The sequence below is a fragment of the Neorhizobium sp. S3-V5DH genome, assembly GCF_004343065.1.
In the GTDB taxonomy this organism is placed as follows: Bacteria; Pseudomonadota; Alphaproteobacteria; order Rhizobiales; family Rhizobiaceae; genus Neorhizobium; species Neorhizobium huautlense.
Window position 1 is genome coordinate 1 of sequence record NZ_SMCL01000010.1, and the last position, 57,036, is coordinate 57,036.

Below are 57,036 nucleotides of genomic sequence, written 5' to 3' on the forward strand. Positions count from 1 at the left end.
GAGCCGGTAAAGCGGTGGGCTCAGACCGTGGATCCGCGAACGAAGGAGGCTCGTGATGCCACCAAGATGAACCATTGACAAAAAACCTGATGTGAACGGAATCGAACCGGCGACCGTTGAGCAGATAGCTTAAGCATCTGAAACAGAAAGCTTCGTGGCTTAACGTTGACTATGGAACTATGGTCGAAACATAACGGATGCTGAGGATAGGCTAAGGCACCGCAGCAACCGAAAAGATCATGCCGCAACCGCCTTCCAAAGAATCCTCTATTCATTATGAAGGCGCGGAGTAGTCAGATCAAACCTGTCAACGGCCCTAAGCTTGAAAAAGACTCGCGACGACCGTGCAGAACACGATAGCGAGCCAGCCGGACGCGGTCCGCTGAATTATCATTAGGTGCCAATGGCTTCGCGCACCGACCTGCGTCAACTTGCCGATCAATCCCCAAATCACGGCAACGATGCTCGCCAAGGCAACGAAGATTGTAAGCTTTGGCAGGAAGTCCGGCGCGGTCGGCGGAGGTAGAAGAACAAGCCCGAACACGAGGGCCTTGGGGTTGAGCGTCGTCGTCACAAATATGCGTCGAACGGTCACGCTGCGGTCCATGACATCCTTGGTTCCCGCTACCCAAAGCTTTATTGCGAGATACATAACCCAAAAGGCCGCTGTGGCCTTCAACACCAGAGCGGTTTCCGGCCAACGGCTGATCAGCTCTCCCCCAAGCCACGTGAGCGGCAGGATCATACTGAGGTAACCGAGCAGCTCGGCAGGCAGTAGTCTCGGAACGAGCCAGAAACCATTGCGTGCCGATGCCAACCCCATCAAGGTATTGGTCGGGCCGGGGCTCAGCAGGAGAATGAACACCGCCGAGATAAATGCTGGATAGCTCATGCTGGTCGCCTGTAGTGGTAGTGTCTTTGGTCAAGTCCGATGGGGTTCACGCCGGTGATTGCCCTTGGTTTTTCTCAGGTCCAACTATCTGTCTCACCGTTGTGAGGAATGCTCGACTGGCTTCCCGGACGCGAGCAGGCAATCGCAGCGGCCTTTGCGGCTCGTCGCATCGCCGCGTTGAGCAAGAGGCCTCGGTCGAGAGCCGAGGCGAGGACGCCTACAAAACAATCACCAGCTGCGGTCGTATCCACAGCATCAACGCGAAGCGCCGGCACCGTTACTTTCTCGCCATTGATGAAAGCTTCGGCCCCCTCTCCTCCCATGGTGCGTAAGACACCGGTGTTGAGAGCCTCGGACAACGATCTTGCGCTCGGCTCGCAACCAAGCCAACCGGAAAGAGCTTCGGCCTCGTCTTCGTTGACGATTACGATATCGACGAGAGAGAGAAGGTCGCGATCCAGCCGGTAGGCCGGCGCGAGGTTGAGAATCGATTTTGCGGGATGATTGGAAACCCGTCTGATTAGATTTTCAATCTGAACAGCGTCGTTCTCCATCTGCATCAGGACGTAACTTGCGTTGCGAAGCAGCTCATCTTCAACGCCATCTGACTGGGCTGCCAGGTTGGCGCCTGCTGCAACTGCGATCATATTGTGGCCATCGGCATCGATGATTATTGCAGCGGAGCCGGTAGGCTCGTTCGATCTGACCACGCGGCTGATATCGACCTCGCTTTCCAAATTCTGAAGGGCGATAGGGGCCATGGCGTCGTTACCCACCGCCCCAACCATGACGACATCTGCGCCATCCCGCGCAGCTGCAAGCGCTTGGTTAGCCCCCTTCCCTCCAGGCTCGGTGCGGGATCCTCGGGCTAAGACCGTCTGACCTGCTTGAGGTATCTCGTTGACCAGGTAGATGAGGTCAACATTGATGGATCCGAAGGTGACGATCATGCGACATATCCTAACTTGCTTCCGCCGGCGGCGCGAACTTGGTCCCAAATGCGAACGCTGTGATCTTCGTTGGTAATCGAAGTGAACGTCGCCCTGACAAATTCAGGTCAGTTGTCACTCTTAGCGCATCGCACGTATCAGAATTAAATTTCCTTTTAGAATCAGATTCTATTTTTATCAAGCTCAAGGAGGAATCTCGAACGTTTGTGGCGCGCGCGGGCCGGGGGTCAAAGACGAGACGTGACGGCAGCGACTACAAATGGGGATCAATTGTGGAAGCCTATTCCATATTGGAAACAAACCTTATAGGCTTGACGAAAAGGAGATTAAGGTTTGACTGTCGCAGCCGTATCACGATGCCTGACGCTCTTGGAAGTGCTGGCTGGAGAAGCAGGATCAATCGAGTTGTCCGACCTCGCTGGACGTCTTGATATGCCGGCGAGTGCGGTCCATCGCCTGTTGACGACGCTGATTAGCCACGGGTGGGTTACCCAAGATGCCGCGAGCCAAAACTACGCCTTGTCCCTTCGCTTAAGCGCCTTGGCGTTCCGGAATCTTGATGCGCGGAATGTGCCTGACGTGGTCCAGTCCGTTTTAAATCGACTGGCTGCGGACACGAAAGAATATTGCCGCCTCGCAATCCTGGAAGGTCAGGATTTGGTATGGGTGGCACGGGCGCAAGGCGCGACAACCGGCCTTCGATATGATCCGGACATGGGACAAGAGATTGTTCTTCACGCAACGGCGAATGGAAAGGCATGGCTGTCCACTTTGCCCGAAGAGCGGGCTCTGGAAATCGTCTATTCTCGCGGGTTTACGGCCAAACGAAAGCTTGGTCCTAATTCCGCTCGATCAATCGATGAACTAAGAGTTAGGCTGAATGAAACCCGCGAACGGGGCTTCGCAACCTCTGTCGAGGAGGGAGAGGCTGGTACCGCAGCAGTTGCGGTTCCGTTTCGGGCAAGTTCTGATATAGAAGCTCCGGTAGCTGGAACCATTTCCGTTGCAGGGCCTCTCATGCGCATAACAGAGGATCGTTGGCCTGACCTAGTCCGTTCTCTCAACAAGGCAGCAGCCGAACTGAGCGATATCTGGCCTCTTCGAGTTCGTCAGCGAACCATGACGCCACTGATCGTTGCTACCGGCGCAGTGCGGTAGCTGCGTCTCCGGTTACTTTGAAGCATGATCACGGCCGGCTGGATCTGCAAGGATCACCCGGGCTCTGGCATAGCGGACCTCATCACGTGCCGTCACGGAGGCAGCTCTACGCGCCTCCCACGCCATCGCCAGGACAGCTTGTCCACTCCCAGCGCCTATAACGCAGGCGGAATCGGAGGACACTCGCGCTTATCCTCAAGCCCTTTGCCGGACATCAGCCGTTCCCTCCCCATCTATCGCGGCCAGATGTCCTGCAACCGAAGGCGCGCTCGACTCAATTTTCCACTAGATTTGAAAGGTGGTTTCGTTTTAGAAATCATTTCCAATTAATTCCGGAAGTGGAGAGGGTTTGCGATGAGCGTAACAAGATGGGAGGACGACGCCACTCTTTGGCACGGTCCAGATTATGGCTCGGAGGCTTTGAAATACCACCCGGACGTCAGGTCGGCGGCTGTCGCAGGTCGGATCATCACGTGTGTCGAGATCGTCGATTGGAGCGGGACAGGGACAAAGGACATGCTGATTTCTGCATGGGACGCCTGCTACGACGGTCGCGTCTTCTTGCGTCGCCAAATCGGCACCAATCCAGACGGAACACCTGTCCTGGGTGAAGAAGAGCTGGTCGAAGGGGTTCGCGGATACGTGACGGCCGTCAGTGACGGCGATATTTTTCACCTCGTCTCGGCATCTCGTCTGCGCAAGCAGATTTATGTGTTTCCCAACATTGGCAAAAAAGGCGTGCCTGAATTTGGGGATCCCGTGCTGCTTAGTCTTGATGCCGACTGGGTCAAGGGTAACGAATATTTCCATATGGCTCGCTTCCACGATATCGATGGCGACGGGGTGCCGGAACTCATCGTCGGTAGCGACTACTGGAACGACTACTGGCCAAACGGTCTGGAATGGAACGACGAAGGTTATCGCGGCTATGACGATGCCGGACGTTGGCTCGGCGGTCCGCTGCGGGGCTTCCTATACGCATTCAAAAACAACGGTACGCTCGCAGCTCCCGTGCTGGAAAAGGGGCATGCCCTTATTGGAGGCGAAACCCCACTTGAGGTCTATGGGCAGCTGGCACCTGCATTCGGTAAGTTCGGGACTAAGCAGCAACATCTCATCGCAGGCGAGTTCTGGAATATCCTGCATATTGCCCGACAGCGCGAAGACGGAACCTTCGAGCCGACAAGCCTGATCCGCAGTGTAGACGACAAGGCTCTGGAACTCGAACACTGTATCCATCTCCCCTGCGTCGTCGATTGGGATGGCGACGGTCGCGAAGACATCCTTTACGGCGCCGAGGATGGCTACATCAGCTTCCTCAAGAACGTCGGAGATGGCGAAGACGGGCTTCCACGTTTCGAGCAGCGCGGCCGCATCGAGACCACGAAGCCCCTGATTCACGCGGGTATCCTGCCAAGCCCCGCAGCCTATGACTTCAGCGGTGACGGCCACTACGATTTGGTTGTCGGAAACAGTACAGGCGAATTGCTCTTCTACCAGAGCCGGGAAAAAGACGGTACCATTTACCTCGACAAGGAAGTCATGCTGAAGGGTGGCGACACGTCGATACGGCTTGCAGCCGGATTGACGGGCTCTATCCAGGGACCCTCGGAAAAGATGTTCGGCTATTCCTGCCCGACCCTTGCCGATTGGACCGGCAATGGAAGCATGGACATTTTGGTCAGCGACGTCACGGGCCGTCACCGGCTATTCCGCAATACTGGCGAAAAGGTCCTTCCGCCACGTTTCGGCGTGGAGGAGTTCCTAACCTTCAAGGGCAAGCCGTTGAAGACAGTCTGGCGGGTTCGACCCGCTGTCGTCGACTGGCTCAAGGACAACCAGCTTCACTATGTCGCATTGGACGAGGACGGAGTGCTCAGCGATTGGAAGAGGGCGTCCGACACAGAACTCGTCGAAAAACGTTTTCTGCGTTGGGAAAACGGCGAAGCTATGCGCTTTACAGTCGATGTCGGCGGCGGGCGCGGTCGCGTAAAGCTATGCTTCTGCGATTGGGAGGGCACAGGTCGCACGGATCTCATCTTCGGCACCCATGCGCGCGCCTGCGTGCCCCCCGATCCGAAGACCGGTGCGCCACGCAATACAACGAAGCAGGCGGGCCTGTTCTATTCGCGTAATGTCGGAACACCGGAAGAGCCGCGCTTTGCATTGCCAATCTCAATCAAGCACCGGGACGAGACCATTCAGATGGCGATGCATGTCGCCTCCCCGGAAGTTGTCGACTGGGCCGGCCGCGGATATCTTGATATCGTTGTCGGGATCGAGGACGGCAGCATCGTCTGGCTCAAGCGCGAGGAATTGTCGTGGTGAGCGGCGTCAGCATTCGAGGTACAACTAAGCTGATTGGCATTATCGGCGACCCGATCGCGCAAGCCAAGTCGCCGGCGGCGGTCAATCCGCTCTTTGCGGCACGTGGAGCAGATATCGTATCTGTCCCGCTCCATGTTCCTGCAAAGGAGCTTGCGATAATCTGGGCTGGTTTGAAAGCAATTCCGAACCTCGTGGGGTTCGGCATTACCCTGCCCCATAAACAGACGGCGATCGGTCTCTGCGACAGTCTCGATCCGGTGGCAGCCCGGGTCGGCGCAGTCAACTTCGTCCGGCGCGAACGCGACGCCAGTTTTCGAGGCTACCAGTTCGATGGCAAAGGCTTTGTGCGTGGCCTGCAATCCAAGGGGATCGCGATTGAGGGTCGCGATGCTCTCATCATCGGAGCCGGTGGCGCTTCGGTCGCTATAGCGTTTGCACTCGTCGAGGCAGGTGCCAACAGCATTACGGTGTCAAATCGAACGTTTGACAAAGCCGAAGCGCTGGCGGCGACGGTGAACGCTGACTTTGGAAGAAAAGTTGCCAAGGCAGGCAAAGCCGAGCCGGAAGCAGGCCAGCTCGTCGTCAATGCCACGTCACTGGGCCTTCAAGATACGGACGCGCTACCCCTCGATCCGGATCTCCTACAGCCTGGGATGACATTCGCTGAAGTCATTGCTCAGCCGGAAACAACCAAGCTTCTTGCGCTGGCTGCAGCACGGGATGTCGAAACGCATTCCGGCATGCACATGATCACCGGACAAGCCGACCTCACTGTCGACCATATCTGCGAGCTTTGGGCTTAGTTACCTTCAATTGGCACGCCACCACGCATGCCTGACCCTTCACCAGTCATTTGCGCCGGCCACCCAACCTCGCAGGATTGGACGGTGCGGCCCAAGCCGCTCGTCTTGGACACGCCCTCGATGCCACGATTTCGAAAGGCATCAGAACACATCTCCCACCATACGACCGGTTTTCTCGCTGCCGGCAGATCGTCTCTAATCCACCGCAGGCGCAATGGGCATACCCGTTTCCGAAGCTTGGTGGATGGACAGGGCTGCCTTCAGCGTACGCAAACCGTCTTCACCATCGATCAGTGGCACTTCTTCACGCCGGATAACGCGGCAAAAATGCTCTAGTTGAGCGATGTAAGCCTCGTTCTGTTGAATAACGCGCGATTCGCGGGAGATCGGCGAGAGCCAACCTGGTTTTGCCTGATCCACGTATCGCCAGATAAATAGGTCCGGGAATTCAAGCGAGCCTTTTGATCCCAAGAACCGGAAGGCATTTTCCCGACCCTGGTAGATGGCTGGGTTTTCTCCTGTCGCCGAATCCCACGACCAAGGCGCGGGACTGGCATCGGAGGCTGTGATCGTTCCAACTGCGCCGCTACTAAACTTAAGCATGGCGACGACAGTGTCCTCAACCGAATTTCCGCGCCCCTCGCTGGTGACGATCGCAGAGACTGTTTCGATCTCCCCGCAGAGATGTCGAAGCAGATCAATCTCGTGGATCAGATTGATCAGAATCGGCCCGGCTCCCTTCTCCCTGCGCCAGGAGATGTCGAAGTAATCATCTGGCTTCTTCACAGCCCAGAGCACATTTACCGCGAGCAATCGACCGATTTCGCCTTCGCTCAGAAGCCTTCGGGCCTCCTTTACCGCCGAATTGTGACGTCGATGGTGCCCCACCAGTATGGGAGTGTTGTAGCGCTTAGCTAGGTCAACCAGTATCCGGGCGTTGGCGACGGTATCGGCTATAGGTTTTTCAATCAAAACCGCGACGCCGCGCTTCAGCGCTCTCCCGGCAGTCTCAAGATGGAGTTGCGTCGGCGTTGCAATGATCAACCCCTCGGGCTTGACGCCATCAAGCAGATCGTCAACTGACGCAAAGCTGGGAACACCAAGTTCAGCCCCGACTTTCGAAGCAACTGGTCCAGGATCGCTTATGCCGACCAGTTCGCAGCTGGAGTGTGAGGCGCAATACTTCGCGTGACGATATCCAATCCAACCTACCCCGATTACGCCGATCCGCGGCTTCCCGATATACCCGCTCATTCCGCTTGCTCCACTATTGGGGGCCTCGTGCTTACACATTCGAAGAACCTCTGTGATGGCACACGACGGTTCGTGGAAAGTTCATCCGCAATTCGCAGCGCCATGAAAAGCTGCCGCTCTTGGGAACAAGCCTCTGCGAGGCGGTGCCATGCTCATGCAACTCCCTGATGTTGCAGTCGCAGACCTTTCTCCGGCCATCGAAGGCGGCCGATCTGGCCTGTCAACGACAGTGTGACGAAAGCATCTTGTAAATCTTGCCCTGCAAAACCCAGGTTTGTGGGATAGATATCCGGCATCCAAACTTGGTCGACTACTTCGCCCCGAGGTGAAACCACGGTTATGCATCCAGTCACCAGGGTCGAGACACAGATATTGCCGGAAGCCGCAATTTTCAGGCTATCGAGGCGTTGAAAGCCGCCAAGTCCGATAATGAGCTCGCCGCCGTTTTGGCTGGGAAAAGGCATTCTATGGACTGCTCCCGGCCCAGCGATAGTGTAGCTCCAAAGTCGCGCCGTTTCCATTTCGGCTACGTAGAGCGTGGAAAGATCAGGTGATAAGCCAATTCCGTTTGGTGCGAGAAGTGGGAACACCACCCTTTTGATCGAACTGCCATCGGCTTTTCCGTAATAGATAGCCCCATGGTCCCGGTGGAACTCCCGCGCCCTGCCCGTGTCAGTGAAGTAAAAGCCGCCCTGATTATCGAAAACAATGTCGTTAGGGCCGCTAAGTCGTCGGCCGTCGCACCGGTCATATAAGGTCGTCACGTTGCCCGTAGCGATATCGACCCTTTGGATCGAACCACCGGAGTAATCTGCGGCCAGACCAACGGGTCGCATCCACTCGCCCTCCTGCTCCCAGGAGAACCCTCCATTATTGCAAACGTACAACGCCCCGTCCGGGCCTAGAGCCATTCCATTTGGGCCGCCGCCAGTGTAGGCTAGTAGTTGGTGCTTTCCGCCTCCGCTGATTCTAGCGATCCTACCGGCACCGATCTCCACGACGGCAATCGAACCGTCGGGAAGCTCGACTGGTCCTTCCGGAAAGTGAAGTCCTGTCGCGATTATCTCAATGTCGGGTTTCGTCATACGGTCCAGCGATCATGAAAGAAGGTCGGCGTGCTGCTTAGCTGGTTATTTCCACGTCCTCAGGCACTCCACCATTGGCCGCTGATCGGTAGCCCGCCTCAAGCACGGCGAGCGCGCGCTCTGCTTCCAGCAGGCCCGCAACGGGAAGACGGCCGCTCGCTAAGTCCGCCCAGCTGCGGCGGAGGAAGACTGGGTAATATTCATCGGTATTGTACTCTATGTTCGAGTCAGAAGCCTTTTCCTGTTCGCGCGACTTGGCGTAGAACTGATCAGCATACCCGCGAATATAGCGTTCACGGTGAGAGAGCGAAAAGGCAAAGTCCCGCTGGTCGTCGGCGGTCGACGGATACAAATAGCCAGTCTCGATAACCCCTATCTGTCCTGCCGCAGTTTGGCAGGTAAACACAGCCTGTTCGTCAACAGTCACGTCCGGTCGATAGATCCGAACCTCTCCTGCAACACGGGTGATGGGGCTTTGCGTAAGTGTCGAGATCAGGTCGATGAAATGAATGCCAACATTGAGCATCGATCCACCTCCTGCATGATGCTTTTCCAGCATCCAGGCGCATCCATTCCGCTCATAACGGGCGACCGAACCCACGATGAACCTGAAGGATAAATGCTGAAACCCGTCGGGCGTGAGGCCCGCGTCCGGTGATAAACGATCAGCCAATTCGCTTACGCGCTGAATAAACGGCACACTGACGTAAACGCCGCGTTCCTCGGCTAAGCTGCGGATACGACGAACCTCCTTCAGATTGAGCCCGCATGGCTTCTCAATCAAAAAAGGCTTGCCCCTGGCGATCAGCCGCTCACCGAGTTTCGCCATGTCTGAGTGGCGGCTCAATACAATGGCAAAGTCGAAGTCCGCGTCCAGGAGCTCTTCATTGGATCCGTAGAGCTTACAATCAAGTAGATCCGAAAAACGAGCACCCGCAAACGAAGCGCTGTCCGATATTCCAACTACCTCGATGCCAGGATCCTTCAGCGCAGGAATGTAAAGCGGAAAATGCCAATGGCTGACGTCGAAAACTGCGATCTTCATCCCGACTCCGTTTTTATTGCGGGTTCATCAAGCAAGGAGCCGGTGATTAAACACATTGGCCGGCCGGACCGCAGTGCTCGGCCGGACTTTGACCGCCGCCATCGAGAGGCTCCTTGTGAAACGCACTCTGTGATGCTATTGGAATAGCGTTCCGACAAACCGAATATCGTGGTATCATGCGCCTTGTCAAATCCCTTCTAGATCGCTGTTTCGACGTCATTACGCTGTTGAGCGAGAATGCCAGCGGGCTCTCGCTCGGCGAAATTAGTCGCCGGTTGGATGTCCCAAAGAGCGCAGCGCATCGCCTGCTCAACAGCCTATGTGAGTTAGGGTGGGCCGAGCAGGATCCCGACAACGGGTTCTACCGGCTTTCGTTGCGCCTCGCCGTGATGGGGCAGCGCCTGTTGGCTGGAACGCGGATCCCTGACATCTGCCAACCGATTCTGGACAGATTGGCAAGCAATACCAAAGGCCTTGGCAGGATTGCGATCCTGGATTCCGATGGCTTGACATGGATTTCCCATTCACAAGGCATGCGATCCGGTTTGATCTACCAGCCGGAGCTCGTCGCAAAAGTGCCATTGCATACGACAGCCAACGGAAAAGCATGGCTTTCGACGCTGGATCGCGATGAAGCGTTGGCCAGGGCCGTAGCGAGCGGACTGGGACGCACAGACCTTGGCGGGCCGCGGGTTATTACTTCCAGGCAGACATTTTCTGCGGCTTTGGACGAGACCGAAGAACGGGGATGGGCAACGGCTATCGAAGAAGCCGAAGCCGGAGTCGCTGCTGTCGCCTCTGTCATTCGCGTTGGTAGTCAAGTTGTCGGAACGGTGAGCATAGCTGGACCGATCCACCACTTTTCACCACTCGTTCTGCCTCAGTTAGCGGAGCAGGTGAAGGCAACTGCCCAGGAACTTTCTGAGCTATGGCCCTATCGGATCGCATCACCGAGTCCGCAGGCGAGTCCTTCGAAATCCACCCAAGTTGTTGGCAACATTATCTAAACATCTTTCCTAACCCTTAGTGTGTGGTCGTAAGTGCCAAGGTCTGTTGACACTCGTCCTTCTTAGTGGAATAACGTTCCGATAGCGATCGGGGAGATCGCACTGGGTCAAGTGGCCGCTTATGTGGCCAGTAGGAGGAAATAGTTGGCTAACGTTGAGCTGAAGTCCGTTCGCAAAGCTTACGGCGCCGTCCCCGTTCTTCATGGCGTGTCTGTCGATATCAACGAAGGGGAGTTTGTAACCCTCGTCGGACCCTCGGGCTGCGGAAAATCGACTCTATTGCGGATGATCGCAGGCCTCGAAAATATCACGGGCGGCGAAATTCAGATCGGCGGGCGCACCGTTAACGACGTACCTCCGAAGGCCCGAGACATCGCTATGGTCTTCCAGAATTATGCCCTTTATCCGCATATGACCGTCGCGGAAAACATGGGCTTCTCGCTGAAGCTCAAAAAGGCACCGCGGGAAGAACGAGAGACCCGCGTTCAACGCGCCGCTGAGATCCTCAGTCTCACGAAGCTCCTTGATCGCTACCCTCGCGAACTCTCGGGCGGCCAGCGTCAGCGCGTGGCGATGGGTCGCGCGATCGTTCGCGATCCGCAGGTATTCCTTTTCGATGAGCCCCTCTCGAACCTCGACGCGAAACTGCGGGTACAAATGCGTGCCGAGATCAAGGAACTGCATCAGCGGCTAAAAACGACGACCGTGTATGTGACCCATGATCAGGTCGAAGCGATGACGATGGCCGATAAGATCGTTGTCATGCACGACGGCTATGTCGAGCAAGTCGGTGCACCGCTCGAACTGTATGACTACCCCGCTAACGTCTTTGTTGCTGGATTTATCGGATCTCCGTCGATGAATTTTCTCAACGGCCGAGTGGAGGAAGGTCGGTTCGTTCTAGAGGATGGACACAGACTGCCTCTGCCAGCAGGCGTGGCCGATATCACCGAAAAAGTCATCTACGGCGTGCGTCCGGAGCATCTTACGATCAGTGACGAGGGACTACCCCTCACCGTGACAGTCGTCGAACCGACCGGCTCCGAAACCCAGATCATCGCTCGGCATGGCGCTCATACCATCGTCTGCATATTCCGAGATCGCGTTCTCCCGAAGGTTGGCGAGATCATTACGGTGGCTCCGGATCTTTCACGCGTCCACCTTTTCAGCGAGAGCACGGGCAGGCGCTTGTCCTGATGACGGGACGCCGCCCGCTCTGTCTGATGTGGCCACAGGGGAATTAACCAAATGTCGATACCACCGCTGCAAGTCAGCACCAATCAAGGCGCAGGGCACCTAGCGAGCAACGTCGAGGACGCCACTGAAAACCCTAACCGCTTCAGTTGGGCTCCCTTTCTCTGGTTTACGCCTGCGATCCTGATCCTTTTTCTTGTGACGCTCTACCCGACGATCTTTGTGTTCTGGTTGAGTTTTCAGAAAACAAAATATTACGAACTCGTTGGCTTCAACGGCCTCGGCAATTACGTCGAAGTGCTCCGCTCATCCGAGTTTTGGGACACAACGATCATATCTCTCACCTATCTTGGAGGATCGCTGGCCGGCGCCATGATCCTTGGCCTGGGCTCGGCGCTCGTTTTGAACCGCGCCGGCGTTACCGGCTCCGCGTTGAGGGTATTCATCCTTTTCCCTTGGACGCTGTCCATGTCGGTCGTCGGCAGTATTTGGCTCTGGCTCCTCAACCCGTCGTTTGGGCCCGTACCCTTCGTGATCCAGAAGTTAGGTATCGATCCGGGGCTGATGCTGGGGGATCCAGGGATGGCATTGCCCCTCATCATTATCGTCACAGCTTGGTGGTCGTTTCCCTATGTCATGGTGATGGCGACAGCGGCCATGCAGTCCATTCCGAAAGAACTTTATGAAGCGGTCGAGATCGACGGCGGCGGCGCGTTCGTGAAGTTCCGTTACGTCACGCTCACGGAAATCCTCCCCACCTTAGGAAGCACGGCGCTGACGCTTTCTATCATGTACTTGACCTTGATGACGCTGATCATTGTCATGACTGGCGGAGGACCATTGGGCTCGACGACCACGCTTAGTTTCGAGGCTTTCCGCGGAACCGTTCAGGCGGTCAACATCGGACCGACTGCAGTTGTCTCGATTGTCGTCCTTATCATCAATGTTGCCCTCGGTGCTCTTTACAGCAGGCTGACCGGCCGCGCTACCGGATAGGATCAGATATGAGTAACGCTCTCTCAAACCGAGCAAACGGACAGATACCCGCGATCCTGGGATCACTGATTGTCGCGATTATCGTTCTCGGACCAGTGCTTTGGGCTTTTGCGACATCTTTCAAGACAGAAGTCGAAGCAGTGGTTATTCCGCCTACTCTTTGGCCAACGTCACCAACGCTAGATAACTATATCAAAGTCTTCCAGGACGCAGCTTTCCTCAACGACCTTTGGAACTCGGTTGCCTATTCCGTTGGTGCCGTCATCATCGCCCTCCTCGTAGGTATTCCCGGAGGTTATGCCGCCGCCCGCTTTTCTTTCAGAGGTAAGCGGACCTTGATGCTGATGATACTTGGAACCTCGATGGTGCCGGGAGTGGCGCTGCTGGTTCCCACATATTACCTGCTTGAACAAATCGGCTTGCTTAACAGCGGTATCGTGGTGACGATCATCCTTTCTGCCCGGATTATTCCGCAGACAGTCTGGTTCATCGCCAATTTCGTCGAGGCAGTTCCAATTGAGATCGAGGACTCCGCTATGATCGATGGCGCCTCCCGGTTTCAGATCATCTGGACTCTGATCCTGCCGCTCATCCGTCCCGGCCTAGCAGCCGTCGCGACAATAGGCATCGTGACCACCTGGAACGACTACATCACGGTAGCGGTTTTCGCACCCGAGGTCGCAAAAAGGACCCTGCAGGTGGCCCTCGTCAATCAGGTTTTCGACGCCGTCGGCATTTCTTGGTCATACATGCTGGCCTTCGTGATGGTCGCATCATCACCGGTGATCTTCATGTTTGGCTTCGTTCAAAAGTGGTTCATCTCCGGCCTGACTGCCGGCGCCGTGAAGGGCTAATGAACTAAACAAATCCACACACTTCAAACTGGGAGGAAGACGCATGCATACTCTATCAAAACGTAAGTTTCTGAAATCATCCGCTGCGCTCGCATTAACTACCGCAGTCTTTGCTTTCGCTGCTCCACAAGCCTTCGCTCAGAGCACTAAGCTCGTCTACCAATCATTCCTGGATCCGAACAATACGAAGGATCCCCGATCTGTCGCTCAAACCAAGATGATCGACGCGTTTCAGGCCAAAAACCCCGATATCAAGATTGAGGTGCTTGTCGATTCGACCGGGGCAACAGCAGCCCGTGCGATTAAGTCGGGTAGCCTGACGCCCGACGTAATCCGAGTGACTGGACAAGGTGTTCCAGAATTCGTCGCCACTGGAAATCTTCTCCAGCTGGATGATTTGGTTAAGAAGGAGGCCATTCCGGATGACGACTGGCTCCTGCCTCTTTCAAGCGCAAAAATTAACGGGAAGCTTTTTGTTATTCCGCAGGATTTTCGTATTCCGATACTGTTCTATCGCAAGAGCATGTATGAGAAAGCTGGTATCAAGCCGCCGACGACCTGGGACGAAGTGTGTGCGATGGGCGCCAAATTTGGTCAATCGGAGACGATCCCATTCGCCGTTCCACTTGGGGCAACCGGCGGTCTCGGTGGCGCCCAGGCGCTCGGAGAATTCTTCCTAAGCACGATGCTGCCTGAACAGGGTGGTCAATACTTCACCACTGAAGGCAAGATTGCCTTCTCGAAGGAATCGTTCATCAAGGCGGCAGAGACGATCAAAGGCTTCTACACGAAGTGCAACGTAACGCCGCTGCGCAGCGCGCAGATGGGCTTCAATGAATTGCATGACGCGCTCCGATCCGGTGGTGCAGCGTCAGCGGTGTTCGGACTCTATCGCTACAAGACGGTTCAGAGCCAACTTGGCGGTGACGATCTAGCTTGGGCTCCGGCCCCCGCTTATTCGGCCAACGACAAACAGACTGTCTACAGCTATAATATTGGGATTAATAAGAAATCCGCCAATCAAGAAGCTGCCTGGAACTTTGTAAAGTATATGGTCTCACCTGAGGCGCAGGCTCTCGCGGCCGAGGGCGGCGAAGTCGTATCACGTAAGTCAGCATACAATGCGCCATACTTCCAGAGCGACGCAGGTAAAGACCAGAAGAAGTGGTCTGAGCTGGTAATCCAGCGGGGTCAGGCTATGACCTACACCCCGATCATCACCAACTATCACACTATCCTGGGCGAAGCTTTCCAAAGAATGGTCCTGAAGGACGGATCGCCGGCTGATGCTTACGACGAGTTGATCAAACGGTATGATGCAGCACTTGCGAAGGCACAGTAAGCCAGCCTCCTCGTAACAAGGCCGGATGGCGGAATTAGTCACCGCCATCCAGTTCCTTTCCGAGACGACCATAGACAGACGTCACTCGGAACATCGACGACAGAAATCATAGGATCGGGCGGCCTCAATTCTCGCTCAACGACGGCTGAAAGGCCGACGGGTATTGCTGTGCCTACGATCTGAGATCGTGCGCGCGAACCATGGGCCAATGAGCCATCTTCAAACTGTTGAAAGGCGTCCGCCATGAGATATCGTAATCTCGGAAGAACCGGAGTTCAGGTCAGCGAGTACATGCTTGGCACCATGAGCTACGGAACGGATGGGAACACTGACGAGAAAGAGTGCATAGACATCCTGCACTGCGCTTTGGATCGCGGCATCAACTTTATCGACACCGCTGACACCTACTCCCATGGGGAGGCCGAAGAGATCGTCGGTAAAGCGATTGCAGGTCGTCGAGACAAAGTGGTGCTTGCGACCAAATTTCGTTTGACGGCCGGTGAAGGACGCAACGAGCAGGGTGCGTCGCGCTATTGGATTATGAAACAGGTCGAAAATAGCCTGCGAAGACTGAACACCGATCACATCGATCTCTACCAAATGCATCGGCCCGATCTTCAGACCGATCTTGATGAAACACTAGGTGCTCTCGACGATCTCGTGACCCAGGGCAAGGTTCGGTATATCGGCTGTTCGACGCTGCCGAGTTGGTATCTGGCAGAGGCGCAGTCCGTAAGTCGATTGAATAAGACAACGCGGTTTATCAACGAAAGCTCGCCCTACTCGATTTTTCAGCGTGCCGTGGAGAGGGAGACGCTCCCCGCCGTTCAACATTACCGGATGGGTTTCACCGCATGGAGCCCAATGAACGGCGGCTGGTTGACTGGCAAGTACAAAGCGGATGGCTCAGTGCCGTCAGGATCGAGAGCCGAGCGCGTAAAAGGACAGTGGGGACAGCACTACCCAATCCTGCAAACCCGCTTCGACATGCAACGCGAGGGCAACAGACGCAAGCTGGAACTGCTTCAAGAACTTGAGCGCGTTGCAACAGAGGCAAATGTTTCTCTTATGCACATGGCTCTGGCGTTCCCACTTGCGCACGCCGCTGTGACGTCCGTGATTTTGGGTCCTCGCACGCTGGAACAGTTCAAGAGCATGGAAGCCGGTTTTGACACGATTCTGCAGTCCGGCACGCTTGACGCGATTGACGCGCTTGTTCCGCCGGGTTCGCTCATCGAAGAAGCCGACCGTGGCTACGTTTTGCCATGGCTGGCTCCGGAGGTTCGTCGCTACCCAGGAAAGGCTTTGTAGGTAGTGCCGTGCAGGCAGCTTGGGAAGTAACAACCTTCCTCCTTCGGCGAAACCAGCAACATCCTGATGCCGCGCTCACGACCAGATGGCGGTCCAGAACCACCGATACCGAAAGACAGAGGGGCCGATGACGAACATTGTCTTCAACCACGCCACAGTGCGTGAGAGAGCAGATATGTTGACCTATCTTCGCCTCTGCTCGGAGCGGGGACTTCAGACCGTTTCCATTTGGGGAGACGAGATTGCCAAGGTTGGCGAAAAAGTCGCTCTATCTGTCTTGCAAGATTTTGGAATGACTGTCTCGGGATATAATCGAGTTGGGCCGTTGAACGCCTACTCATTTGACTTGGTTGAGGCGGAACTCGAGCGGGCGTCGAGATTTGAGGCTGACCACGTCTTCCTGTTTACCGGAGGCTTGCGAGACAATGAAAAGGACTTAGTCTCAGCAAGACGAAGGATTGAGGATACAATTGGCAAGGTCCTCGACAGCGCTCGAAAGATCGGAGTGAAACTCGCCATTGAGCCACTCCATCCCATGGTCACCGGCGACCGCAGCGTCATCTCAAGTCTCTCCCACGCAAATTCTCTATGTGAAGCGCTAGGACCAGGCATCGGAGTGGTCGTCGATGTCTATCATTGCTGGTGGGACGAGCGACTGCCAGCCGAAATCGCGCGAGCGGGCAACGCCGGCCGGCTCTTTGGGTTTCATGTCAACGACTGGCTCATCCCTACCCGTCATGTCCTGACCGATCGGGGCATGATGGGTGACGGGATCATAGACCTGCGCGGTATCCACTCGATGATGCGACGCGCCGGGTATGATGGAGCAGTTGAGGTGGAGATCTTCTCAACAGATTGGTGGTCTCGCGACCCGGCGGAGGTGATGGATATCGCGATCGATCGCTGCCGTAACCTGTTCAGTGTGGATTGAGCTCATGCGAGTCAATATCCCTAACTTAGACGGCAACTCGCGTGTCTACGCCGTGTTCGGCGATCCAATCCATCAGGTCCAAACGCCGCGCCTGATCAACCCCATCTTCGCCGCCGCTGGCGTCAACATTTACGCCGTTCCCTTCCAGATATCCGCTGAACATTTCGCGGCAGCCTGGGATATATTTTCTGCCATTCCCAATCTCTGCGGTATCAGCACCACGATCCCTCACAAGGTCGCGGCGGCCAAGAGGTGTTCAACGCTTACGCCAACGGCGAAGGCTGTAGGTGCTGTCAACTGCGTCCAGCGCGCAGAGGACGGGCAGATGCACGGTGCGCTATTCGATGGCATAGGGTTTGTTGACGGTCTTGGTGAAGCAAAGTCGCGATTGCGCGGCGCTCGTGTGCTGATTGTTGGAGCAGGTGGAGCTGGCCGCACGATCGCGTTTGCACTTGCTGAGGAAGGTGTTGCCAAGATCGATCTCATGGATCTCTCGGCAGAATCCATCGCCTTCACTGTGGCAATGGTCAACAATTTCCGTGGTGAAGAGTGCGCGGCTGCGGCAGATGGGTCGGCAGATCGGGACTACGACATCGTCATCAACGCGTCCCCGATCGGTGTCAAGGGGGATAGCGTATTTCCTATGCCGGCTTCTGCGATCCGGCCTGACATGCTCATCGCCGATATCGCCAGCTTAAGCGAGGAAACGGCATTATTACGCGCTGCGAAGGCAGCCGGCGCAACGGTGTCTGACGGCAATGACATGCTGCTCGCGCAAATTCGCCTGATGGCGGGTTTTGCGGCAGGTCTGCCGGCAGGAAGCGCGCTTTGACAATCTAAGAAACAGAGAAAGAGCACATCATGAAGATCCAAGCCCAGGGTATCGTCCCCGTCATGCTTACCCCGTTCACGCCGGATAACCGGATCGATTGGGAAGGTCTGGAGCGGCTGGTGGAGTGGTATATCGCCAATGGCGCCGACACACTCTTTGCGGTCTGCCAGTCGAGCGAGATGCAGAAGTTGTCGCTGGAAGAGCGAGTTGAGCTCTCAAAAAAAGTTGTCTCGTTTGCTGCCGGACGCGTACGGGTGATCTCGTCGGGACACATCAGCGACAGCCGCGATGACCAGCGCGCCGAACTGGTGGCGATGGCCGGAACAGGCATCGATGCGCTTATCCTGGTCAGCAACAGGCTCGACAGACGGAACGAAGGAACCGAACCATTTCGCTCCAGCCTCGATGCCATCTTACGCTGGCTGCCCGCCGACCTTGCCCTCGGTCTATACGAATGCCCAGCTCCCTATCGCCGTCTTTTGAGCGATGACGAGTTCAAACTGTGCCGCGACACCGGCCGCTTCGTAACGCTGAAGGATGTCTCGTGCGACCTCGAAACGGTCAAGCGACGCGTCGCGCTCTCCGGCGATTCCGGCTTTGCTATCGTCAACGCCAATGCAGCTATTGCCGCAGCCGCCATGCGGGCGGGTTCGAAGGGCTTCTCTGGCGTCTTCACCAACATCCACCCCGACCTCTACGCTTGGCTTTACAAACACGCTTCGGAAGACAGCGATCTGCGCCGCGAACTCGAAATCTTCCTGGCACTGGCTGCGATGGCCGAGCCGATGGGCTATCCGGGTCTTGCCAAGGTCTGGCACAAGCGCCTTGGCACCTTTGACAGCATCCATTCTCGTGTGACGGACTATGACATCGCCGAGCGACACTGGGCGGTCATGGATCTTCTGGACCATATCCAGCAGGGGACGGAGAGGTTTCGCGAGCGTATCAAGCAGGCGTCCTAAGGGTAGTGGTCGGCGCATTTTGCTCTGAGCAGCATATGTAGCCGAGCACGCCTTCGTTCAAGGCACTGGTCGTCGAACGATCGGATGCCTTGATCGTCCGGATACCGCCAAAATGACTAAGAGACGGACATGACTTCTATGGTAGCTACTCCTGACGTACATGCATTGGCTCAACAGCTATACAGCCTCCGTCGTGCCGGAAGCCAGGTAGCGACAGGCGAGCTCGTGTCCGTGCCGGTAGCGCTTCAAGATGCGATCGATGTACAGAGCCAGTTGTCGGAGCTCGAAGGGGCAGACTTCAACGCCTGGAAAGTAGCAAAATCGCCTGGCGGCGACCCCGTCGCCGCTCCGCTTCATCCCTATCTGGATAATCTTCCGCGTGCGATGCTTCCTTGGCGGAGGGGGATCAAAATCGAGGTAGAAGTTGCAGTTCAGCTCTGCGAGGCTTTGCCTGTTCGCAAGGATACTTCCTATGAACGGGCCGACATCGAGGCCGCGATTTCCAACGCTTACCTTGGCGCTGAACTGGTTTGGAGCGGCATCTCGGAAGGCGGTACCATCTCCTTCCCCGCCTTCCTGGCAGATCGCTTAGGAAACGTGGGGTACGTGCGAGGGCCAGCCCTGCCCCTAGCAGTCCTTCAGCCCGACTCGAGCAACTCTTTGAAGCTTCGGCTCAATGGCAAAATCGCCTTCGACGCTGCCGGACAACACCCGACCAAAGACCCACTTACTTGGCTCTGGGATTACGCGAACAATCACTCAAGGCCAGCAACGACGCTGAGAGCAGGCTCGATTATCACGACGGGGAGCCTCTGCGGTGCAATCGAGGTTCCCAGGCCGGGCGACGTTTCCATTCTACTAGGCAACGAAACTGCGATGCACTTCGCATTGACGTAGGCCCATCCAACATGCCCAAAGGAATCCGACATGACGCAGCCGAACGCTCCTTATACCGTCAACACCTATTCCTATACGGACCGTTACACCGCTTTGGAGTGCTTACAACATCTTTCTGATGTGGGATTTTCCAGCTTCGAGATGATGCTGATCCCAGGGCATTTCTGGCCGAGTACTTCTACAGCAGCCGAGCGCAAGGCGGTCGGAAGTCTTCTGGAAGAACGAAAAATACGCATCGAAACCCTTAACCAGCCAAATCTCGATCTTAATCTTGCAGCTGTTACTCCCGAATGCCGCGACTACTCGTGCCGTATTGTTGCCTCTGCACTGGAACTAGCGGCGGACTGGGGCGCATTTGGTGTCGTGGTCAACCCAGGAAAGTCAAATCCTGTTTTCCCGACGAGTATCGAAAAGCTCACCGAGGGTTTCCAATACTCCCTCGATATATTGGTGCCACGCGCAGCTGAACTGCAGGTCAAGCTGATCGTTAAGAACCATCCACTGTCGTGGCTATACAAGGGAGCCGACCTATTAGCCTTTTTCGATCGTTACGGATGGCCGAACGTTGGGTTGGGCTATGACCTTGCGAATGCCGCCTTCGGGCGTGACCCGGCGGTAGAGGCAATTTCGCTAATCAAGGAGCACCTCTCAGCAATCTACCTCGCGGATACGCCGCTGGACGATTTTCGTCATGATCCAATCGGAGGAGGCGAAGTGTTGTTCGAACCCGTTGCCGAGGCTCTAAAGCGCATAGGATATAACGGACCCTCAATTTTCGAAGTTGTTTCAGCTGATCCTGACAAAGCGCTTCTGGAAAGCGCAAACTATCTCAACAAACTTCGCTGGCCCGGATGATCGGGACATTCTCCCAGAACCAGCATCGTCAGACAGTCGCGGGGAGTGCGCGACGAAAATAACCGTTTTTCGGGAAAAAAATAGATGTCGCGTTTGACGCGGCCAGGAGGCACCGATGATCATCAATACTTTCTCATACCTCTGGAAGTCCACTGCAATTGAGGCAATGGCAGAACTTGCCCAGCATGGCTTCAAGGTCTTTGAAGTTCCCGTGAGCTCCCCACACTGCTGGCCGGACGAGATGTCGGCAAGTTCGCGCTCGGATGCGAGAAAGCAACTGCAGGATCACGGGGCAAGTGTCCGGTCGCTAAATGCTGGTGGATACGATATCAACCTCGCCAGCCCCGCTGCCAATATGAGGCGCAAAAGCACAGACCATATCAAGGATGTCATTCAACTTGCAGTCGATTGGGGTGTTGCCGACGTTGTGATCTCTCCAGGGACGCGGCGTCCAATGATTTCACCAACGATTCCACAGGCCCTGGGCTGGTTCTCTGAAAGTATGGACGCACTTCTGCCGGTCGCAAAGCAAGCGGGTGTGCGGTTACTTATGGAGAATACCCCATATTGCTTCAGGCCGACGATCGGAGAGTTGGTCGATCTCTTAGATGATATCGGAGATAAGGATCTCAGCATTGTCTACGACGTCGCGAACGCCGCTTACATAGGCGAGGATCCAGTTGCCAGTCTTTTGGCGCATCACTCACACATTAGTCTCGTGCATATTTCCGACACGGGTACGGACGTGTGGGGACATGATCCGATAGGCACGGGGATAGTAGATTTTGAAGCTTTGGGGCGGGCCGTGGCTTCAGTGTTCAGTGTTGATGACGTCGTCCTTGAGATCATTCGTGAAGAAGAACCTCTCCAAGAAATCAACGATGGAGTTGAGGAGCTTAAGAAAAGAGGCTGGAACATCTAGGTGTAGCCATGGCGAACCACCATTGTGTCCGGTCTAAGATCGCTGGGTTGGCCACGGCAAGCAGATCGCTTGAATCCCGCTGGATGAAGAACCACAGATCTGTTTGAGACAGATCTCATAACCGAATTTGCAACAGGAGTTGGTTCTATGAGAGTCTTGGTCAGCGGAGGAAGCCGTGGAATCGGCGCAGCTGTATGTATCCGTATTGCGCAAGCCGCAGCATCAAGAGGCGAGCGTCCTCAAATCGCAATATGCGGTCATGGGTTGTCCCAACAACAAGAGGACGTTGCACATTCGGTTCGTGCGATCGGCGGGCAGGCAATCCTTCTGTCAGGAGACGTGGGTGAGCCCGAGGTACCAGCGGCGCTTGTGGCGGCTGCGGTGGCGGAATTTGGCGGTCTGGACGGACTGGTAGCCAATTCTGGGATTGCGAGCCCCGGGAGCCTATCCGAGTTGTCGGTTGCTGATTGGGATCACATGCTTGCCGTCAACCTTCGGGGTCCTTGGTTGCTCGCAAAAAGCTGCTATCCCTATCTAAAGGAGAGCCGCGGTGCCGCGTGTTTCGTCTCCTCGATGTCAGGCCAGCTGCCTCACGCTGGATCAGGCGCCTACAGTCCCGCCAAGGCCGCGCTGACCATGTTGGCGCAGACGCTTGCGCTGGAATGGGCGGCAGACGGCATACGGGTAAATGTTATATCGCCCGGCATGACGCGCACTCCAATGACTGAAAAAATGTATGCCAATGCGACATTGAAAAAGGCGAGAGAAGACATCATCCCGCTCTCCAGGATTGGCGAGCCCGAGGATGTCGCCAACGCCATCGAGTTCTTGATGGGACCCAATGCGGCGTTTGTGACTGGCCAGGATCTCTGCGTGGATGGGGGCTTTTCTAAGTCTATCCTCAGCCATATTCCAGGAAGGCCCAGCTCGCAGAGCTAGCGTCCACGCTGCCTACGCCGTCAAACCTGAGCGTCAAGCTAGTGGCCTTGCAGAGTCATCTTCGTGCCAGAGCATATGCAGGCCACCTGAGCGGCAGATGCTCGCCTCGTGCAGGAACCCGTTAGATTGTCCGGTCGTGGGGCTGTGATACTTTCAGTGCCAGACGCGCTCAGCCGTTTGCAACACTGTCGCGCTTATTGCCATTAACCAGATTAACGACCTGCCGTGCGGGCCAAAGCTCGGCAATTTCAACAGCTATCGCGTCGAGAACGGGGGCGAACTCTTCCATCCGCTCTCGCGTGAGCCGAGCTGCCGGTCCCGCGATGCTTATAACTCCGACGGCGGCGCGATCCCGCCCCACCAAAATTGCTTGGGCCATCGCACTTGTGCCGAGTTCGCCCTCCTCTATCGACACCCCGTAGCCACGCTTCCGGGTGACCTCAAGCTCGGCCCGAAGGCTGGCCTCGTCGTGAGCTATAGGCCTTCCGCTGCCCACCGTAGTTTTGAAGCCTTTGGAGTTGACGAGCGCTACGGCCACCTCTTCATCCAAAGTTACCAGCCAAGCCTTACCTACCGAAGTTGAGTGAAGGTCTACCGGATTTCCGAGGTAGGGGTCATATCGAAGCGGAGAAGAAGATCCTTGCGCCTTCGCGATCCACAGCAATCCGTCATCATGCACGACCGCAAGACGGACCAGTTCTCCAGTATGTCTAGCGAGCCGATCAAGGGAGGGCTGGCAGATATCTGAAGTGCCAGAGGCACTGAGGAAGCGAAGGCCGACCGCTGCTAGTTTCACCGTCATGCAGTAACGCTGGCTCATCTCATCTTGAACGACAAAGCCCCGTTGGCAGAGGGAGTTAAGCAGCCGATGGGCAGCGCTTTTCGGCATGTCGAGCTGCTGAGCGATCTCACTCAGTTTCATGCCTGCAGGCTTATCAGCGAGCAGCTCGATTATTTCCATGACGCGATCGACAAAATCACCAAGTGGCATGAGGTCCTCGAGTGGTGGTGAGACATCTAATCATAGCCCACGATCTTCAATGTCAATGGCTATTTGAAGATGGCTGCAGCTTTAGAAACACCACACGTGGCAGACTGACTCTTGAGAGGTCAGGTCGCTGACAATATCTTCGGCATTATTAAAATTCGTGGAAAGCTCTCGTGAGTGTGTCTGCACTCCTGAAGAAGACCCGACCCCCAGTTATTTCACTCCTCACATGATCGCGATCCCGAAACCAGCCGTCCCACCAGCATCCTCTTTCATGGCCCCGCAGCAATGATCGGGAACGACACGCGCGCCGTTGCGAGTCGACCAGACACCCGCTGATACCCTTACGGCGAGCTGTCACAGCTGAACCGCGTTAGCTATCTTCAGGTGCCAACTCGACCTCGGCTTCACCGAGCACTGACAGGTCCAACACCTGACAGGACAATCGTGATCGATCCGGGTCGAAGGCATCGCTACCCTCTAAGAGTTCTTCTTCGTCCTCGCTGCGCTCACCGAGCTTGGTGGCAATCTCCGGGTCGAGGTGGACATGACAGGTTGCGCATGCGGCCACGCCTCCACACGAGGCCAGAACGGGCAAGCCATGATCCCTTAACGCCTCCATCAAAGACTGGCCTTGTTGCCATTCGACATCGTGGTAAGCACCTTCTCGATCCTTGACCCTGATATGGCCGGACTGTGCCCGGCTGTCCGTAGCCTGTGCGTGCGTGGCATTCATTTGACTGATCCTTCTTGAAGATGTCCGTGGGTTTCATCGAACGCGGTGACAGCGTCAGTCAGCTTGATGTCCGGCTCTACGGCCTTCTCGATCTCCAATATCGCGCGAGACGCGATGAGCTTCTTGCCGATCATGAAGTCTTTGAGCGTCCCGACGTTGTCGATAGCAATAAGACGATTTTCCTTGAGATAGAGCACCGCGAAACGGCCAGACTCCACGCTGCCGCGAACAACTGCTTGATCGTGCCCATGCAAGAGGCCCGCCGTTTGCAAACGCACCCCATACTGTGTTGTCCAGAACCAAGGCACCTCGTGCTTGACTGATCGGTTTCCCAGAATATCGTCGGCGACGGCGATCGCCTGGGCGCTCGCGTTTTGAACGCTTTCCAGCCTAAGTGATCCCGTCCCCTCCTCGTTTGGAGAACGCGCAACGTCACCGATTGCGTACACATCTGGATCTTCAGTCCGAAACTGTGCGTTCACCAGAACGCCGTCCTCACAGGCTAACCCACTCGCCCTCGCGATTTCATCGTTAGGCTGCACACCTATACCGACAACCACAAGGTCAGCCGGATGTACCGAGCCATCTTGTGCGATCACTCGCTCGACGCCGTCTGCGCCCTGCAGCTCGGCGACGCCTGTTTGCAAGAGAATCTTCACGTTGTGCAACCGGTGCAGATACTCGAAATGGCGGGAAACATGCTCTCCCGTCACACGCTTCATAAGGCGATCCTGCGCTTCAATTATCGTGACATCTCGCTCGGCCGCAGCTGCAGCCGCCGCAACTTCGAGCCCGATGTAACCTCCCCCGATCACGACGACGCGCATGGATTGGGAGATCGCACGATGTATGTCCAGTGCGTCAGCCAATGTCCGCAGCATGTAGACACCATTTAGCGATGCACCTGGCACCGGTAGCTTGCGCGCTCGTGCGCCGGTCGCCATAACCACCCGGCTGTAAGGTATCTGACGCCCATCGGCGAGTTCAACATTCCGCAAGCGGCGATTGATACTCGTCGCGACGCATCCGCGCATGAGATCTATCCCCTGCTCGGCGTAAAATTCGTCCTTGTACAATTTAACAATGGCATCCGGGCCCTCTTTAAGCATTTCCTTCGATAGAGGCGGTCGCTCGTAGGGAAAGGCCTCATCCTGATCAAGGAGAACGACGTTGGGCGCGGGCGTTGCAGTCCGTAGAGCTGCAGCAAGCCGGACACCAGCATGTCCGGCACCAATTATGACTACTGGTGAACTGGGCATAACGCACTTTCATTTAGCGGTTTGATATCGATGCGAAGGGTTTCGGGGCCGTTGATCATGCTATTGCCCTTGAGAAACACGAGGTCGCGGTCTGGGTCGAAGGTCACTTGTTTGAGCTTCTGGCCAAAGAGCCGCGAGAGGGTACGCATTTCGAGCCGTGCGAGCGGTGCCCCGAGACATCCGTGGATCCCGTAACCGAAGCCGAAATGGTCAGTAGCATCACGATCAATATTGAATGTATCGCCGTCGAGCCAGACCAAGTGATCGCGATTTGCGGATGCGATCATGAGCCGAACGAGGGTATGGCGAGGGGCAAGATACCCACCTATTTCGGCATCCTCTGTTGTTCGTCTAACAGAGCGATGGGTCGGCCCACGCATTCGAACGAGTTCTTCTACGAAGCGGCGCGGGGCATCCGGATCTACTCGAAGTTTCTCCAGAAGGAGGGGGTTATGTTGGAGCTCCAGAAAACTACTGGCTATCAAACGGGTACTTGTCTCAAAGCCGGCGATGAACACGAACGCGCAAAGTTCGGTTGCCTCTTTTTCCGATATGGTACCGTCATCTAGCCACGCTCTTGCCAGCGATCCGCCAACGGACGAGCTTCCTTCTTTGTGCAAGCGACGCAAGTGCCCGTTCACATATTGGAAAAATTCGCGGGCGTCTTTTTCGTCGTTTTCGCTGCCGGGCGCGTTCCTTGCCAAGCGCGCGAAATACACAAAGGTTTGCTCACACCAGTGATTCACCTGGTGAAAGTCATGAACCGGAAGCCCGACAAGGTTGCTGATTGTCGTCAATGTGAGCGGACGCGCCAGCGAACTGACCACCTCTCCGCCGCCTGCGCCGATCATGTCGTCGAGCAGCTTCGATGCAGTCTCCCGCACCTGGCCTTCCACGGACGCAACGACTTTCGGCGTAAATGCAGAGGCGACTACTTGTCTTAAGCGCGCATGATCTGGATTATCCATGGCGGTGATGAATGCGAGTTCCCGATTATCCGTGACCTGGGACTGAAACAGTTTCGGTTTGCGCAGTGCAGCCCGAACGTCGTCGTGACGTGTCACGATCCAAACATCCAGCTCTCCGTGCTTCACGCGCATAACGGGAGCATTTTCCCGTAGCCATGCATAATGTGCGTAGGGCTCTCCCTGCGCTCCGTCTGCATCGATCAGCCGATAGGGTGCAAGACCTTTCGGCCAGTTAAGCTCGTGAGAGTACGGCGGGAGCGGGACGTTTATCGATTCGAAAGGAGTAGACATCTTGTTTCTGAGCTTCCTTATCAGCGACAAATACATCCACAGCCGAGATGCGACCGCCTTAGAAGGTGGTCCTGAGGAACGAGCAATCCGGTGATCGTGAACTCTTTCACCCCAGCATGCGGGATGACTTTTGAAGGATCCGCCATATCAGCACCCCAGTTTGGTTCAGGCCATTCGGCTCCTAAGCGGCAGCACTCTGGTCTAACGGCGTGATCCTGACGTGCATCGACGATAGGCCCGTGAACTGGAACGTGCCTCCGGTGTAAGGAACGATTGGAATTTCCTTTGCCACTTCGACTTTGGAAACGAGGTTCGCTAGGGAGGTGTACACGATACGCGCCTCAGACCTGGCAAGCCACATTCCCAAGCATGTGTGGACACCATAACCAAAGCCGAGGTGCCCAGTCGGATCGCGGTCCATGTCGAACGTATCCCCGTTAGGGAATTTCGCGTCATCTCTGTTTGCGGAGCCGGAGAGTAGTTTAACCTGGGAATTTGCGGGTATGCGGAAGCCCGCTACCTCAACGTCTTCGGTTGTGATCCTTGCAAGCATCTGGGGCGCGGATCGGTGGCGGGCTAGTTCTTCCACGAAACGGGCGACATCGTCAGGATTCTTGCGCAACCTCTCGAGAAGGTGGGGCTGCTCCGCCAACGTCAGAAAACCGTTAGAAATCAAAATGGCGGTTGTATCGAACCCCGCAAGAAACATGAAGACCAGGAAGTGTAAGGTGTCCTCTTCGCTGATGAGCCCTTGCTCAATCTGATCCGCGAAAGCTGCAACAATCGTTCCGTTCTTGGCCCTGCGGGCTTCTTCCAGCTTCCCACGCAGGAATTCGATCAGTTCCAAAAATCCTTCTTCGTCACCGTCGCAACCTGGAGCGTGACGCGCCACTCTGCCCTGGAAAAAGACTGTTTTCACTGCCAGCTCGCGCAGCCGTTCGAAGTCTGTAAGAGGAAATCCCAGAAAGGCACAGATGGTCCCCATCGTCATTTGTTCGGAGAACTCACGGCATATGTCACCGCCTCCACGCGCCAATATCGGGAGAAAGTATTTATCGAACGTTGCCTGTAAATTTTCCTGGAAGACCGAGATTGCCTTTGGCGTGAACGCCGAGGCGACCAGCTTGCGCATCCGCGTATGTTCCGGAGCATCCATGATGGTGATGAACCGAAACTTGTGCTGCTTAACAACTGCAGACGAGAAACGCTTGAAATCGCGCAGCCCATTCTGAACGTCTGCAAACCGCGCGACAAGATAAAGATCACCTTGAGGCACACTTGCCTTCACTACGGGCGCACTCTCTCGCATGAATTTGAAATAAGCAAATGGATCCGCCTGAATTGTGAGGCTATGAGGGTCATATGGACCCAGCGCTTCTGGCCAATCGATGTCTAAAACGTCTGGGACTTCGCGCATTCCTTTGATCCTTCTTATTCCGTGATTGAGTAGGTCCTCGCAGCGCCGACTCGACTTGTAGCACGTTCGGTACGCGATAGAACAGTGTTCCATCAGTCTCACGGCTGCAGCTTGATGTCAACAAAATTGCGATTACAGTCCCTCATGTCCTGAAGTCGCTAGTCGTCGAAATGCCATCTGGCGCTTGCGATCCGGTCGCCAGTCCTCGGTAGTTGCATGGTCCTGTTCCCGCATCGTGCCGCCTGCTAGTTGGGCAAGGCGGCGCCGTTTGTTCGGTTATGGAAGGAGAGGGAAACGAGGGCGCTACACCCGACATCGGCAGATTAATAATCCCTAGAACTGTGTTGCGTTTTGGAAATGAATTCCATAAATGGAAAGGGACGGTCAAAATGGAGGCAAATGATGAGAGCTTTGGTAAGTGGCGGAAGTCGTGGAATTGGCGCGGCGGTGTGTATCCGCATTGCCGAAACCGCAGCATCAAGAGGTGAACGTGCACAAATCGCTGTTTGTGGATACGGCGCGTCCGAAGGACAGGATGAAGTTGCAAGCGCGGTACGCGCGTTAGGCAGCGAAGCCATTGTATTGTCTGGCGACCTTGGCGACGTTGAAGTGGCGCCGAGGTTGGTGGAAACAACGGTGTCTGCGTTTGGAGGGTTAGATGCTCTGGTAGCAAATGCGGGTACCGCAAGCCCAGCAAATATCTGTGATCTTTCGGTCGCCGACTGGGACCGGATGTTCGAGGTCAACCTTCGCGGGGCGTGGCTATTAGCCAAATACTCATACCCGCATTTGAAGCAGACCCGAGGCGCAGCATGCTTCACATCTTCGATGTCTGGCCAACTGCCTCATGCAGGTTCGGGCGCCTATAGTCCAACCAAAGCCGCTCTAACGATGCTTGCGCAAACTCTTGCTTTAGAGTGGGCGCCGGATGGCATTCGCTCGAACGTGGTGTCCCCGGGAATGACCCATACGCCAATGACCGAAAAGATGTACGCGGATCCAGAGATCAAGAAGGCAAGGGAGGGCTTGATCCCGCTTTCGAGGATCGGCGAGCCGCGAGACATCGCGAATGCGATTGAGTTCCTAATCAGCCCGCTTGCGAGTTACATCACCGGTCAAGACCTCTGCGTGGACGGTGGATTCTCAAAGTCAATTCTAAGCCATATTCCGGGGCGTCCGAGCTCAAGGGCGTAACCTCCTAAAAGCTCGGCAGCGGTTCATAGACGAGCGAGTTTGATCGAAGAAGCAAGCTGTTGTCGCCGTGGGGGTGGGAGGCGGGTTTTACTATATTTCGCAGCAGCCAAGTGGCTGTGAAACTCCTCTACTTCGAACTGGCGACACGGACTTGAGGACTGGTCTCTTCAGACAGATGCCACCAATCGACGTGGTTTGAGGAAGATCTGGAAAGATCCGTCGGGCGTACTACCGTCATCAACACGTGTGCCTCGCCGAAACCTACATTCTCGGCGCGGTGCGGAATCCCTGAATTAATATAGATCCCGTCGCCAGGCCGGAGATGATGACTTTCTTTACCAACTATGAAACGGATCTCACCTGAAAGCACAAAGCAGTGTTCCTGTCCGGGATGAGATACCAGCGTTTTCATTGCGTTTTCGGCGGGGAAGACCAGGTGGAAGACTTCCATCGTGTCGAGAGGCTGCGCACCGGCTAGCAAACGATATTTATATCCTGTGCCCTCAACCAGCGAAAACGCGCTGTCTGATGCTCGGTGGTGCACCTCAATTTCTGTAGCTTTCGCACTCGGCACAGCATCTGCGAAAAGCTCGTAGGTATCTATCTTCAGTGCGCCAGCAATCGAAATAATATTTGCAAGCGAACTGGATGTTTGCCCTCTTTCGAGTTTCGAGATGAAGCCCTCTGAAAGCCCTGTGGCCTGAGCTAGAGCCGTGAGTGTGACATGCTTTGAGTTTCGGACAGCCCGAATTCGACGCCCTATATCGCGAGCCGCTGCTTCAACATCGTCCTGACTCTGCAATGTATGATCCTTTGCCTTCTATTTTCGCAGTTGCCTAAACCTAGCGCATTTTCATAGCAAGACAAAATATGTCGTGTAGTGCAAATTTGGTGTAGTGCTTTAGACAAAAGCTCTCCACTGCCGCTCACAGAGGCTTGCGTATTTTGCGAGAGATCAAACCTACAATACCCTCACGAAACAGCATAACGCAGATTATGAAGACTGCACCCTGAACGATCGTCACCCACGCACCCAGGGATGCCAGGTAGTTCTGCATTGAGACGATGGCGATAGCGCCTAGGAAGGGCCCAAAAATCGTTCCCATTCCTCCGATGAGACTCATCAGGATGACCTCTCCTGACATTGACCAGTGGACATCGGTGAGGGATGCCAGCTGGAACACAATCGCTTTCATGCTGCCGGCCAGACCAGCCAAGGAGGCTGAGAGAACAAATACCAACAGCTTGTACTTGTTGGTCTGATATCCGAGGGAAATAGCTCGAGCCTCATTATCTCTGATGGCCTTCAAAGTCTGACCAAATGGGGAGTGGATGATCCTGTAGATCAGGACCAGCGCAACAATGAAGGCGGTGCTCACGGTAGCATACATCGCCGTGTCACTGCCCAGGTCAATGAAGCCAAAGAGATAACCTCTGGGGATATTTTGGAGACCATCTTCACCGCCTGTGAATTCTGCCTGCAAGCAAAAGAAAAAAATCATCTGCGCAAGCGCAAGCGTGATCATCGAAAAATAGATACCTCGCCTACTTATCGAGATAAGCCCGAAAATGAGACCCAGAAGTGCAGCAGCGGATGTCCCGGTCACGATCGCTAGTTCGGGTGGCAAAGCCATTGCCTTCGCGGCATAGCCGGTCACGTAACTTGCCGATCCAAAATACGCAGCATGTCCAAAGGACAACATTCCACCGTACCCGAGCAATAGGTTGAAGGCGCAAGCGAACAGCGCGAAACATAGCACCTTCATAAGGAATACGGGGTAGATGAAGGTTGGCGCGATGATGAGCACGCAGATAGCAGCGATGAGCAACGCGCCATGGAATTTCCGCGTCGAGAAGCCGGTCTCAGCGTCCATCTTTCCGGCCTTCATTTCGTTTGGGAGAATATCGTAAGGTGTCATTAGATTTCCTTCCCAAAGAGGCCAGCGGGTTTCAGCATCAGAATAAAGATCATGACAACAAAAATTACGATCGAGGATGCTTCTGGATAGAAAACCTTAGTCAGGCCTTCGACCAAGCCGAGCGCGTAGCCCGTCATGACGGATCCAAGGATAGAACCCATCCCGCCGATAACGACCACGGCAAACACGATGATGATGAGGTCTCCACCCATATTGGGATTCACGGAGAAGATCGGAGCAGCAAGAACACCAGCGAAACCGGCTAGAGCGACACCCAATCCATAGGTGGCGGTAATTAAGAGTGGAACGTTGATGCCGAACGCGCCCACCAATTCTGGATTTTCGGTCGCTGCACGCAGGTATGATCCAAGCTTGGTACGATCGATCAACAGCCAGACCGCGAGACAAACGACCAGCGAGACAACGATTACCCAGAGGCGATAGTAAGGAACGAACATGAAACCAAGGTTTGCACCTCCGGTGAGTTGGGCTGGAACGGCATAACTCAGGCCCGAGGAGCCGAATTGGTTGCGGAACAGCCCTTGCACGACCAAAGCGATACCGAACGTCAGCAACAGCCCATACAGATGATCAAGCTTATACAGTTTGCTGATGAGTACGCGCTCACAAATGACACCGAAAGCGCCGACAAGGATTGGAGCGAGCAATATAGCCCACCAGTAGCCTACACCAACACGGTTTAGTAGGAGCCATGCCACGAATGCGCCCATCATATACTGCGCGCCGTGAGCAAAATTTATGAGCCGCAGTAGACCAAATATGATTGCCAGCCCGAGGCTCAGGACTGCGTAGAACGAGCCGTTGATGAGTCCCAAGAGCAATTGACCAAGCAGTGCCTGGATCGATATTCCGAACATCATCTCGCTTAGACCCCCAAGTACGATTGAATCTTCTCGAGCTGCGAATCGACGTCAATACTAGCAATTAGGTCTACAATTCGGCCTTGCTCGATGATCAAATGACGGTCCGCGACAGATTGTGCAAATCGGAAATTTTGCTCGACAAGAACAATGGTGAAGCCTTGTTTCTTCAATGCTTTGATTGTTGAGCCAATTTGCTGCACAATGACTGGAGCTAATCCTTCTGTCGGCTCGTCGAGGAGCAAAAAGTTTGACCCCGTTCGCAGTATCCTCGCCATGGCAAGCATTTGCTGCTCTCCCCCAGACAGTCGGGTTCCGCCGCTTTGAGAGCGCTCCCTCAGATTCGGAAACGTTGTGTAGATCTGCTCGATGGTCATCCCGCCAGCTTTGATCGCGGGGGGTAACATAAGGTTCTCGTGTACAGAAAGGCTCGCGAATATACCCCGCTCTTCTGGTACGTAGCCGACCCCTAGCCGTGCAATGGCTCTTGGGGGAAGCGATATCGTTTCCGTCTCCTCGAAGCGTATCGACCCGCTCCTCTTGCCGATCATACCCATAATGGATCGCAGGGTCGTTGTTTTGCCAGCGCCGTTGCGGCCTAGCAGCGTGATCACCTCGCCAGGCATTACGTCAAAGTCTATCCCGTGAAGAACGTGGCTTTCGCCATACCAAGCATTGACGTCATTCAGCTGCAGGATGGGTTTGGACAGCGGCGCGTTAGTGGCGCTCGATCGCGCAAAGTCATGCATGGCCTGCTCCAATATACGCTTCGATGACGCGGGGATCTTTGGAGACAGCGGCGTAATCGCCTTCGGCGAGGATCGCCCCTCGTGCAAGAACCGTTATCCGATCGGAAAGGCTGGCGACCACCGACAGATTGTGTTCGACCATTAGGATCGTGCGGGTCTTTGAAATTGTGCGGATGAGCTGCTCAATCCGGTCCACATCCTCGTGCCCCATACCTGCCATAGGTTCGTCGAGCAGGAGAAGTTCCGGGTCAAGCGCCAGAGTTGTTGCCAATTCTAGAGAGCGCTTGCGGCCGTATGATAACTCCCCCGCACGCGTTGATGCCAAATCAGTCAAATCAACCGATGCCAGTAGCCCATACGCCTCCTCATTATAGGCATTGAGCGATCGATCGGATCGCCAGAAGTCGAAGGAATCTCCGCGCTTGCGACGCTGCAGGGCAATTCGAACGTTCTCTAGAGCCGTCAGTTCGGGGAAAACGGCCGAGATTTGGAAGGATCTAACAAGCCCGCATCTTGCAACGTCGGCAGGTGGCTTTTTTGTTACGTCCTGGCCATTGAACTCAATGGTTCCCGAAGTAGGCTTGAGAAACCTGGTTAAGAGGTTGAAGCAAGTCGTCTTTCCTGCCCCGTTCGGTCCGATCAGTGCGTGGATTGAGCCGCGTCGAACGCTGAGGTCAACATTGTTCACGGCCACGTACCCATTGAAGTCGATGGTGAGCCCACGGGTCGTCAAAATATCGTCAGATCTGGTCTCGCTCACTATTGCCTCGCGGTGTATTGTTCCATGCAGCCGCCCGCCTAAGCGGACGGCAAAGAGCATAACCTCCTTCGATCGGGCTGCTCGGCTTAAAAAGCTTTAGCCGCCAGGCTCATCGATTAGGTCCCGGGTCTTTTGTAGTTCTTTGCATAGTCCGGCGTAGCGATACCGTCCGGAAGGCGCGGGCAGCTTTCTGGAGCGCCAGCAGTCAGCGTAAGCGGGATCCGGCCAGCCCAAAGATCGAGCTCGTAGTCCCCCTCGACGTCCAAGACGCCAACGTCACGGATCTTGGCCGAAACCTCGTCGATCGGGAATTTGAGAAACAGCGTCGCAGCCATTTCCTTTGGCTTCGGCTTCCGCACAACATGGCCGGGGATGATGTCCTCGACCAAGGCTGCGATCAGGGGCTCCTTCACCTCTGGATCGTTGATGATCTCAGCAGTCGAGAAAATCATGACCGACCGGTAGTCCATTGAGCATCCGAAACCCGAACGCCCTGCCACGATTGAGTCCACGAGCGTGATCGTGATGCAGGCCGGCGAGCGGTCTTTCAACGACTTCAGGAGGTAGTTGTTCTGGCTGCCATGAATGTAGACTGCCTCATCGATCCGGAAGATCGAAGTGGGAATGACTCTTGGTATTCCGTCAGCGATGAAGCCGACATGAGCGACAAGAGCCTCATCGATGATGGCGTGGACTTTCTGCCTGTCATAGGTCCCGCGGTCTGGTCGTAGCCGCAGTTTTGTGGTGTCGGTTGGGGTGTAGGATGTGTCTGACATGTAATCACCTCATGCAGATTGCTTGGCTAGGACGTGATCGCCTTCATAGGCCTGCAGATTAATCTTCTTGACTCCGCTCTTCAGTGACTGAAGATTTTCATAAAGAGAGCGTGGGACCATGACGCCCTCCTCAGCTGTGCGTTCCCGCGCCTGATAGCGGCGATCGGACGGCAGCCGTGTGCCCTCTTGCTCAAGGATAGCGCTGAAAAGCAACTCACCATGCGCCAGCTGTGCAGCCCGATCACCACCTTCGACGCAACGTGCCGGATCGATGGCGATGATGAGTTCACCACCGCAGGGAGCCCCAGTTCCAGCCTTGTCGTCCTCGCCGGATTCGAAACTCAACTTGTCCCCTACGAGCGGACCCGCAAGCAGCTCAACCATCAATGCAATGGAAGAACCTTTCACGCCCCCGAATGGCAGCTGTGCACCAGCCAGCGCTTCGCGAGGGTCGGTTGTCGGCTTGCCATCGGGACCAATAGCCCAACCTTCTTCTAGCGGCTTGCCGTCGCGCAGGCGGATCTGGATCTCGCCCCGGGCGCTAGCGCTCGCTGCCTGATCGAAGACCAATGGGTATTTACCCGGGCGGGGCCAAGAGAAAGCCATGGGGTTGGTGCCAAAGAGTGGCTTCGTTCCGCCTGCCGGCGCAACATAAGGAGCAGCAGAAACGAAGGCGAACGAGCAAAGGCCTTCTTCGGCAAGGCGCTCTGTTTCAGGCCAAAGCGCCGACACACTAAGCGCATTATTGATCGCGAGCACTGCGACGCCCTGAGATTTCGCGCGTTCGATCAACGGGGCGTACCCTCGCTCGAGAGCCAGCGGCGAGAAGCCACGTTTTGCATCTATGCGAATGACGCCAGGGGCGAGATCAGAGATGGTTGGCTCGGCCGTGCCGGACGCATGGCCCGCAAGCAAAGAGTTCACGTAAAAGGAAATGCGGAAAAGTCCGTGATGCCGGCACTCGTCGCGCTCAGCAGCGGTTACGGTGTTCGCGATGGCGTTAGCGTGGTTTTCACTGAACCCCTGAACGAGGAGAAGTTCTTTGGTGGTGTCAAAAACCTCGTCGATAGTCATGCGGATAGCGTCGTTCATCGACCTGTGCCTTTCTCAAGCGTAGATGCGCTGGTTCGTCCGCCGCACGGCGAGGCGCGGTCGGCACAAAACCAATTACAAAATGAGATCTTCCCTATGGGCGATGCAGGAATTTCCTGCCTCTATGTTCCCCGAGGTCTTTTTGCCCCATGAGCCCAGAACTACCACGGACTTGCATGACATGCAACATATATTTGCTTGAAGTGCAAATTTTAGGGCATCTTAGCAAGCAAACTTGATTATAAGGCCCGTATACCCCTGAACCTTCCCCATTTTCTGTCTGTTTCTAAAGCATTTTGTGCCGATGACTACCTTTTAGGCGTCTTTTGGTAAAATGATATTGCATACCATGCAAAATCTGTCATGACTTATGGCGTCACAATAAAAGGGGTTCCTTACATGAACACACAGATGACGTGCCTCGCCGCTTTCGGAGCTGTTGCGAGCCTATGTTTTTCCATGACAACCAGTGCATACGCTGCCGATGCCGTCAAAATTGGCGTCCTGAATGATATGTCCGGCGTCTACGCGGATTTAGCAGGTCCTGGCTCAGTAGAAGCCGCGAAAATGGCGATCGAAGACTTCGGAGGAAAAGTCCTGGGTCAGAACGTCGAGCTCGTGTTCGCAGACCATCAGAACAAGGCAGACATTGGGGCGGGTATTGCTCGTCGTTGGTTCGACGAAGGCGTCGACGTCGCGGTAGACTTCTCTAATTCGTCCGTCGGTTTCGCGGTTCAGTCGCTTGCCAAGGACAAGAACAAGCTTGCCTTGATCACCGCTGCGTCTTCCGATTTCACTGGGAAAGCATGCACATCCACGTCGGCGCAGTGGGTCTACACGAGCAGGACAAACGGCTACGGACTTGCTCAGGTCCTTAGCGGCGAGGGCCTGGACAGCTGGTATCTCGTCACAGTCGACTACGCATTCGGTCATGCTTTCGCGAATGAGATGCGCAAAGCTGTCGAGCAGGCGGGCGGGAAGGTGCTGGGCGAATCCCGCTATCCGCTGGGAACTGCCGATATGAGCTCCTTCCTTTTGAACGCTCAAGCAACGAACCCGAAAGTGGTCGCGTTTTCTGCTGCTGGCACAGATGTCGCTACGGCTGTGAAGCAGGCGAAGGAGTACGGGATCGATCAGGCATCGACCATCGCTACGCCTTCGGTCTTTCTTTCTGACGTCCATGCAATGGGCTTGGAGACGGCCCAGGGTCTCAAATTTATCGCCGCTTTTTATTGGGACTATGACGACAAGACGCGAGAGTTTGCGGAGCGCTTCCTCAAACGTCGGGGTTCGATGCCGGGCATGACACATGCCGGCGTTTATTCCGCTGTCCTGCACTACCTCAAGGCAGTTGAAGCCGCTGGCAGCAAGGACTCCGAAAAGGTCATGGCCAAGATGAAGGAATTGCCTGTCGAGGACATGTTCTCCCGGAATGGGAAGCTTAGGGAAGACGGGCAGATGGTCCACGACATGTATCTCGTTGAGGTGAAGAAGCCTTCTGAGTCGACCAAAGCGTGGGACTACCTGAAGGTCATCAAGACCGTACCTGGTGACGAAATCTTTCAGTCCTTGGCTGAAAGCGCGTGCCCGCTCTTGAAGAAGTGACCCCTCAAACCGGCAGAGTTGCGCGCTTCAGCGCGCAGCTCTCGCAGCCAAGGAATACTAGCATGTGTGAAAACATCTCCAGCCTGAATGTCAGGTCATTCGAGCGCCCGATTGTTTTGGTGGGAGCAGGCAAGATGGGCGCGTCGCTGCTCAGCGGTTGGTTGGCCGCCGGGTTGGATCCTAATCTAACGCATGTCGTGGAGCCGAGCCCTTCACAGGCTCTTCTCGAACTTTCGCAGGACCGCGGCTGCGCTGTAACGGCGAGTTGGCCCAACGTTAAAAATCCTTTCGTCATACTCGCGGTGAAGCCGCAGGTGATTGAGGCAGTATTGGCGGACATATCTCCCGAGGTGTTCAAGGGGGCCCTAGTGCTGTCTGTGATGGCTGGGATACCGATTGCGGCTCTCAAATCAATGGTCCCTTTGGCGGAAGAAGTTGTTCGCGCCATGCCAAACCTTCCGGCGTCGATCGGGAAAGGTGCAACAGCGGTTGTGGCAGAAGAACTGTCGTCTGAGAGCCAGAATATCGTCCATCACCTACTGAGCGTTTCGGGACATGTGGAGTGGCTGGAAAATGAAAGTTTGATCGACGTTGCGACCGCGGTGTCTGGATCTGGACCCGCATACTTCCTCTATCTAGTCGAATGTCTCGCCCATGCGGGTGTAGCACACGGTCTGCGACCAGATGTTGCGGAGCGGCTTGCCGAAGCAACTTTGTCAGGGACCGGAGAGCTGCTCGCACAGGCCAAGCGTCCTGCAGGCGCCCTCAGGCGTGATGTGACATCGCCCGGGGGCACAACCGAGGCTGGCCTCGAAGTACTCTTTGAAAACGAGGCTCTGGCAAAGCTGGTCTCGGGAGTCGTTGATGCCGCAGCCGCGAGATCCCGCAAGCTCTCTCTCGGTAGAACGTAGCGCGCACCGCAATCCCCCGACAGATTACAAAGAAGAGATACAACAATGTCTGAAATTATGGTTCTTAATAATCCCGACTATTCAAACCAGCGTGCAGTGCCCAACTACGAAGAATATTTTTCCCGTTGGCGCTTGAAGAGCAAGGATTTTAGGCAGTCCTCACCCAGCTTCCTGGACGTGCCTTATGGCAACGGCTGGAGGCAAACGTCGGACATTTTCCCACAACCGCTAGGCGGAAAAGCGCCAGTCGTTGTCTTCATCCATGGCGGTTGGTGGTACTTTCTCGATAAAAGAGATCACTCGTTCCTCGTTCAGCCATATCATGAAGGAGGGTGCGTGTGCGTGTGCGTCACGTATCCCCTAGCACCCGCGGCGACCATATCCGAAATAGTAGCCAGCGTCAGGAGTTCGTTACTGTGGGTCTACCGAAACATCGAACGGTTCGGTGGTGACCCGGATCGCATTCATATTGCGGGGCACTCTGCGGGTGGGCACCTGACAGCGATGATGATGGCAACCGACTGGAGTGCGTTCAACGCTCCAACCACGCTGGTCAAATCTGGTTGTGCAGTTAGCGGCCTCTTCGATCTTCAAGAGCTCGTTTCAGCTCCACATAATGCGAACATCAGGATGTTGCCCGAAGAGGCACGGCAAAACAGTCCCGTCCACCTCATCCCTGTCGCAGCCAGTCCGCTCATTGTGTCCGTTGGCCGAGCGGAAACTGCTGGTTTCGTGCGCCAGCACACTGCTTTCGTCGATGCATGGCAATCCGAGAGGCGGCCTCTCTTGGACGCTTCCCTGGACGGCGAGAACCACTTTAGCGTCATCGAGAAGTTTGGCGATAGCAGCAGCGAGCTGTTCGAAGTGTTTTGGGAGCAAATAAACGGAGCAGCTGCTGGCCGCTGACGACGAGGAGGTTGGGATCTGCGGCGGCAAAATATGATCATTTTTCGCCGGTCAGGCTCACTCGGCGGGACGAATCTATTTGGTTCACGACCTGCAGCTGCTGGCTGCTGGCCATAAACGCGAACTCGCCGAAAAGAGAGTCTAAACACTATGTGGGCCCGACCGAACTTCTCGAATTATGGTCTTGGCTTTTCCAATTGCCACATCAAGTTGGCTTTGACCGCGGGCCATTCAGACGCGATTATTGAGTAAACTGCCGTATCGCGAGTGGTGCCATTTTCCATCATCATATTCGAGCGGAGCACCCCATCAAGCTTGGCGCCAAGTCGCTCGATCGCTCGGCGACTTTGAATGTTCATGAAATGTGTCCTGAATTCCACGCATATGCATTCCAGTTTCTCAAAGGCGTGCTGCAATAGAAGCAGTTTACATTCTGTATTGAGTGGTGACCTCTGAACAGACTGGCGAAACCACGTAGACCCGATCTCAAGCCTTCTGTTCGCAGCGTCGATGTTCATATAGGTAGTCATTCCAACTGCTTTGCCACTTGGCCGATCAATAATGGCAAACGGGAGCATTGAACCGATTGTGCGGAGCCCAAGCCGTCTTTCAATTTCGGCTTCGATATGTTCTGGCTTTGGTATTTTTGTGTACCAAAGGCGATGCAACTCGCCGTCGCCGGCGGCTTCAACTAGGTCGTCATGATGCTCCATTGTAAGCGGAACAACGGATGCGAAATTGCCTTCTGCCGTAAACAGATCGGGCCACATTGATACTACTCCAAAATTCGCCTCGATGGTAATACGTTAGTTTTCTTGCTAAATCCTGCTAAACTGAAATCGTAAGCTTCTCAACGATACTGGTTTGGAAACACGATGTCCTGATCTACGAGGACATTAAATTTGTGGCCAGGGCGGATTTGAAGCGTCGGCTGCACGTCCATATTGGGTTGGATCGTGCGGTCAGCGACGCGACCGAAAATCTCGGCAAAACTCCGTCTCGCAGCGTCAGTTGCCGTATCCTGCGTCGCAAGCGTCGAACTCTGCGGCACAGCCATGTCGATGCCGGTCCCGATCAGCGCGATCATGACCGCCGAGCCAAAGGTTTTTGAGATCGTGGTTGTTCACCCTGTCATTGAAGCCGCCGTAACCTTCCGCATCCGTGCCGGCCATGCCGCCGATTTGCAACGTCGAGCCGTTCGGGAAGATGATGTCTGACCAGACGACGAGCACGCGGCTCTGGCCGAACGACACCTTGCTATCGTAACGCCCGAACAGTTTCGTGCCTTGCGGGATCAACAGGCGATGGCCGGTCGCACTGTCGTAGACGTTCTGACTCACCTGCGCGGTGATCCGTCCCGGGAGGTCGGAATTGATGCCTGATATCAATGTGACCGGAATGACTGAGCCGCGTTTCAGTTCGTACAGGGACTGCTGCGGCATGACGCGGTTCGGAAGATCGCCGAGATCCATGAGATCGGTATTGAAGAAGTCTTCATTGGAGTTCTGTCCGTTTGGATCGACGTTCTGTCCGCGCAGACCGGCGCGCAAGGCCGCAGAGTAAAGGTCGGACGCGTTTCCGTTCGTGGCGGCTGTCGTCGTCATCCGGGCCGCGGCGGTGTCATCTTTTTCCGACCGTGCACCCAGCTTGCCGCGATTGATGGCAAGCGGCGCGTCATAGGCGGAGTCTCGCGCCTGCATCCGGGCCATCCGCTGACGGTGCTGCTCGCGCAGAATCTTTTCCTGTTGCTCACGGGCGAGACGCGCGCGCCACACTTCCTCCGGCTCCAGCTCAGATCCGCGATGTTCCGGCCTCGTTTCAGGGTGGGGCGCAAAGGGATTGGCGGCCTTGTCTTCCGCCTGTTTCGTCTCGACCGGCGTCGGCTGGAACGTCGTTTGCTGCTGTGGCTCGCCAATAATGCCGTCGGTGACGCCCCGCTTGATCTGGTCGGCATAGGTCGAGGCCGGGTTGCCCGAACTGGTGTCCGGGCCGCTGTCGCCGGCGAAATAAAGGCCGCGGGAAGCGAGTCCAAGAAAGGCGACGAACAGCACGATCACGACGATGACCGGCACGCGGTTCACCGGCTTGATCCCTAATGTAGCCTGAACTCAAGCATCTGACACGCTTCGGCAAGCTACTGTGTGCCGTCACCTTGGACCCCCAAACCGAGACGATCTTCTTCCTTCATCGTGACGAATGTCGACCGCGTCATCAGATGCTCGTCAATCGGCCGGAAAGATCGGCTGCTGTCGACCCAAATGTCCGCAGATCTAAGCCGGTCTCGCAAAGCCGCTAGCGTGGCGATCTCGTAGAGACGGCGATCAGGTTTCTCTTGTTCGAAGATAGGCCGTCGATCAGTTTGGCTGAGGTGGGTGAGCGGCACACGATCCGGGAGTGTCCGCCGCTTCTCGGCATAAAGCCGTTTCAGCAGCGCAATTGCCGCCAGAAGCGGGTCGTGGCGATGCGCCGAGCGAAACGTGAAGGCCTGAAGGAATGCACCAATGTATTTGTGGACGGTCGCGTATTGTTCGGCGGCCACGGTCAACGGCGGTGCCTAGTTGTCATCGACCATCGACTCAAGTTCAGGCTTCATCCGAAGCAGCCGGTCCCAGCCGACTCTTTGGTCGAGAACATCCAATGCGTTCCGACCATAGTCGTTGGCGGATTGCAGGGCGGTGATCGTATCTAGAAACATGCGCAGCGCTTTGGCGGTATTCGCTCTGCAGTCCATCTGTCGCTGCTTCTTTCGATTGTTGGCCTGCGAGAACAACTTGCCCATCAGCTTGATGAACATCGTCACCGCATCGTCCGTGAGCTTCTGGCAAAGCTTGATGACTTGAGCCACGATTAGAGCGTGGCGACGGCTGGGCGTTGAATTCGTTGGCAAGCCAGGCCGGCGGCAGGTTACCGCTGCTCTGCTTCGACGGTTCTTTTGGCTCGTCGCATGGGATCGTCTTTGCCGGTTCCGGCGGTTTCAAGACGACGTCGGTGACGATCCCGACCGCGCTCAAATGGGCGGCGGACTGGTTGTTCTCGATCCGTCGAGCGAGGTCGCGCCGATGGTCTCCGAACGTCGGCGCCAAGCTGGCCGCAAGGTGATCGTGCTCGATCCAACCGCGTCTGGTGTCGGCTTCAATGCGCTCGACTGGATCGGTCGTCACGGCAATACCAAGGAAGTAGATATCGTCGCCGTCGCCACATGGATCATGACCGACAATGCCCGCACCGCGTCCGCCCGCGACGCAGGCCGCAAATACGGCATCACGCTAACGATGATCTTCCAGCCGCTCGGGCAGATGCGCGAGGCTTATGGCGGACGTGATGCGACGAGCAAATGGTTCGAATCCGCATCCTGGATTTCGTTCTCGGCGATCAACGATCCTGATACAGCCGACTACATCTCGAAGCGATGTGGCGACATCACGGTCGAAGTGGATCAAACCAATCGCTCGTCCGGAATGAAGGGATCGTCACGATCGCGATCGAAGCAGCTCACCCGCCGGCCCTTGATCCTTCCGCATGAGGTTCTGCGCATGCGCGCCGACGAGCAGATCGTCTTCACCTCGTGTAACGCACCACTTCGATGCGGGCGCGCCGTCTGGTTCCGCCGCGAGGATATGAAGGCCTGTGTCGGAAAGAACCGGTTTTACAGGCCGGACTTGGCATTGTGAGTCTTTGTGGGGTGAGGCAAGACAGGCGTATGTAAAGTTCTGATACATGAGCCGAGTTCCTGCCAAGTATTCCAGTCTCACAAGCTCGTTCTTCTAATTCGGGTTTTGGGGCTGAGAAGTCGTTATTAGAACTTTTATTAGCCGTTTTTGCGGATTAACCGGACGCATACGCCGTCTTCACAACCTTGAAGAACTCAGCGGCGTACCTGCCCTGCTCGCGCGGGCCGAAAGAGGAGGCCTTGCGACCACCGAACGGCACATGGAAGTCGACGCCGGCAGTTGGCAGGTTGACCATCACCATGCCGGCTTCCGAGTTGCGCTTGAAATGCGTCGCATACTTCAGGCTGGTGGCAGCGATGGCGGCTGAGAGGCCGAACGGCGTGTCGTTGGCGACAGCAAGGGCTTCCTCGAGCAAGCGCCACCGCCGCCAGCAGCGATCCGACGCCAAGCAGATTGTGGCCGCAGCCGTGACCGGTTGCCCCGCCGCCTCAGGAAGTGGCTCGGAGACGCCGGCGGTCTGGCTCATTCCGGCCAGGGCATCGAATTCGCCGAGGAAAGCAATTACCGGCTTGCCGCTGCCGGCTTCGCCGATGAAGGCCGTTTCCATGCTTGCCACTCCGCGGCGCACGGCAAAGCTGTTTTCCTCGAGTGTCCTTGCCAGCAATTGCGACGAGCGCTGCTCCTCGAATTTCAGTTCCGCGAAATCCCAGATACTGTCGCTGAGCGCGATATAATCCGGCTTCATCTTTTCGATCGTCGCGGCAATAGAGCTGATCGCGTCAAGATTCATGGCATTTCCTCGCTGTCTGTCCTGCCGCCACAGGGACGTGTTGCACCGGATCCGGCAGGTCTGCCTGCCGGATCTTCTGTTGACTGTCGAAGTGGGATGGCGCGCCCGAACCATCCGGTTGCCGCAGTCAGGCTCAATCGTCGAGCGAAACTTCCCAAAGACGGGCATTCGATTGCCAGACGGGCTGGCCGTTCAGCTTCTTGGTCGCGCCCCAGACATCGACCATGTCATAGAGGAAGATGCCCGGCATTTCCTTGAGCATCAACGTGTGAAACTCGTCGAAGATCGCCTGACGCGTCGTCCGGTCGGGCTCCGCATAGGCGGCCTTCATCAGCTCGACGGCCTTCGGATCATCCCACATCAGGGACGCGTTCTTGTCCTTGTTGCCGACATAGAAGCCGTACATCAGCGCCGGATCGAGCCGCGGCGCGACCGATTGCGAGATGATCTGGTAGTTGCCGGACCGGCGGCGATCGACCTGCGTCGCGTAGTCGAGCACCTCGATCTGCACATTGAGACCCGCCTGCTGCATCATGGCCTGCGCCATCACCGCGGCCGGGAAGCTCGGCACATTGCTGCGCTTGTTGGCGATGATGGTAATCGGCTCGCCCTTATAGCCGGCCGCCGCAAGCTCTTTCTTCGCTGCCTCGATGTCGTAGGGCAGACGCTTCTTCTGGACATCGTCGAAATAGAGCGAATCTTGCGAAACCATCGAACCGTTGGCGGCGCCGGTGCCATTGGAGGCGGCCTCGACGAGCTGGTCGAGATCGAGTGCCATCGCCATGGCGCGGCGCACGCCGGGATTGCCCAGAACCTTGTCGCGCGTCTGGATGTAGAACAGGTTTTTGCCGTTGTTGCGGGCCACGATCAGCTGCATCGTGTCGCTCGTTTTGAATTCGGGAATGAGATCCGGTGAAATTTCCGCGGTATCGAGCACGCCGGACTGAAGGCCGGCTTTCACGGTCGAAGCATCGGGAATGACCATGAACTTGATGCCGTCGACGAGAGGGCGCTTGGAGCCGACCATGCCGTCGGGCTTGCCGTCATTCTCCGGCGAGACATAATCGTCGAACTCGGCGAGACGGATATATTCGCCCTTCTTCCATTCATCCCATTTGAAGGGGCCGGTGCCGATCGGCTTGATGAAGCTTCCGTCCGCGCCGACCGATTCCGGGGAGATCATCCCGGTGTAACCGCATTCGGGGCGCGACAGCAGGCCAAGGAACACCGCGGATGGCTTTTCCAGCGTGATGGTGACCGTGGAAGCATCGGCTGCCTTGACTCCGGTAACATGCACGGTGCCGCTGCCGTCAAAGTCAGGAAGGCAGGTCCATTTCGTTTCGGGCTTGAGATAGCGGTTCCAGTTCCACACGACGTCATCGGCGGTCAATGTCTTGCCGTTGTGGAATTTGACGCCGTCGCGCAATTTGAAGCTATAGGTCAGCCCGTCCGCCGAGACTTCGAAGCTCTTTGCCAGCAGCGGCTTGACCTCGCCGTTGTTGGCATAGCCGACGAGCCCTTCGACGATATGCAGGATGACGCCATCGGTATTGCCGTCGCGATTGACGCCCGGATTGTTGCTGCGCAGATCGGAGCTTTGAGCCACGACGATGTCGCGGGCGTCGACCACGCCGGTCATCGCCATCAACATGGTGCCTGCAAGAAGAAGCTTATGCATTGTTCTACCCTCTTTTTATGATCGTTAGGATTGGAATTCATCCCAGCAGGCGCGTGAAAGCCTGCCGATGGTTTCAAGCGCGACGGTGTAGCCAGGGGTGCCGTCCGGCATTTCCTGCGGCACGTCGTCGGTATAGCCGGCGATGATGTAGAAGGGGGAACCGTCGCGGTAGACGATACCGGCATTCATGCGGCCGCGCTTTCCCGTGCCGCCCTTGTGGGCGACGAGCACCCCGAATGGCAGCCGGGAGGGAATGGCATAACGCAGGATCTGGTTCTTCAGGGTTTGAAGCGCATAGGCGCTGAGCGCCTGCGAGCAGCCGAGCCGGTCGGCAGCTTCCCGCGAATCCTGCGCATCGAGGATGGTCTGCAGCAGGTAGACCTGATCACGCGCCGTCGTCGTGGTGACGGCCTTCAATGAATGATCGGGCGACAGCGCCAAGGGCGGGATGAGGAAGCGATGGTTGGTGCCGGTCATGCCGATCGACTTGCAATAGCTGTCGACCTCTTCGAGCGTCAGTCTTTCGAAGACCATCTTGGTGCAGACATTGTCGCTCAGCACCATCATGCCGGTGATGGCGTCGCGCAGCGATATGACGATTCCGGGGCTGAGATAGCGGAACATTCCGCTCGCCACTTCCTCGGCGAAGCGTTGTTCGTAGGTGATCCGTTCGTCGAGATCGAGGCGGCCTTCATGGGCGGCCTTCAAGGCTGCCATCATGATCGAGGTCTTTCGGGTGCTGGCGGAGGGCGTTTCCTCGTCCGCGCCCCTGCCGATCGTTTCACCGCTTGAAAGCGCACGCACCATGAAGCGTGTCACGAAAGGCTGGGCGTCGCAGATGGCGTTCAATCGCTCTGCGAGCTTTGCGGATTCAATCATCGTCGTCATGTCAGTTCTCCAGGCGCCATTTGAGGATCACGCCGCCCTGGGCATTGTGGTCCAGAGCGGGGATGGCCGAGAGAAGCCGTTGCGTATAGGCCTCCTTCGGGCAGTCGAAAACCGTATCGCGGTCGCCCTCCTCGATGATCCGGCCGTCCTGCATGACGACGACGCGATCGGCCACCTGTTCGACCACGCCGAGATCGTGGCTGATGAACAGGCAGGAAAAGCCGTAGCGTTTTTGCAGATCGGACAGGAGTTCGAGCACCTGCGCCCTGACGGTCACGTCAAGCGCCGAGACCGGCTCGTCGGCGATCAGGAATTTCGGCCGGCGCGCAATGGCCCGGGCAATCGCCACGCGCTGACGCTGGCCGCCGGAAAGCTCATGCGGGTAACGCTCCGCATAGTCGGCCCCAAGCCCGACTTCCTCCAGCGTCTCCAGGGCGCGCTTGCGCTTTGCCGCAGCGTCGAGATCGGGAACGAGCCGCAGCGCTTCCTCGACGAGCGCGGCGATGGTCATGCGCGGATTGAGCGAGGAATAGGGGTCCTGAAACACCATCTGGCAATTCAGCCGGTAGTCCATCCAGTCGTCGTCGCGGCTGCGTCCCTTGAACCGGATATCGCCCTCGCTCTCGCGGATCAGTCCGGCAATGGTGCGGCCGAGCGTAGTTTTGCCGGAGCCGGAACCACCGACAAGCGCCACCACTTCGCCCTCGTGGATATCGATGCTGACGCCATGCAGCGCCCGCTTCGGCGTTGCCTTCTTCATCAGCGACCGCCGGCCTGCATAGTCGACGACGATATCCCGCGCCGAGACCATCGGCGCCTTGCTCTTGTCGATCGTCCGCCTCTCTCCGCGGAACGGCAGGGAGGAAAGCAGTTTCTTTGTATAGGGACGCTTGGGTGCGTCGAGCAGATCGGCGGTGCGTCCTTCTTCGACGATCACGCCCTTTTCCATGACGACGATGCGGTTGGTGTAGCGGGCAACCATCGGCAGATCGTGACTGATCAGCAGCACGGCGGTGCCTTCCGCCTGTGTCAGTTCCACCATCAATTCCATGACGTCGCGCTGGATCACCGCGTCGAGCGCGGTCGTCGGCTCGTCGGCGATCAACAGCGCCGGTTTCAGCAGCATGACCGATGCCAGCATGATGCGCTGGCGTATGCCGCCCGAAAATTCATGCGGATAGGACGTGAGCGCCCCGGCGGGATCGCGGATCCCGACCCGGTTCAGCATATCGAGGATACGGCTCCGCCGTTCTTCCTGCGAAAATTTCGTATGCAGCCGCAAGCCTTCTTCGAGTTGGCGGCCGACGGTCATCGAGGGATTGAGCGAAGTCATCGGCTCCTGGAAGACGACACCGATTTCCGCGCCCCGCAATTGGCGCAATTGCGCGCCGTTCATGGAAAGCACGTCGCGTCCCTTGTAGGCGACGGAGCCGCCGATCACCTTGATCGGAGCCGGCAGCAGCGAGATCAGCGCGCGTGTTGCCAGCGTCTTGCCCGAGCCGCTTTCTCCGACGATGCCGAAGATCTCGCCTGCGGCAATGTCGAAGCTGACGTTCTTGACGACCTGCACACCGGTCCCCGTGACCTGCAGCGACAGGTTGCGGACATTCAAAAGCGTTTCATTGGTCATTTCAGCCCCCTCATCCGCGGATCGAGTTTGTCCCGAAGAGCGTCGCCCAGAAGATTGATACCAAGGAGCGTCAGGGCGATCGCCAGGCCCGGGAACAGACCCAGCCAGACCGCCTGCTCGATGAACGGCCGGCCGGCAGCCAGCATGTTGCCCCAGGTCGGCGCCGGTGGCGGAACACCGAGACCGAGAAAGCTGAGCGCGCTTTCCGAAAGGATCGCCCAGCCGAACATCGAGGTCGCAAGCACGGTGATCGGGGCGACGCAATTGGGAAGGATATGGCGGAACATGGTGTAGAGCTCGCCATTGCCCATCACCTTCGAGGCCTCGATGAATTCCCGCTCGCGCAGCGACAGGACGGCACCCCGGACAACGCGGGCCATCGAGGGAGAATAGGCAATGCCAAGCGCGAAGATGATGCCATATTGGTTGGCGCCGAAGACGGCGAGCAATCCAAGCGCCAGAAGGATGCCGGGAAAGGCGAGAAGCGCATTGTTGACAGCCATGATGACGGCATCGATCCAACCGCGGGCATAACCGCTGACGAGACCGATCAGCGTGCCGCAGACGGTTGCGAATGTGACCGTCAAGGTGCCGATCCAGACGCTTGCCCGGGCGCCGACGATCAGGCGGCTGAGAACGTCGCGGCCGAATTCGTCGGTTCCGAGCCAGTGGGCGCTGCTTGGCGCCGCCAGCCGTGCCGTGAAGCCGAGCTTCATCGGGTCATAGGGGGTCCAGAATAGGCCGATCGCAGCCGATGTGAGCAATGCGGCAATCAGAATGCTGCCGATGAAGCCGTTGAACGTGACGTTTTTCATTCGGCGACTACCCGCGGATCGAACAAGGGATAGAGCAGGTCAACGACCAAATTGACCAGCACATAGGAAAGCGAGACGAACAGCAGACACCCCTGGATGACCGGGTAATCGCGGGCAAAAATACTGTCGACCATCAGCCGCCCCAGGCCCGGAATGGTGAAGACCGTCTCGATGACGGCGATGCCGCCGAGCAGATTGCCCAGGATCAGACCGATGACCGTCCAGGTTGGGCCGAAGGCATTCTTGAAGGCGTGCCGCCAAAGCACGGCGCTTTCGGAAAGCCCCTTGGCCCGGGCGTGGGTAATATAGTCGAGACGCAGCACTTCCAGCGTCGAAGCGCGTGCCATGCGGATCAACACCCCCATCTCGTGAATGACCAGGGTGATGATCGGCAGCACGAGGTAAAGCAGGCCTCCGGTGACGTTGCTGCCGATCGAGACATAGCCGAGGACCGGTAACCAGCCGAGTTTCAAGCCGAAGAAAAGCAGAAGCAGGAGGCCGAGCCAGAATGTCGGGATCGACAGCAGGATCGTGGCCGTGCCGACCAGCGCCAGGTCCGTCAGACTGTTCTGCCGCCAGGCAGCGATGACACCCGCCGGCACGGCGATGAGGCTCGCAAGAAGCACGGCGACGACAACGACTTCGGCGCTGACCAGAAAGCGTGATGCGACGAGCGGCAGAACCGGCTCGTCATTGACGATCGAGCGGCCGAAATCACCCTGCACGACATTGGCGCTCCAGATCAGGAACTGTTGCGGTAGCGATTTGTCGAGGCCAAGTTCCGAGCGCATTGTCGCGACCTGGTCTGGCTCGGCCATATCACCCAGCATCAGTGCCGCCGGATCGCCGGGTATGAAGCGGATCAGCGTGAAGACAGTCACCGAAACGAGGACGATCGTCGGTAATGCCATCAGCAGGCGGTTCAGAACGAATTTTAGCATTTTTGTTCCCCGCGATGAACGGCGGAGAGTGTCCGGCGCCATCGGTTTCGTTGCCGCAGACCATGATCGAATGAAGAGATATCCGCAATCTTATGCGATTCCGTGATAAGTCTATGCGCCATGCGGGCGCATCCAAACCCGTTCCAATCGAGCCGATGTTCAGACTATTGCTTTGGTTCTTAACCACGTTGGACAGCTAAATCCGTCTATTCAAGGCATTGCTCAGAGCGTGTGCTGCAATCGGAAAAAACAATGGCACTCGCCAATCGGAATTCCGGGGTGCGCGCGGCACAAAAAAGGGCGCAGTATTCCGCGAGGATGGCCATAGCGGTCTAGGTAGAAGGGATTGCTGACCGTCACCCAGGCCTTGCGCGACGCAGGAACAGGTGGAACTGTTTGCATGCGTCTCGGTCTTAACGATTTACTTGGCGCCGGCCCGCGTGAAGGTTTGGTCGCGCGCCATGCGGTTCGGTAGTCCGCGGCGATCAGAATGGGGGGTACGTCGCTCGGGCCGTGCAAGCGCCGTCATCAAGCCCAGCCCGAAATACTTTGAAGAAAGAGGCTTGCGGCTATGGGCATTGGAAACTTTTCTCCGCTGATCAGGACGTAGGAAACCGGCAGCTCTGGTTCGAGTGGAATGAACTGCAAAGGCAGCGTCGAATATTCGCGGGCTATAATTTCGCCGACAAGCGCTATGCCGAGCCCTTGCGCCGCTAGCGCGCAGGCGCTCGCCACCGAATGCGCTTCGAGCAAGGGACGTTGGCGGATGCCGGCCTTGTAGAACAACGCCTCAAGCTCATGGCGAACCGGTCGCTCCCGGTTCAGCATGATCAGATCCTGCCCCTTGAGGTCGCCGACCGACAACTGCGAGCTGCCGGCCTTGGGGTGGTCGTTGTGCAGTGCGCAAATAACACGGGTAGACAGGATCTTTTCCTGTTTCAATCCCGGGCTCATAAGCGGCAGACGCACGAAGCCGATATCGGCCTCGCCGTCGGCGACCATCCGTTCAATTGCAAGATAGCTGCCGGAGGCGATCTCAACGCGCATGGGACCATTTGCTGCGAGAAAGTCCTTCACCAGCTTCGGAAGGCGCGTCGAGGAAAGGCTGGCGGGGAAGGCAAGCCGCAGCATGATCTCCCGCGATCGACCACTCTCCAGCTCCATCGCTGCCGCTTTTAAAGCGCGTAACCGATCGGAAATAGCGCGGATTTCCGGGCCGAGCTGTAAGCCCTCACGGGTCGGCTGAAGCCGGTTCTTTTCCCGTTCGAAAAGCCGGACGCCAAGATAGTCTTCCAGTTGCTGCAGCAAGCGGCTGGCGTTCGATTGCGAGATCCCTAGTTCGACCGAAGCGGCAATCGTCGAGCCCGTCGCGGCGATGGCGTCATAGGCTTCGATATGCTTCAGGCTGATCGCCGCACTCGTGTCTCGCGCCATTCTATCTCCAATACCGATAGCCCTACCCGCAAACTGCATAAGATTGCTGTCCGGCGGAAAGTTGAACATTTTCGCTCAGAACCAAACCCACAGAAAGACTTTCGTCAATGGCAACCCTTCTACCGCAGATCGCGGAACAGATCATGTCGCGAACCGCCTTCTCAAATCTCGCCATGAGCCGGGCACGCGATGCCGTGGTGGACACCATCGGCTGTATGATTGCGGGCAAGGACGATGAAAGCGTTGCCGCGCTTACCCGCGCCTTCGACCCAGAAATCGCCGCCGGGGGCGAAGCCCGGCTCGTCACCGGCGGCTCCGCCTCACCTTCGCTTGCCGCTCTCTTCAATGGAACGGCAGCTCATGCGCTCGATTTCGATGATAATTTTCATCCGGCGAGGGCTCATGTTTCCGCAGTGTTAGTGCCGGCACTGCTGGCGGTTTCGACCAGCGGCAAAATCACGAGCGGAAGACGGCTTCTCGAGGCATACCTAGCCGGGTTGGAAGCCCAGGCGGCAGTCGGCTTTGGTGTCAATCCCTCTCACTACAATCGAGGGTGGCATGCAACGGCGACGGTCGGCAGCATCGGGGCCGCGGCTGGCGTGGCATGGCTTCTCGGCGCCAACGAAAACGGCCTTGCCGCGGCGATGAGCCTCGCGACAAGCTTTGCGTGCGGCCTAAAGGGACAATTCGGCACGATCGCCAAACCGCTTCACGCAGGCATTGCCGCGCGCAATGCCGTCGAGGCGGCACGCATGGCGCTTGCGGGCATGAGCGGGCGGCTAGATATCCTCGAGCGGCCGCAAGGCTTTCTCGACCTTTTTGGGGGTGATGATGCTAAGGGCTGGGAAGACCTGACATTCGCCGACGAGCATATCATCGAAAGCCGGGGCGTGGTGACCAAGCGCCATCCCTGCTGCGCCTCGACCCATCGCGCAATCGACGCGCTTCTGGATCTGAAGCAGGAGCATCAGCTTTTGGCGAGCGACATTGCCAGGATCGAGACGAAGGTTGGCATATCCGCTGCCCGCAACCTGGCTTATCCCGACCCCGCTGACGAGATGCAGGCTCGCTTCTCGATGCAATATTGCCTGGCGACAGCTTTCCTCAAAGGCTCCCTCAGTCTTTCGGACTTTACCCGGCAGAACATCGAACGGCCGGAGACCCGAGAACTCATGCCGCGTATTGAAATGCAGGCCTATTCGGCGGAAGAAGAAAAAGGGGTGGAGCGCCTCGCGCACATCGTCACGGTCACGACGCGCGACGGGCGCATTTACAAAAAGTCCCGCTTGCACGCCAAGGGATCCCTCGAAGTACCGATGAGTGATCACGAACGCAAAGCTAAGTTCATCGATTGTTTAAGCTGGGCAAATAGGCGTGATTCCGAACCCTCTTTCCAACGGCTTCACGCCCTAGCGGATTTTGAAACCCTGTCCTACGACAGCGCCTTCTGCAACTTGATTTTTCAGACGGTTGCTGATCCCGATGAGTGTCAGGCGCAATAACGAAGTTGGATCGAGGGGCAGCTGCGGGAAAAAGCTCTTTCCACCGCTAAGATGAACTTGTGTGATCCTTTTCGCCTTGAAGGGATGTGAACGTAGGACCCGTAATCGAAAGTTAGTGAGACCCAAAGATTTTGACGTATAATCAGAGAGTTGTTCCAAAGGTCGCCTACAGCATGAGGCCAGCAAAGAGCTCCACACCGTTAGCCGTCTTCTTGCAGGTGGTCGTCCATCGATTTTCGCCAAGATTTGGTCGCTGTTTCTATCAGGACCATACCCTCTTGGGCGGACTTGCCGCCTACATCTTCAATGTCACAGCGAAATCTTGATGGGCTCACCGGGAGCAGTTCGAACAGCAAGATTCCCTCTTATACCATACGCGTGTACCTATAACAGCAACCGCCCCTCTGCTTCCTTGCGGAAGTAATTCTCGATATCTACCCGTGTCGGATCCGCGCAAGGCGATAGCTTTGTGCCGTAGGTCAAAGGAACCGCTCCTGTTATTGGCCTTCGCGGCTTTCGCGGATTGCCTCGATCATCGAGCGAGCAAGGGCGCAGGATCGATCGACATCGCCTTCTTCCCAGTCTGCGACGGAATAGTGGATGTTGAACCAAGGAAGCAGCGTCAATGCTCCGCGTTGCGTCTTTGACAATGGTGTCGGCGCTCGTGGGTTCTCCAAGAGAATAGTTGCCTTCTCAAGGCAGAGGATCGCTGCGGAGTAACGGCTGACTTTTGCCGCATGAGCAGAAAAACGCCCTTCGTGGGCCATCGGCGTAATCTTGTATCCGACGCCCACGTGATCATCAAAGACCGGCGCCCCCTTCCAGCCATAAAAGGCGTACCAGATGGCCCCCGAACACAGCGCGCCATGGTGCCCGCTGATCAGTGGTGAACTTTGCTCCTCGTGAAAGACACCAGGCCATTTCCCAAGATCCCGAAAATCAATCCACAGCAGGCTTGGCTTCCCGTCAGCGAACTGCGTCTCCTTTGCCTTGATCTGGCAGATCCGGCTGATCGCGTTGGTCTGCGTCGTGTCGCCGGCTTTTCCTGCATCGGGCGCGCCGAAAGGATGCCAGACGGATGCGGTAAAGTCGGCCCTTCCATTCTTGCTTTCAAAATTTGAGCGCTCGACTCCGTCTGGAGTCTCACCGCCGGCAATTCTCCGAGCCAGTTTTACCTGCTCGTCGTGCTCAAGCTTCGCCGTCACCTCGACGATGCCGGATGCGCCATCAAGGTCGAATTTGAAGTCCGGTGTCGGAGCATTTTTAACGGTCGGAATGGGCTGGATATCAAAACCGGCTTCCAGCATTGCGCCGTAGCAGCATATCTCGGCGATCGACGAGACCGCCTCTTCAAAATCCGAGGTTTGGGTGACACGTTTCAGCGTACCTGTCAGCCAGGACTTGCCCTCCTTGCCCAGGCAGATGCGGTCAACAGCCTTGTTTACAAGGAAATCCTTGGGCGAACGCGAGTAATCGACGGCACGATCAATGCATTGATGACGGACCAGGTTGGATGACGCCCCCGGGCCGGGTCAAAATAATTGTTTATTTCCGCAATCTGGCTTTTCGTCAGTAGATCGTTAAGTCCCGGCAATATGCAATCCTTTGCAAGTGTAAGCTAATTCGACGACCGATCATATCCATCGGCCAATTCGGCAAGCAGGTAATTGATATAGCTTCGCGTCAGGTTGCAGTACAAATGGGCCTCCTTAATCGAAGGAGATATTCCTGCTGCCAATTGGGTGCCGTGCCGGACGCCGCCACCACCGGGTGAAGAGAGGAACCCGTGCATTTTCGTCATCCAACCAAGAGCCTCCGACAAAACACTGCCCCGATTATTGCTACGGAGCGCCCGAATGATCTCGTTGAAATACTTCCCTTCGACAGTCCCGGTTCCGCTCTCTTGCCCTTGAAACGCAGTCGAAACCGTCTCCAGCAACCAGAGAATTTCCTGGACAGCCTGCCGTGGCCGCTGTTCGAGCAAAAGCCGATCCGCCTCATCAAGAGATGTGTGTATTAGCTCGGTTGCTCGCTCGCCGACTGATTTTTGCGGTGTCTGAACCGCGACGGGCGTTTGTGGATTTCGAGCAAGCAACGATGGAGGGCGTACCTCGAAGGGAAGCCCATGCTCGAACAATATTCTGTTGACTACATCCGCATCCGGGAGGCCGATGCCGGGATGCTCCACATTGATCTGCTCACAACCGTCCCAAAAGGCAGAAATGAAGGTTGCCGCATTGCTGGAGGCTGCGACCATATAGTTCTGCAGATCGCTGATTGCCCAGCTCTCGCTCGAACTCGCCGAGTAGCCACCGCTAAACTTTGCCTTGAACAGTTCAAATATATCCCATGACGATCCGCTTTGGCTGGCAATAGCATGGACCAGCGAATTGAAGGCGTTCACGGCCTCGATTTCCATAGCCCCAGGGGAGCCAAACCGCCACGCCGTCGGCATACTCAAGCCCATCTTGCCGCCACCTCGCTTGGCCCATCAAAAAAATGCTTCGGCTCATGACACAACCTTGCATGTTGCCAATGAATACAATTAATTGATGCATACTGTAACCATATTACGCCGACAGGCCAGAGACCACCCGGAATTTTTATGGCAATACTTGACCCTCGCCTTTTCGATCTCTTCGAAACACTAAGATCGTCGCAATTGGACTGGCTGATTTTTGAGCTTATGGAAGGCATCCAGGCAGGAAAGCATCCCAGCGAATCTCCTGACGCCCTCGCTCAGGCACGTCGCGATGTTCGATCCGACAGATCGCCCGAGTTTGATTTCGGCCCTACAACCGAAGCGGTTCCGATTTCAGGTGACGACCAGATCGAATGGGCAGTTGAATACGTCGCGAATCGCCTGGACGCCACGCTTGCAGAGCTTGGCAGAGCGGCCGCCAATCTCGACATAATCGTCAACGGGAACCCATCGAAAGCCACAAGCACTGCCAAGCAGGGGCCGCAAGAGGTTATGATAGAGCTCGCCGACGGCGACGGGTCGCGCAAGCTCGAGCGCAATGACATTGTCGCGGCGTCGACCGAACTGCCGGGTCTTCGCAAAGAGCTCGAGGCCTGGTCCGCCCAAGTTCGTGGGCAGGTGTAGTCATGATCCCAAGCGTCTCCGCCGCCCTTAGTGCCATCGTAGGAAGGGCGACTACACTTGCGAACGCTTCTGGCGCAGGCAGAGCGTTTGAACTCTTCGTCATGACAGAAGTGGCGCTTGGTCTGCGAACCAGCGGCTTTTCCGTTTGGTTACAACGCTCGGATGGCACCACAATCCTGCCCACTGACCCGAACCGTCGGTTCATCCAACGCGGCGGCGCGCCAACGGGCGTCGCTCCAGCCGCAGCAGGTCCGAACAACGCCAGCGTGATCGGCTTCCGTTGGAGAACACGCCCGGCCTGGGAAATCTGGAATGGGATCCAGTTCTATGGACGCAGCCGGGCGATGCACGAAATCGACGTTGCAATCGTGCCTCAAAGCGTAGGCGCGGATCTTCGCCTTTCAGGCGGAAGCCCCATTGGCCGTCCTCGCGTGGCGATAGAATGCAAGGACGTAGGGACCGACGGAAGCCTTGACGAAATGCGTGCTCTGGTCGCACGCCTGTATGATGTGACCTTGCTCCACGCCCACCATCGCCATCTGCCTTTTCCTTCCGTCCAGGCAATCCATCCTGGATCGGCGCCGAGTTCCAAAGACCGGGCCGTCGTTACCTATTGGCAGGAAAACAGAAGAACAAAGAATATATTGGCAAGGAGGACAGGTTTTGTTGCCGGCACGATACCGCTCGCGAGTTATCACCACATAGAATCTCATGCCAACATCACCGTCGGGAGCCCGGCAGTCACCGACCTTGTTGATTCCGTGGTCGAATGGGCGCGTCGCAATGCCAGATGAGGTTTGCAGCCGGCAATCCGAGGCGCTGATCCTGCTTTACACCCGATATCGAGGAGAAGTGGATGCCACGGCGGTCGACGGCAACTGGATGCCTTATCGCTGGTGGCAGCTCCCGGATCCACTAAGCGGACGTTGGATGGCATATGCCGAAATGTTGCATGAATTCTCGTCGGAACTTGCCAACATCATCAACGACCTTACAACCAATGTACATCGGCTTCGAGCCTGGGACAGAACTGTCTCTCCGCTCTCGATTGACGAGAAGCTTGCTGCGACCCATGAGTTCATCGACATTCTGGGCACGGTCGCGTTGGGGCAGCCCTATGCGATCAAATCACGCTTCGCCTATGCCGCGGCGCACCTTTGCCACCAAGCCAACCGGGCGAAAGTGGCCGGCGCCTGGAAGGACGAATTTCCGCAGAAAGAAACACTTTACTTGAACGAGATAGAGCCATTTTGCCGTGGCTGGAAGACATATCGGTCATTCAAGCGGAGAGTGGAACCTATAGCAGGAAAACGGTTCAAGGAAACTTCCGACGATTTTCGCAACGCCTACAATCATCGATTTTCCTCAAGGCTCGTGCTTGGGATGACCTCAATCACTTCCCGGTTCAAAAACGAAGATGGCGCGATAGGATATGCTTTTGGTGGAAAGCCAGCGCTTGCCCTGGCAGATATCGCAGATCTCCTCTTAACGGAACGCGATCTCTGCTACGCGGCTTTCGAGGGATTTCAGGCGCTGATCGGCGAGCAGACGACCGCTATCTCTAATTTCCAG

The 57,036-nt window shown here is 56.4% G+C and carries 50 protein-coding genes and 5 pseudogenes (1 of these 55 only partly in view); 25 read left to right on the forward strand and 30 right to left on the reverse strand.

Translation table 11 applies throughout. The features are described from left to right. Nucleotides 1-316: 316 nt before the first annotated feature. Together EDE09_RS15175 and EDE09_RS15180 are read right to left on the reverse strand one after the other, a co-directional pair. Nucleotides 317-892 (reverse strand): hypothetical protein, encoded by a 576-nt coding sequence (locus tag EDE09_RS15175; protein WP_132411383.1) that lies wholly within the window; start codon nt 890-892, stop codon nt 317-319. Nucleotides 893-966: 74 nt separating this feature from the next. Beyond that, nucleotides 967-1,842, reverse strand: a complete 876-nt coding sequence (locus EDE09_RS15180) for a ribokinase (protein WP_132411385.1) — start codon at nt 1,840-1,842, stop codon at nt 967-969. A gap of 333 nt (nt 1,843-2,175) precedes the next feature. On the opposite strand from EDE09_RS15180, the gene EDE09_RS15185 reads away from it, so the two are divergent. The 3 genes from EDE09_RS15185 (at nt 2,176) to EDE09_RS15195 (ending at nt 6,131) form a co-directional block, all read left to right on the forward strand. Further along, complete coding sequence (locus tag EDE09_RS15185; protein WP_132411387.1) at nt 2,176-3,000, forward strand: IclR family transcriptional regulator; 825 nt, start codon at nt 2,176-2,178, stop codon at nt 2,998-3,000. A 354-nt stretch (nt 3,001-3,354) separates the two neighbouring features. Beyond that, entirely contained in the window at nt 3,355-5,328 is a 1,974-nt protein-coding gene (locus EDE09_RS15190; RefSeq protein WP_132411389.1) for a VCBS repeat-containing protein, read from the forward strand. Beyond that, a complete protein-coding gene (locus tag EDE09_RS15195; protein WP_245505151.1) occupies nt 5,325-6,131 on the forward strand; it encodes a shikimate dehydrogenase in 807 nt (268 codons plus the stop codon). The genes EDE09_RS15190 and EDE09_RS15195 overlap by 4 nt, the downstream gene beginning before the upstream one ends. Nucleotides 6,132-6,326: 195 nt before the next feature. On the opposite strand, the gene EDE09_RS15200 is transcribed toward EDE09_RS15195, so the two are convergent. The 3 genes from EDE09_RS15200 to EDE09_RS15210 form a co-directional block, all read right to left on the reverse strand. Continuing rightward, a complete protein-coding gene (locus EDE09_RS15200; protein WP_165924187.1) occupies nt 6,327-7,385 on the reverse strand; it encodes a Gfo/Idh/MocA family oxidoreductase in 1,059 nt (352 codons plus the stop codon). Nucleotides 7,386-7,537: 152 nt separating this feature from the next. Beyond that, on the reverse strand, nt 7,538-8,470 hold the full coding sequence (locus EDE09_RS15205; RefSeq protein WP_132411395.1) for an SMP-30/gluconolactonase/LRE family protein: 933 nt from the start codon (nt 8,468-8,470) through the stop codon (nt 7,538-7,540). Between the two features lie 37 nt (nt 8,471-8,507). Beyond that, the gene (locus EDE09_RS15210; protein WP_132411397.1) at nt 8,508-9,515 is read right to left on the reverse strand and encodes a Gfo/Idh/MocA family oxidoreductase; all 1,008 of its coding nucleotides are present in this window, start codon (nt 9,513-9,515) and stop codon (nt 8,508-8,510) included. 176 nt (nt 9,516-9,691) lie between these two features. Here EDE09_RS15210 and EDE09_RS15215 point away from each other — a divergent pair, with 176 nt between their 5' ends. The 13 genes from EDE09_RS15215 to EDE09_RS15275 all read left to right on the forward strand — a co-directional run bounded on the left by EDE09_RS15215 (nt 9,692) and on the right by EDE09_RS15275 (nt 22,557). Continuing rightward, the gene (locus EDE09_RS15215; RefSeq protein WP_132411399.1) at nt 9,692-10,522 is read left to right on the forward strand and encodes an IclR family transcriptional regulator; all 831 of its coding nucleotides are present in this window, start codon (nt 9,692-9,694) and stop codon (nt 10,520-10,522) included. Between the two features lie 144 nt (nt 10,523-10,666). Beyond that, the gene (ugpC, locus tag EDE09_RS15220; protein ID WP_132411401.1) at nt 10,667-11,719 is read left to right on the forward strand and encodes a sn-glycerol-3-phosphate ABC transporter ATP-binding protein UgpC; all 1,053 of its coding nucleotides are present in this window, start codon (nt 10,667-10,669) and stop codon (nt 11,717-11,719) included. A 51-nt stretch (nt 11,720-11,770) separates the two neighbouring features. Next, entirely contained in the window at nt 11,771-12,712 is a 942-nt protein-coding gene (locus EDE09_RS15225) for a sugar ABC transporter permease (RefSeq protein WP_132411403.1), read from the forward strand. Nucleotides 12,713-12,720: 8 nt separating this feature from the next. Next, a complete protein-coding gene (locus tag EDE09_RS15230) occupies nt 12,721-13,566 on the forward strand; it encodes a carbohydrate ABC transporter permease (RefSeq protein WP_132411405.1) in 846 nt (281 codons plus the stop codon). Between the two features lie 43 nt (nt 13,567-13,609). Next, nucleotides 13,610-14,908 (forward strand): sugar ABC transporter substrate-binding protein, encoded by a 1,299-nt coding sequence (locus EDE09_RS15235; RefSeq protein ID WP_132411407.1) that lies wholly within the window; start codon nt 13,610-13,612, stop codon nt 14,906-14,908. A 243-nt stretch (nt 14,909-15,151) separates the two neighbouring features. Further along, nucleotides 15,152-16,219, forward strand: a complete 1,068-nt coding sequence (locus EDE09_RS15240) for an aldo/keto reductase (protein ID WP_132411409.1) — start codon at nt 15,152-15,154, stop codon at nt 16,217-16,219. 127 nt (nt 16,220-16,346) lie between these two features. Continuing rightward, nucleotides 16,347-17,150 (forward strand): sugar phosphate isomerase/epimerase family protein, encoded by an 804-nt coding sequence (locus EDE09_RS15245; RefSeq protein WP_165924188.1) that lies wholly within the window; start codon nt 16,347-16,349, stop codon nt 17,148-17,150. Between the two features lie 4 nt (nt 17,151-17,154). Continuing rightward, entirely contained in the window at nt 17,155-17,982 is an 828-nt protein-coding gene (locus EDE09_RS15250; protein WP_132411413.1) for a shikimate dehydrogenase, read from the forward strand. 29 nt (nt 17,983-18,011) lie between these two features. Continuing rightward, on the forward strand, nt 18,012-18,944 hold the full coding sequence (locus EDE09_RS15255) for a dihydrodipicolinate synthase family protein (protein WP_132411415.1): 933 nt from the start codon (nt 18,012-18,014) through the stop codon (nt 18,942-18,944). 129 nt (nt 18,945-19,073) lie between these two features. Then, on the forward strand, nt 19,074-19,841 hold the full coding sequence (locus tag EDE09_RS15260) for a 2-keto-4-pentenoate hydratase (protein WP_132411417.1): 768 nt from the start codon (nt 19,074-19,076) through the stop codon (nt 19,839-19,841). 30 nt (nt 19,842-19,871) lie between these two features. After that, nucleotides 19,872-20,696: a sugar phosphate isomerase/epimerase family protein gene (locus tag EDE09_RS15265; RefSeq protein WP_132411419.1), complete on the forward strand. Its 825-nt coding sequence runs from the start codon at nt 19,872-19,874 to the stop codon at nt 20,694-20,696. Between the two features lie 115 nt (nt 20,697-20,811). Continuing rightward, a complete protein-coding gene (locus tag EDE09_RS15270) occupies nt 20,812-21,618 on the forward strand; it encodes a sugar phosphate isomerase/epimerase family protein (RefSeq protein WP_132411421.1) in 807 nt (268 codons plus the stop codon). A gap of 147 nt (nt 21,619-21,765) precedes the next feature. Further along, nucleotides 21,766-22,557 (forward strand): SDR family oxidoreductase, encoded by a 792-nt coding sequence (locus tag EDE09_RS15275; RefSeq protein WP_132411423.1) that lies wholly within the window; start codon nt 21,766-21,768, stop codon nt 22,555-22,557. 169 nt (nt 22,558-22,726) lie between these two features. On the opposite strand, the gene EDE09_RS15280 is transcribed toward EDE09_RS15275, so the two are convergent. The 5 genes from EDE09_RS15280 to EDE09_RS15300 all read right to left on the reverse strand — a co-directional run bounded on the left by EDE09_RS15280 (nt 22,727) and on the right by EDE09_RS15300 (nt 28,216). Continuing rightward, nucleotides 22,727-23,548 carry an IclR family transcriptional regulator gene (locus tag EDE09_RS15280; protein WP_132411425.1) on the reverse strand — a complete coding sequence of 274 codons (822 nt, stop codon included), beginning with the start codon at nt 23,546-23,548 and terminating at the stop codon, nt 22,727-22,729. A gap of 370 nt (nt 23,549-23,918) precedes the next feature. Beyond that, the gene (locus tag EDE09_RS15285; protein WP_132411427.1) at nt 23,919-24,281 is read right to left on the reverse strand and encodes a 2Fe-2S iron-sulfur cluster-binding protein; all 363 of its coding nucleotides are present in this window, start codon (nt 24,279-24,281) and stop codon (nt 23,919-23,921) included. Then, nucleotides 24,278-25,540, reverse strand: a complete 1,263-nt coding sequence (locus EDE09_RS15290; RefSeq protein ID WP_132411429.1) for an FAD-dependent oxidoreductase — start codon at nt 25,538-25,540, stop codon at nt 24,278-24,280. Before EDE09_RS15290 ends, EDE09_RS15285 begins: the two co-directional genes overlap by 4 nt. Next, nucleotides 25,522-26,640, reverse strand: coding sequence for a cytochrome P450 (locus tag EDE09_RS15295; protein ID WP_165924189.1), 1,119 nt, complete (start codon nt 26,638-26,640; stop codon nt 25,522-25,524). Before EDE09_RS15295 ends, EDE09_RS15290 begins: the two co-directional genes overlap by 19 nt. Nucleotides 26,641-26,980: 340 nt before the next feature. After that, nucleotides 26,981-28,216: a cytochrome P450 gene (locus EDE09_RS15300; RefSeq protein ID WP_165924190.1), complete on the reverse strand. Its 1,236-nt coding sequence runs from the start codon at nt 28,214-28,216 to the stop codon at nt 26,981-26,983. A gap of 402 nt (nt 28,217-28,618) precedes the next feature. Between EDE09_RS15300 and EDE09_RS15305 the strand changes: the two genes are divergently transcribed. Then, nucleotides 28,619-29,410, forward strand: coding sequence for an SDR family oxidoreductase (locus EDE09_RS15305; protein ID WP_132411435.1), 792 nt, complete (start codon nt 28,619-28,621; stop codon nt 29,408-29,410). 127 nt (nt 29,411-29,537) lie between these two features. Here EDE09_RS15305 and EDE09_RS15310 read toward each other — a convergent pair whose 3' ends face one another. From EDE09_RS15310 to EDE09_RS15340, 7 genes are all read right to left on the reverse strand, one after another. Beyond that, a complete protein-coding gene (locus EDE09_RS15310; RefSeq protein WP_132411438.1) occupies nt 29,538-30,212 on the reverse strand; it encodes an XRE family transcriptional regulator in 675 nt (224 codons plus the stop codon). A gap of 124 nt (nt 30,213-30,336) precedes the next feature. Beyond that, complete coding sequence (locus tag EDE09_RS15315) at nt 30,337-31,284, reverse strand: branched-chain amino acid ABC transporter permease (RefSeq protein ID WP_245505158.1); 948 nt, start codon at nt 31,282-31,284, stop codon at nt 30,337-30,339. 44 nt (nt 31,285-31,328) lie between these two features. Further along, complete coding sequence (locus tag EDE09_RS15320; protein ID WP_207914853.1) at nt 31,329-32,210, reverse strand: branched-chain amino acid ABC transporter permease; 882 nt, start codon at nt 32,208-32,210, stop codon at nt 31,329-31,331. A gap of 5 nt (nt 32,211-32,215) precedes the next feature. Continuing rightward, entirely contained in the window at nt 32,216-32,959 is a 744-nt protein-coding gene (locus tag EDE09_RS15325) for an ABC transporter ATP-binding protein (RefSeq protein ID WP_132411440.1), read from the reverse strand. Then, nucleotides 32,952-33,719, reverse strand: coding sequence for an ABC transporter ATP-binding protein (locus EDE09_RS15330; RefSeq protein WP_245505152.1), 768 nt, complete (start codon nt 33,717-33,719; stop codon nt 32,952-32,954). Before EDE09_RS15330 ends, EDE09_RS15325 begins: the two co-directional genes overlap by 8 nt. Before the next feature lie 116 nt (nt 33,720-33,835). After that, on the reverse strand, nt 33,836-34,495 hold the full coding sequence (locus EDE09_RS15335) for a pyridoxamine 5'-phosphate oxidase family protein (protein ID WP_132411444.1): 660 nt from the start codon (nt 34,493-34,495) through the stop codon (nt 33,836-33,838). 9 nt (nt 34,496-34,504) lie between these two features. Next, on the reverse strand, nt 34,505-35,587 hold the full coding sequence (locus EDE09_RS15340; protein WP_132411446.1) for an Ldh family oxidoreductase: 1,083 nt from the start codon (nt 35,585-35,587) through the stop codon (nt 34,505-34,507). Between the two features lie 399 nt (nt 35,588-35,986). On the opposite strand from EDE09_RS15340, the gene EDE09_RS15345 reads away from it, so the two are divergent. The 3 genes from EDE09_RS15345 to EDE09_RS15355 all read left to right on the forward strand — a co-directional run bounded on the left by EDE09_RS15345 (nt 35,987) and on the right by EDE09_RS15355 (nt 39,009). Beyond that, complete coding sequence (locus EDE09_RS15345; protein ID WP_132411448.1) at nt 35,987-37,192, forward strand: ABC transporter substrate-binding protein; 1,206 nt, start codon at nt 35,987-35,989, stop codon at nt 37,190-37,192. 62 nt (nt 37,193-37,254) lie between these two features. Next, nucleotides 37,255-38,103 carry a pyrroline-5-carboxylate reductase gene (gene proC, locus EDE09_RS15350; protein ID WP_132411450.1) on the forward strand — a complete coding sequence of 283 codons (849 nt, stop codon included), beginning with the start codon at nt 37,255-37,257 and terminating at the stop codon, nt 38,101-38,103. A gap of 45 nt (nt 38,104-38,148) precedes the next feature. Then, nucleotides 38,149-39,009 carry an alpha/beta hydrolase gene (locus EDE09_RS15355; protein WP_132411452.1) on the forward strand — a complete coding sequence of 287 codons (861 nt, stop codon included), beginning with the start codon at nt 38,149-38,151 and terminating at the stop codon, nt 39,007-39,009. A gap of 176 nt (nt 39,010-39,185) precedes the next feature. Here the strand turns inward: EDE09_RS15355 and EDE09_RS15360 are convergent, their stop codons facing one another. The 3 genes and pseudogenes from EDE09_RS15360 to EDE09_RS28205 all read right to left on the reverse strand — a co-directional run. After that, the gene (locus EDE09_RS15360; RefSeq protein WP_132411454.1) at nt 39,186-39,779 is read right to left on the reverse strand and encodes a GNAT family protein; all 594 of its coding nucleotides are present in this window, start codon (nt 39,777-39,779) and stop codon (nt 39,186-39,188) included. 80 nt (nt 39,780-39,859) lie between these two features. Then, nucleotides 39,860-41,099: pseudogene (gene trbI / locus EDE09_RS15365) on the reverse strand (IncP-type conjugal transfer protein TrbI). A gap of 47 nt (nt 41,100-41,146) precedes the next feature. Beyond that, nucleotides 41,147-41,906 (reverse strand): annotated as a pseudogene (locus EDE09_RS28205) (Tn3 family transposase); the annotation flags it as partial. Between EDE09_RS28205 and EDE09_RS15375 the strand changes: the two are divergent. Beyond that, nucleotides 41,902-42,680, forward strand: a pseudogene (locus EDE09_RS15375) (type IV secretory system conjugative DNA transfer family protein); the annotation flags it as partial. The pseudogenes EDE09_RS28205 and EDE09_RS15375 overlap by 5 nt on opposite strands. 154 nt (nt 42,681-42,834) lie before the next feature. On the opposite strand, the pseudogene EDE09_RS15380 reads toward EDE09_RS15375, so the two are convergent. The 8 genes and pseudogenes from EDE09_RS15380 to EDE09_RS15415 form a co-directional block, all read right to left on the reverse strand. Then, a pseudogene (locus EDE09_RS15380) lies at nt 42,835-43,089 on the reverse strand (aldehyde dehydrogenase family protein); the annotation flags it as partial. Further along, a pseudogene (locus EDE09_RS15385) lies at nt 43,088-43,470 on the reverse strand (amidohydrolase); the annotation flags it as partial. The pseudogenes EDE09_RS15385 and EDE09_RS15380, both read right to left, overlap by 2 nt. A gap of 133 nt (nt 43,471-43,603) precedes the next feature. After that, nucleotides 43,604-45,148, reverse strand: a complete 1,545-nt coding sequence (locus tag EDE09_RS15390; protein WP_132411458.1) for an ABC transporter substrate-binding protein — start codon at nt 45,146-45,148, stop codon at nt 43,604-43,606. 24 nt (nt 45,149-45,172) lie between these two features. After that, the gene (locus EDE09_RS15395) at nt 45,173-46,036 is read right to left on the reverse strand and encodes a serine hydrolase (protein ID WP_132411460.1); all 864 of its coding nucleotides are present in this window, start codon (nt 46,034-46,036) and stop codon (nt 45,173-45,175) included. 1 nt (nt 46,037) lies between these two features. Continuing rightward, on the reverse strand, nt 46,038-47,666 hold the full coding sequence (locus EDE09_RS15400) for an ABC transporter ATP-binding protein (protein WP_132411462.1): 1,629 nt from the start codon (nt 47,664-47,666) through the stop codon (nt 46,038-46,040). Beyond that, entirely contained in the window at nt 47,663-48,481 is an 819-nt protein-coding gene (locus EDE09_RS15405; protein ID WP_132411464.1) for an ABC transporter permease, read from the reverse strand. The genes EDE09_RS15400 and EDE09_RS15405 overlap by 4 nt, the downstream gene beginning before the upstream one ends. Next, nucleotides 48,478-49,422 carry an ABC transporter permease gene (locus tag EDE09_RS15410; protein ID WP_132411466.1) on the reverse strand — a complete coding sequence of 315 codons (945 nt, stop codon included), beginning with the start codon at nt 49,420-49,422 and terminating at the stop codon, nt 48,478-48,480. Before EDE09_RS15410 ends, EDE09_RS15405 begins: the two co-directional genes overlap by 4 nt. 528 nt (nt 49,423-49,950) lie before the next feature. Further along, a complete protein-coding gene (locus EDE09_RS15415) occupies nt 49,951-50,925 on the reverse strand; it encodes a LysR family transcriptional regulator (protein WP_207914854.1) in 975 nt (324 codons plus the stop codon). A 38-nt stretch (nt 50,926-50,963) separates the two neighbouring features. On the opposite strand from EDE09_RS15415, the gene EDE09_RS15420 reads away from it, so the two are divergent. Continuing rightward, nucleotides 50,964-52,358: an MmgE/PrpD family protein gene (locus tag EDE09_RS15420; RefSeq protein WP_132411470.1), complete on the forward strand. Its 1,395-nt coding sequence runs from the start codon at nt 50,964-50,966 to the stop codon at nt 52,356-52,358. Between the two features lie 497 nt (nt 52,359-52,855). Here the strand turns inward: EDE09_RS15420 and EDE09_RS15425 are convergent, their stop codons facing one another. Both EDE09_RS15425 and EDE09_RS15430 read right to left on the reverse strand, forming a co-directional pair. After that, nucleotides 52,856-53,665, reverse strand: coding sequence for a hypothetical protein (locus EDE09_RS15425; protein ID WP_132411472.1), 810 nt, complete (start codon nt 53,663-53,665; stop codon nt 52,856-52,858). Nucleotides 53,666-53,976: 311 nt separating this feature from the next. Further along, complete coding sequence (locus EDE09_RS15430) at nt 53,977-54,825, reverse strand: hypothetical protein (RefSeq protein ID WP_132411474.1); 849 nt, start codon at nt 54,823-54,825, stop codon at nt 53,977-53,979. 195 nt (nt 54,826-55,020) lie between these two features. Between EDE09_RS15430 and EDE09_RS15435 the strand changes: the two genes are divergently transcribed. The 3 genes from EDE09_RS15435 to EDE09_RS15445 all read left to right on the forward strand — a co-directional run. Continuing rightward, the gene (locus tag EDE09_RS15435) at nt 55,021-55,464 is read left to right on the forward strand and encodes a hypothetical protein (RefSeq protein ID WP_132411476.1); all 444 of its coding nucleotides are present in this window, start codon (nt 55,021-55,023) and stop codon (nt 55,462-55,464) included. A 101-nt stretch (nt 55,465-55,565) separates the two neighbouring features. Beyond that, nucleotides 55,566-56,258 carry a hypothetical protein gene (locus tag EDE09_RS15440; RefSeq protein WP_132411478.1) on the forward strand — a complete coding sequence of 231 codons (693 nt, stop codon included), beginning with the start codon at nt 55,566-55,568 and terminating at the stop codon, nt 56,256-56,258. 58 nt (nt 56,259-56,316) lie between these two features. Then, on the forward strand, nt 56,317-57,036 hold the 5' portion of the coding sequence (locus EDE09_RS15445) for an integrase (protein WP_132411480.1). The gene runs 42 nt beyond the window's last position; 720 of the gene's 762 nt are visible here — the first part of the coding sequence; it begins with the start codon at nt 56,317-56,319; its stop codon lies off the right edge, out of view.

What these genes read in the sequence shown, in the direction of transcription:
- EDE09_RS15175 (WP_132411383.1), bottom strand. Translation starts at nt 892, where the DNA reads ATGAGCTATCCAGCATTTATCTCGGCGGTGTTCATTCTCCTGCTGAGC.
- EDE09_RS15180 (WP_132411385.1), bottom strand. Translation starts at nt 1,842, where the DNA reads ATGATCGTCACCTTCGGATCCATCAATGTTGACCTCATCTACCTGGTC.
- EDE09_RS15190 (WP_132411389.1), top strand. Translation starts at nt 3,355, where the DNA reads ATGAGCGTAACAAGATGGGAGGACGACGCCACTCTTTGGCACGGTCCA.
- EDE09_RS15200 (WP_165924187.1), bottom strand. Translation starts at nt 7,385, where the DNA reads ATGAGCGGGTATATCGGGAAGCCGCGGATCGGCGTAATCGGGGTAGGT.
- EDE09_RS15205 (WP_132411395.1), bottom strand. Translation starts at nt 8,470, where the DNA reads ATGACGAAACCCGACATTGAGATAATCGCGACAGGACTTCACTTTCCG.
- EDE09_RS15210 (WP_132411397.1), bottom strand. Translation starts at nt 9,515, where the DNA reads ATGAAGATCGCAGTTTTCGACGTCAGCCATTGGCATTTTCCGCTTTAC.
- EDE09_RS15215 (WP_132411399.1), top strand. Translation starts at nt 9,692, where the DNA reads ATGCGCCTTGTCAAATCCCTTCTAGATCGCTGTTTCGACGTCATTACG.
- EDE09_RS15225 (WP_132411403.1), top strand. Translation starts at nt 11,771, where the DNA reads ATGTCGATACCACCGCTGCAAGTCAGCACCAATCAAGGCGCAGGGCAC.
- EDE09_RS15230 (WP_132411405.1), top strand. Translation starts at nt 12,721, where the DNA reads ATGAGTAACGCTCTCTCAAACCGAGCAAACGGACAGATACCCGCGATC.
- EDE09_RS15235 (WP_132411407.1), top strand. Translation starts at nt 13,610, where the DNA reads ATGCATACTCTATCAAAACGTAAGTTTCTGAAATCATCCGCTGCGCTC.
- EDE09_RS15240 (WP_132411409.1), top strand. Translation starts at nt 15,152, where the DNA reads ATGAGATATCGTAATCTCGGAAGAACCGGAGTTCAGGTCAGCGAGTAC.
- EDE09_RS15245 (WP_165924188.1), top strand. Translation starts at nt 16,347, where the DNA reads ATGACGAACATTGTCTTCAACCACGCCACAGTGCGTGAGAGAGCAGAT.
- EDE09_RS15250 (WP_132411413.1), top strand. Translation starts at nt 17,155, where the DNA reads ATGCGAGTCAATATCCCTAACTTAGACGGCAACTCGCGTGTCTACGCC.
- EDE09_RS15255 (WP_132411415.1), top strand. Translation starts at nt 18,012, where the DNA reads ATGAAGATCCAAGCCCAGGGTATCGTCCCCGTCATGCTTACCCCGTTC.
- EDE09_RS15260 (WP_132411417.1), top strand. Translation starts at nt 19,074, where the DNA reads ATGACTTCTATGGTAGCTACTCCTGACGTACATGCATTGGCTCAACAG.
- EDE09_RS15265 (WP_132411419.1), top strand. Translation starts at nt 19,872, where the DNA reads ATGACGCAGCCGAACGCTCCTTATACCGTCAACACCTATTCCTATACG.
- EDE09_RS15270 (WP_132411421.1), top strand. Translation starts at nt 20,812, where the DNA reads ATGATCATCAATACTTTCTCATACCTCTGGAAGTCCACTGCAATTGAG.
- EDE09_RS15275 (WP_132411423.1), top strand. Translation starts at nt 21,766, where the DNA reads ATGAGAGTCTTGGTCAGCGGAGGAAGCCGTGGAATCGGCGCAGCTGTA.
- EDE09_RS15280 (WP_132411425.1), bottom strand. Translation starts at nt 23,548, where the DNA reads ATGCCACTTGGTGATTTTGTCGATCGCGTCATGGAAATAATCGAGCTG.
- EDE09_RS15285 (WP_132411427.1), bottom strand. Translation starts at nt 24,281, where the DNA reads ATGAATGCCACGCACGCACAGGCTACGGACAGCCGGGCACAGTCCGGC.
- EDE09_RS15290 (WP_132411429.1), bottom strand. Translation starts at nt 25,540, where the DNA reads ATGCCCAGTTCACCAGTAGTCATAATTGGTGCCGGACATGCTGGTGTC.
- EDE09_RS15295 (WP_165924189.1), bottom strand. Translation starts at nt 26,640, where the DNA reads ATGCGCGTGAAGCACGGAGAGCTGGATGTTTGGATCGTGACACGTCAC.
- EDE09_RS15300 (WP_165924190.1), bottom strand. Translation starts at nt 28,216, where the DNA reads ATGCGCGAAGTCCCAGACGTTTTAGACATCGATTGGCCAGAAGCGCTG.
- EDE09_RS15305 (WP_132411435.1), top strand. Translation starts at nt 28,619, where the DNA reads ATGAGAGCTTTGGTAAGTGGCGGAAGTCGTGGAATTGGCGCGGCGGTG.
- EDE09_RS15315 (WP_245505158.1), bottom strand. Translation starts at nt 31,284, where the DNA reads ATGGACGCTGAGACCGGCTTCTCGACGCGGAAATTCCATGGCGCGTTG.
- EDE09_RS15320 (WP_207914853.1), bottom strand. Translation starts at nt 32,210, where the DNA reads ATGATGTTCGGAATATCGATCCAGGCACTGCTTGGTCAATTGCTCTTG.
- EDE09_RS15325 (WP_132411440.1), bottom strand. Translation starts at nt 32,959, where the DNA reads ATGCATGACTTTGCGCGATCGAGCGCCACTAACGCGCCGCTGTCCAAA.
- EDE09_RS15335 (WP_132411444.1), bottom strand. Translation starts at nt 34,495, where the DNA reads ATGTCAGACACATCCTACACCCCAACCGACACCACAAAACTGCGGCTA.
- EDE09_RS15340 (WP_132411446.1), bottom strand. Translation starts at nt 35,587, where the DNA reads ATGAACGACGCTATCCGCATGACTATCGACGAGGTTTTTGACACCACC.
- EDE09_RS15345 (WP_132411448.1), top strand. Translation starts at nt 35,987, where the DNA reads ATGAACACACAGATGACGTGCCTCGCCGCTTTCGGAGCTGTTGCGAGC.
- proC (WP_132411450.1), top strand. Translation starts at nt 37,255, where the DNA reads ATGTGTGAAAACATCTCCAGCCTGAATGTCAGGTCATTCGAGCGCCCG.
- EDE09_RS15355 (WP_132411452.1), top strand. Translation starts at nt 38,149, where the DNA reads ATGTCTGAAATTATGGTTCTTAATAATCCCGACTATTCAAACCAGCGT.
- EDE09_RS15360 (WP_132411454.1), bottom strand. Translation starts at nt 39,779, where the DNA reads ATGTGGCCCGATCTGTTTACGGCAGAAGGCAATTTCGCATCCGTTGTT.
- EDE09_RS15390 (WP_132411458.1), bottom strand. Translation starts at nt 45,148, where the DNA reads ATGCATAAGCTTCTTCTTGCAGGCACCATGTTGATGGCGATGACCGGC.
- EDE09_RS15395 (WP_132411460.1), bottom strand. Translation starts at nt 46,036, where the DNA reads ATGACGACGATGATTGAATCCGCAAAGCTCGCAGAGCGATTGAACGCC.
- EDE09_RS15400 (WP_132411462.1), bottom strand. Translation starts at nt 47,666, where the DNA reads ATGACCAATGAAACGCTTTTGAATGTCCGCAACCTGTCGCTGCAGGTC.
- EDE09_RS15405 (WP_132411464.1), bottom strand. Translation starts at nt 48,481, where the DNA reads ATGAAAAACGTCACGTTCAACGGCTTCATCGGCAGCATTCTGATTGCC.
- EDE09_RS15410 (WP_132411466.1), bottom strand. Translation starts at nt 49,422, where the DNA reads ATGCTAAAATTCGTTCTGAACCGCCTGCTGATGGCATTACCGACGATC.
- EDE09_RS15415 (WP_207914854.1), bottom strand. Translation starts at nt 50,925, where the DNA reads ATGTTCAACTTTCCGCCGGACAGCAATCTTATGCAGTTTGCGGGTAGG.
- EDE09_RS15420 (WP_132411470.1), top strand. Translation starts at nt 50,964, where the DNA reads ATGGCAACCCTTCTACCGCAGATCGCGGAACAGATCATGTCGCGAACC.
- EDE09_RS15425 (WP_132411472.1), bottom strand. Translation starts at nt 53,665, where the DNA reads ATGCTGGAAGCCGGTTTTGATATCCAGCCCATTCCGACCGTTAAAAAT.
- EDE09_RS15430 (WP_132411474.1), bottom strand. Translation starts at nt 54,825, where the DNA reads ATGGGCTTGAGTATGCCGACGGCGTGGCGGTTTGGCTCCCCTGGGGCT.
- EDE09_RS15440 (WP_132411478.1), top strand. Translation starts at nt 55,566, where the DNA reads ATGACAGAAGTGGCGCTTGGTCTGCGAACCAGCGGCTTTTCCGTTTGG.